Origin of the sequence: Enterobacter sp. E1, from assembly GCF_016809815.1 — a bacterium.
GTDB classification, from domain to species: domain Bacteria; phylum Pseudomonadota; class Gammaproteobacteria; order Enterobacterales; family Enterobacteriaceae; genus Enterobacter; species Enterobacter adelaidei.
The window spans coordinates 344,174-401,844 of the sequence record NZ_JAFBJM010000004.1 but is presented as its reverse complement, the minus strand read 5'-3'; the positions used below and the strand labels follow the sequence as shown (position 1 = coordinate 401,844).

Sequence of the window (57,671 nt, the reverse complement as noted above, 5' to 3'; positions counted from 1 at the left end):
CCGTGGTCACCAGCATACGGCGCAGGGCGGAGGCACGACGCGGTACGCGGAGCGGACCCGGCAGAACGCCTTCGGTGTTCATCCCGCGATCGATACAGGCGCGCATGGTTTGCCACACGTTCGCAAAATAGTCTTCAATCTCTTTTTTGCTGTGCAGTGCCAGTTCGTTCTGCATCACCATACCGGACAGTGAAAGACCGGTCTCTTTGCAGTAACCCAGCATTTCGGTAGCCGATTTGAACGGGTACGGTACGTTGACGTCGCCGACGCTGTCTTTACCAAAATGCTCTTCATCGACGATAAAGCCACCGCCGATGGAGTAGTAGGTTTTGCTGTAAATCTCTTTTTCACCGCTATAAGCATGAATGGTCATGCCGTTTTCATGCAGCGGCAGGTTGTCGCTACGAAAACGCATGCCATCATCCTGCGGGAAATCGACTTCCTGCTGGCCGTTTGCCAGCAGCAGGCGGCCACGTGTTTCCACGTCGCGAATGAATGCCGGGATGGCATCAATATCAACGGTATCTGGCATATTGCCTGCCAGACCCATAATAATGGCGATATCGGTGTGGTGGCCTTTACCCGTTAATGACAGTGAGCCGTAAACATCCACGGCGACACGGGTAACGCTTTCCAGTAATCCTTTTTCGACCAGATCATCGACGAACTGTTTACCGGCCTTCATCGGGCCAACAGTATGGGAAGACGAAGGGCCAATTCCCACTTTGAACATGTCGAATATACTAATCACTTTCACACTCCTGACAGGGTTACCGGGGTTCCAGTAACGATGTTATAACTGCGCATAGTGTAAGAGGGAACCCCGACCTCGGCTTAACTATTCACATGAATTAAACTAATGGTTAACGATGGGTTTTGCTAATAGCGCGACGCAGATCGCAAACCTGGCAGAAGAGGGTGGAATGTAAAGTATAGTCAAGGCTTCAGGCCGATTTGCAACGCCAGCTCACGAATAATCCCCGCCGTCATGCCCCAGACAAAATAATGCTGATACCAGGACAACCAGACCCGATGGTCATGTCCGCGACGCTGAATATCCAGCGGGTGATAACGACTCAGTCGAAGGGCTTCATCCAGCGGCATTTCAAACACCGCGGAAACTTCATCAACGCTGGCGTGATACTGCAGGCCCGGCGGGATAATGCCAACCACTGGCGTGACCTGAAACCCGGTGACACTGTCGACGGGCGGCAGCACGCCGATAACCTCCACCGCCTCTGGCGGAATGGCAACCTCTTCCTGCGCCTCCCGCAGCGCGGCGGCAATCAGCGAGGCGTCGGAACTGTCGACTGCGCCTCCTGGAAAGGCGACCTGACCCGCGTGCTTACGTAAATGGGGAGAACGCTGGGTGAGCAGCAGGCCCGGCTGCGCGCGACGCACGACCGGGATCAGTACGGCTGCCTGACGCTGATTAAGCGCTTCGCGGTTGACCTGCGGTCGTAATAGCTGAAAACGTGATAAAAAGTCATCCAGCGTCAGGTTCTCTTTTTCCACCCGTGATTACTCCAGTTGTTTCAGGATACGGTTAACTTTATCAAAGGTTTCCTGATATTCCGCATCGACCTGGCTATCAGCAACAATGCCGCCTCCGGCCGAACAGTAAAGATTTCCGTTGCAGGCCGTCAGCGTGCGGATCGTGATGCTGGTATCCAGCGTGCCACAGAGGCTGATATAGCCAATGCTACCGCACCAGGCGTTGCGGCGGTGCGGTTCCAGTTCGTCGATGATTTCCATGGCGCGAATTTTTGGCGCACCTGTGATGGATCCGCCAGGAAACGCGGCGCGGAGCAGATCGCAAGCGGTGCGAGAAGTGGGCAGACGCGCGGTAATGGTACTGACCAGATGATGCACCGCCGGGAAAGGTTCGACGACAAACAGTTCCGGCACGCGTACGCTGCCCGGAACGGCCACCCGGCCTATATCGTTACGCATGAGATCAACAATCATCAGGTTTTCGGCGCGGTCCTTCGGTGAGGTGGCCAGTTTTTCGGCCTGCTGACGATCGGCGTCGGGATCGGTAAGACGCGGCAATGTGCCTTTAATCGGACGGGTTTGGATCGTACCCTCTGCCAGATGAATAAAGCGCTCAGGCGACAAGCTGAGTATTGCCCCCTGTTTCAGGCGAATAAACGCGCTGAACGGTGCCCGGTTAGTGGCATTGAGTCGGGTAAATGCCTGCCATTCATCGCCTTCATAAGTCGCCTGGAAACGCTGGGCAAGGTTAACCTGGTAGCAGTCACCGCTTTGCAGATACGCCTGAACGCGCGAGAATTTTTCGGCATAATCCGCGGCGCTCATATTCGAGCGCCAGTCGGAGGTCAGCATGAACGTCTCTGCGGGTGCAGCCTGTTGCGCCTCTAGCCAGTCCAGACGCGCCTGCACGTCACGATGGCTCAGCAGGGAAACCGTTTTTTTCTGGTGATCAACAATTAACGCCCAGTCATACAGCCCCACGGCCATGTCTGGCAGGGAAATATCAGCCTGCGCATGTTCAGGTAGCGTTTCGAAACGACGACCCAGATCGTAGCCAAACAGGCCCAGCGCGCCACCCTGAAAAGGGAGGTCCGGGTTGGGGGTGGCAGATAAGCCCAGCGCGTCAATTTCTTGCTGAAGCAGCATCAGCGGATCGTCGGTTAACGACATGTCATCGGTTGTCAGCGTCTTGACGGGATCGGCGACCAGAATATCGAAGCGGCTGTACGGGTGGTCCGCATAGCCGGAGTGCAGCAGCATCGCAAACGGAAGATGGCTCAAACGAGCAAACCAGAATTCAGCGGCGTCCGTTCGCCAGGGCAGGGTAATAACAGTGGGGAAGCGCATGTTCATGTGTGGCATACTACCGGGCAGCGTGAAATAATTAGCGCCAATAATTTAGCAGGAGTTGACGATGTTTGCAGGTTTACCTTCTCTGAGCCATGAACAGCAGCAGAAAGCGGTTGAGCGAATTCAGGAACTGATGTCCCAGGGGATGAGCAGCGGGCAGGCGATTGCCCAGGTGGCGGAGGAACTGCGCGCCACCCATACCGGCGAGCGGATCGTGGCGCGTTTTGAGGATGAAGATGAAGAATAACCGGCTTACACTGCCGCGATAATCTTAATCTCAACCTTGTATTCCGGTTTCATCAGCGTGGCCTGTACGGTGCAGCGTACAGGCGCGTGACCCGCCACAACCCACGCATCCCAGGCTTTGTTCATCGCCGCAAAATCGTCTTTGTTTGCCAGGAAAATGGTCGCATCCAGAATGCGGGATTTGTCACTGCCCTGTTTTTCCAGCACCGCGTCAATCTGCGCCAGGGTATTTGCCGTCTGCTCGAATGCATCTGCGTCCAGGTTAGCCGGTACGCCGGTGTAGTAGAGCGTCTGGTTATGGATCACCACATCAGACCAGCGGGCTTCGGCATCAATGCGCACAATTGTCATAAACGTTTCCTCGTTATTTTTCGTCATCAGGCGGCAAGACTGCCATATTGTTCCGCTGTCGTCACTATTTGGGGTGGCACTGGAGAGAAGGGGCTGACATAATCCCTGTGCAAAAATACAGTGAGAGAACAACGTGGCAGACGATTTTTCCCCTGAAGGTCAATTAGCACAGGCCATCCCTGGTTTCAAACCGCGTGAACCACAGCGGCAGATGGCGCACGCCGTTGCACGCGCCATCGACAAGGCGCAACCGCTGGTGGTGGAAGCCGGAACCGGCACGGGGAAAACCTACGCGTATCTCGCTCCGGCGCTGCGCGCGAAAAAGAAGGTAATTATTTCCACCGGGTCGAAAGCGCTGCAGGATCAGCTCTACAGCCGCGATTTACCCACCGTGGCAAAGGCGTTGAAATACAAAGGTCGTCTGGCCTTGCTGAAGGGGCGCTCCAACTATCTCTGTCTGGAACGTCTTGAGCAGCAGGCGCTGGCGGGCGGCGATCTGCCGGTGCAAACCCTGAGTGACGTTATTATTCTTCGCGCCTGGGCGAACCAGACCGAAGAAGGGGATATCAGCACCTGCGCGAGCGTGCCTGAAGACTCTCCTGCCTGGCCACTGGTGACCAGTACTAACGATAACTGTCTTGGCAGCGACTGCCCGCTGTATAAAGACTGCTTTGTGGTGAAAGCGCGCAAAACGGCGATGGATGCCGACGTGGTGGTGGTTAACCACCATCTGTTTCTCGCCGATATGGTGGTTAAAGACAGCGGTTTCGGCGAGCTGATCCCCGAGGCGGACGTCATGATCTTCGATGAAGCCCACCAGTTACCGGATATCGCCAGCCAGTATTTCGGTCAGTCGCTCTCCAGCCGTCAGCTACTGGATCTGGCCAAAGATTTCACCATTGCTTACCGTACTGAATTAAAAGATACCCAGCAGCTACAGAAATGTGCCGACCGTCTGGCGCAAAGCGCGCAGGATTTTCGCTTACAGCTAGGCGAGCCGGGCTATCGTGGCAACCTGCGTGAATTGCTGGCTGACAAAAATATCCAGCGCGCACTGCTGCTGCTGGATGATGCCCTTGAGCTCTGTTACGACGTGGCAAAACTGTCCCTTGGCCGCTCCGCGCTGCTGGATGCCGCCTTCGAGCGCGCCACGCTCTATCGCGGGCGGCTCAAACGGCTGAAAGAGATTAACCAGCCGGGGTTCAGCTACTGGTATGAGTGTACCTCGCGGCATTTCACGCTAGCGCTCACGCCGCTTACCGTAGCGGATAAATTCAAAGAGGTGATGGCGCAAAAGCCGGGAAGCTGGATCTTCACCTCGGCGACGCTTTCGGTGAATGACGATTTGCATCACTTTACCGAGCGTCTGGGTATCGAGCAGGCGGAGTCGCTGCTGCTGCCAAGCCCGTTCGATTACGAAAAACAGGCGCTGCTCTGTGTGCCGCGCAATTTGCCATTACCGAATCAGCCCGGTGCCGCACGCCACCTGGCGGCGATGTTAAAACCGATGATTGAGGCCAACAATGGCCGCTGCTTTATGCTCTGCACTTCTCACGCCATGATGCGTGACCTGGCTGAGCAGTTCCGCACCACCATGACCTTGCCAGTGCTGTTACAGGGTGAAACCAGCAAAGGACAGTTACTGCAGCAGTTTGTCAGCGCTGGTAATGCCCTCCTTGTGGCCACCAGCAGCTTCTGGGAAGGGGTAGATGTGCGCGGGGACACGCTCTCGCTGGTGATTATTGATAAACTGCCGTTTACCTCTCCGGACGATCCGCTGCTGAAAGCGCGCATGGAAGATTGCCGCCTGCGCGGAGGCGATCCGTTTGATGAAGTCCAGCTGCCGGATGCGGTTATCACCCTTAAGCAAGGGGTAGGGCGATTGATCCGCGACGTGACCGACCGCGGTGTGCTGGTCATTTGCGATAACCGGCTGGTGATGCGCCCGTATGGTGCCACTTTCCTTGCAAGCCTGCCGCCCGCGCCACGTACGCGGGACATAAAACGCGCGGTGCGTTTCCTCGCAAACCCAACGGCGGAGTAATTTGCCCCGGAGTGTGCTAAGATGCGCGCCATTTTGTGACTGACCCTTGCGAGAGCGCGACAACTGATGCGAATTCTGGCTATTGATACCGCTACAGAGGCCTGTTCCGTTGCCCTGTGGAACGACGGTACTATCTCTGCCCATTTCGAAGAGTGCCCACGGGAACACACCCAACGCATTCTGCCCCTGGTAAAAGCGATTTTAACCCAGGGCAACACCTCCTTAACCGACCTCGATGCGCTGGCCTTTGGCCGTGGCCCTGGCAGCTTTACGGGCGTACGTATCGGGATTGGCATTGCACAGGGGCTGGCGTTGGGCGCTGCGCTGCCGATGATCGGCGTCTCTACTCTCGCCACCATGGCGCAGGGTGCATGGCGCATGACCGGAGCAACGCGCGTGCTGGCCGCGATTGATGCCCGCATGGGTGAAGTCTACTGGGCCGAATATACGCGCGATGAAAACGGCGTTTGGCACGGTGAAGAGACGGAAGCCGTGCTTAAGCCGGAAGCGGTCACCGAAAGACTGCAACAGTTGTCCGGTGAATGGGCGACCGTTGGCACCGGCTGGCCTGCGTGGCCGGAGATGACGAGCGGCACCGGGGTGACGCTGGTAGACGGCAACATACTGCTGCCGGCTGCGGAAGATATGCTTCCGATTGCCTGCCAGCTACTCGCAGAAGGAAAAACCGTTGCCGTTGAACACGCGGAGCCGGTTTATTTGCGAAACACCGTCGCGTGGAAGAAACTTCCGGGCCGCGAGTGAATCTCAGTAACAGGAACTGAGAAAAAGGAGTCGCATCATGGCGGTTCAGACCAAAGTAGTACGCCTTATTATGGCAGGCGCAGTTGCCATAGCACTGAGCGGATGCGTTTCCGTTCCTGATGCGATTAAGGGCAGCAGCCCAACGCCACAGCAGGATCTGGTTCGGGTGATGAATGCGCCTGAGCTGTACGTCGGCCAGGAAGCCCGCTTTGGCGGCAAGGTGATCGACGTGCAAAATCAGCAGGGGAAAACCCGTCTGGAGATCGCGACCGTCCCGCTGGACAGCGGTGCAAGGCCTGTTCTGGGTGAAGCCTCTCGCGGACGTATTTATGCGGACGTCAGTGGTTTCCTTGACCCGGTCGATTTTCGCGGGCAGCTGGTGACCGTCGTCGGGCCAATTACCGGCGCCGTGCAGGGCAAAATCGGCAACACGCCGTACAAATTCATGACCATGCAGGTTAACGGGTATAAACGCTGGCGGCTGGCACAGCAGGTGATCATGCCGCCTCAGCCGATCGACCCGTGGATGTGGGGGCCGCATCCTTATCGTTATGGCTACCCGGGTTGGGGTTGGTATAACCCAGGGCCTGCACAGGTACAGACTATCGTTACTGAGTAACTTACTGTTATTGTTGGAAAAGAGACAGCGGCTCAGCCGCTGTCTCTGTTTTTTTACGGACAAGACGAAAAAAAAGAGTGACGCGCTTCGCAACCTTAAATCTGAACAATTAATAAACTGGTACGCTGAGTTAATATAATGTTAACAAACTGTTTATTATCGGGGTTGTGATGACGACGAACACTCATTTCAGAGGTGATGCATTGAAGAAGGTTTGGCTTAACCGTTATCCCGCAGATGTTCCTGCCGAGATCAATCCTGACCGTTATCAATCCCTGGTTGAATTATTTGAACACTCGGTAAGGCGTTATGCCGATCAACCCGCTTTCGTGAACATGGGCGAGGTGATGACGTTCCGTAAACTTGAGGAGCGTAGCCGGGCGTTTGCGGCTTACCTGCAGGAAGGTCTGGGGCTGCAAAAAGGGGACCGCGTCGCGCTGATGATGCCGAACCTGCTGCAATACCCGGTGGCGCTGTTCGGTATCCTGCGAGCCGGGATGATTGTCGTCAACGTTAACCCGTTGTACACGCCGCGTGAGCTGGAACACCAGCTGAACGACAGCGGCGCGGCGGCGATTGTGATTGTCTCTAACTTTGCCCACACGCTGGAAAAAGTGGTCGACAAAACCCAGGTTAAGCACGTCATCCTGACGCGTATGGGGGATCAACTCTCCACCGCCAAAGGCACGCTGGTTAACTTTGTCGTCAAATACGTCAAACGCCTGGTGCCAAAATACCATCTGCCGGATGCTATCTCCTTCCGCCGTGCGCTCCATGCGGGCTATCGTATGCAATACGTCAAGCCGGAAGTGGTGTCTGAAGACCTGGCCTTCCTGCAATACACTGGCGGCACTACCGGCGTGGCGAAAGGCGCGATGCTTACCCACCGTAACATGCTGGCTAACCTTGAGCAGGTGAATGCTACATATGGCCCACTGCTGCATCCTGGAAAAGAGCTGGTCATTACAGCATTGCCGCTGTATCACATTTTTGCGCTCACCATGAACTGTCTGCTGTTCATTGAACTGGGTGGCCAAAACGTATTGATTACCAACCCGCGCGATATTCCTGGGCTGGTCAAAGAACTGGCAAAATATCCGTTCACCGCGATGACCGGTGTGAATACCCTGTTTAACGCGTTGCTCAATAACAAAGAGTTCCAGCAGCTGGATTTCTCCACGCTGCATCTCTCTGCGGGCGGCGGCATGCCGGTTCAGCAGGCGGTCGCCGAGCGCTGGGTCAAACTCACCGGTCAGTATTTGCTGGAAGGCTATGGCCTGACGGAGTGTGCGCCGCTGGTTAGCGTCAATCCACATGATATCGACTACCACAGCGGTAGCATTGGTCTGCCAGTGCCTTCGACAGAAGCCAAACTGGTCGATGATGACGATAACGAAGTTGCACCGGGTGAGCCGGGAGAACTGTGTGTTAAAGGGCCACAGGTGATGCTGGGCTACTGGCAGCGTCCCGATGCGACCGACGAAATCATCAAAGACGGCTGGCTGCACACGGGTGACATCGCAGTGATGGATGACGAGGGCTTCCTGCGCATCGTTGACCGTAAGAAAGATATGATCCTGGTGTCCGGGTTCAACGTCTATCCGAACGAGATCGAAGATGTCGTCATGCAGCACAGCGGCGTGCTCGAAGTGGCGGCGGTAGGGGTTCCTTCCGGCAGCAGCGGTGAAGCGGTCAAAATTTTTGTGGTCAAGAAGGATCCCTCTCTCACCGAGGAGGAGCTGGTAACGTTCTGTCGTCGTCAACTGACGGGCTACAAGGTACCGAAACTGGTTGAATTCCGCGATGAGTTGCCGAAATCCAACGTCGGAAAGATATTACGACGAGAATTACGTGACGAAGCCCGTGGCAAAGTAGACAATAAGGCCTGAGCTTCACGCTAATCGCCCAGACGCCGGTTAAGCCGGCGTTTTTTATGGGCGCAAACAAAAGAGAACCCGTTTTGAATTACCAGATGATCACGACCAATGACGAGCTGGCTTCGCTGTGCGAAGTGACGCGCGACTTTCCTGCCATTGCCCTGGATACCGAGTTTGTTCGTACCCGGACGTACTATCCGCAGCTGGGTTTGATTCAGATGTTCGACGGTAAACATGTGTCGCTGATCGATCCTCTCGGTATTACCGACTGGACGCCGATGCGTGACCTGCTGCTCGATACTGCCGTGACGAAATACCTGCACGCAGGCAGTGAAGATCTGGAGGTATTTCTCAACACGTTTGGCATCATGCCACAGCCGTTGATTGATACGCAGATCCTGGCGGCATTCAGCAATCGTCCGCTCTCATGGGGCTTTGCTGCTATGGTAGAGGAGTATACGGGCCTGACGCTGGACAAAAGCGAATCCCGTACTGACTGGCTGGCGCGCCCTCTGACTGAGCGTCAGCTGGAATACGCGGCGGCAGACGTGTTTTATCTGCTGCCTATTGCCGGACAGCTGATGAAAGAGGCTGAAGCTTCAGGCTGGCTGGCTGCAGCCCTGGATGAGTGTCGTATGGCGCAGCAACGTCGTCAGGAAGTGGTTGACCCGAAAGACGCCTGGCGCGATATCAGTAATGCCTGGCAGTTGCGTACGCGTCAGCTGGCGTGCCTGCAGCTGTTAGCGGACTGGCGTCTGCGCAAAGCCCGCGAGCGCGATCTTGCCGTTAACTTTGTAGTCCGCGAAGAGCATCTCTGGGCGGTCGCGCGCTATATGCCAGGCAGCATGGGCGAGCTGGACAGCATTGGGCTTTCGGGAAGCGAAATCCGTTTCCACGGCAAAACCCTGCTGGCGCTGGTCGCAAAAGCGCAGGAGCTGCCGGAAGATGCGTTGCCGGAACCGCTGCTGAATCTGATGGATATGCCGGGCTACCGTAAAGCGTTTAAGGATATCAAAGCGCTGGTGCAGGTCGTCGCAACGGAAAGCAAACTGAGTGCGGAACTGCTCGCCTCACGCCGACAGATTAACCAGCTGCTGAACTGGCACTGGAAGCTGAAACCGCAAAATGGTTTGCCGGAAATGGTGGCAGGATGGCGCGGAGAATTGATGGCCGATCGCCTGAATACGCTGCTGGAAGGGTATCCGCGCTAATAAATATGCCGGGTGAAATACCCGGCATATTCCCCCGGCGGCGCTGCGCTTACCGGGCTACAAAATCACAAACCTACGGACGTGACTCTTCCGCTTCCGGAAGCGTAACGTTCAGCTCCAGAATCGAAATATCCCCGTCTTTCTGCTCCAGCTGTACGGTGACCATCTCCGGGTCAATCTGCACATACTTACAGATCACTTCCAGGATATCCTTACGCAGCTGCGGCAGGTAATGAGGCTCGGCGTCGCTACGACGGCGCTCCGCCACGATAATTTGCAGACGTTCTTTAGCGATGTTGGCGGTGTTCTTTTTCCGCGAGAGAAAAAAGTCCAGTAATGCCATAACTTATCCTCCGAACAGGCGTTTGAGGAAACCTTTCTTCTCTTCTTCAATGAAGCGGAAAGGACGTTCTTCTCCCAGCAGACGGTCAACAGTATCAGCATACGCTTTACCTGCATCTGCCATTGTATCAAGGATCACTGGCTCGCCCTGGTTAGAAGCGCGTAACACGGACTGATCTTCCGGGATAACGCCTACCAGTTTGATGCGCAGGATCTCCAGCACGTCTTCCATGCTCAGCATGTCACCTTTGTTCACGCGGCCAGGGTTGTAGCGGGTGAGCAGCAGGTGTTCTTTAATCGGGTCTTCGCCATTTTCCGCACGACGGGATTTAGAGGCGAGGATCCCCAGAATGCGGTCTGAGTCACGCACGGATGAAACTTCAGGGTTGGTGGTGATGATCGCTTCATCAGCGAAGTAGAGCGCCATCAGGGCACCGGTTTCGATGCCGGCAGGGGAGTCGCAGACAATGAAGTCGAAATCCATTTTTTTCAGATCGTCGAGCACCTTTTCCACCCCTTCACGGGTCAGCGCGTCTTTGTCACGCGTCTGAGAGGCCGGAAGAATGTAGAGGTTCTCGGTGCGCTTGTCTTTAATCATCGCCTGGTTCAGCGTGGCATCGCCCTGAATGACGTTCACGAAGTCATACACGACGCGACGCTCACATCCCATGATCAGGTCGAGGTTACGCAGACCGATATCGAAGTCGATAACGATGGTTTTCTTTCCCTTCTGGGCCAAACCAGTAGCGATGGCCGCGCTGGAGGTGGTCTTGCCAACGCCTCCTTTACCCGAAGTAACAACAATAATGCGTGCCATAGAAATTCCTTGTTAAAAAGGGATCAATTCAACGGTTGAACGGTCAACGCGTCGTCTGCCAGAAGCAGGCGAGCCGCTTTGCCATAAAATTCGGCTGGGATCTTGTCGCTCAGCCAATATTCACCTGCGATGGACACCAGTTCCGCCGTCAGGTGAGTACAAAATATTTGCGCATCCCGATCGCCACTTGCTCCCGCGAGCGCACGTCCACGCATCATACCGTAAACGTGAATATTGCCATCTGCAATCAGCTCTGCGCCAGCACTGACGTGGCTTGTAACAATCAGATCACAGTTTGGTGCATAAATGCGCTGACCGGAACGAACCGGTACATCAATCATTCGCGTTTTTGTGACGGGGGTAACGTTTTGCACCACGGGAGGGGGCGTCTGGACGGCAACAGGTGCTGTACGTGAGGCTTTTTCTTTGCCCTCAGTCAGAAGTGGCAGCCCCGCACGGTCAATTTCCGCTTTCAACTCAGCATCTTTGCAGCCGCTGATGCCCACAATACGCAGACCGGTCGAGGAGACGGCTTGCTGGAGAAGTTTCCAGTTAACCGGTGCTTCAAGCGCGCTGACATTGATAACAACAGGGGCGTGTTTCAGAAAAGCGGGAGCCTGGGCGATTTTGTCTTCTAACGCCTGACGAATAACCTCGGGTTTTGCATCATGCAAATGTACCACTGATAAGGTGAAGCTACTGCCTTTAAGCTCGATGGGCGTGTTTGACATCCTGGCCTTACTCAATTTGCTATTAACCGCAACCACTCGCTGCGATATTCCGAAGAGTATCAGGCATGTTATAGTCAGGAGTATATTGAGGCAAGCAACCACCCATTAATTCAGAGTAAAAACATGTTTTGTGTGATCTACAGAAGTACAAGCCGTGACCAGACCTATCTTTATGTCGAAAAGAAAGACGATTTTTCCCGCGTGCCTGAAGAATTAATGAAGAGCTTTGGCCGACCACAGCTGGCGATGCTGCTGCCGCTGGATGGTCGTAAGACGCTGGTGAATGCCGATCTGGAAAAAGTGAAAACGGCATTAACCGAGCAGGGCTATTATTTACAGCTTCCGCCGCCGCCCGAGAATTTATTAAAACAGCATCTTGAGGCGAACGGAAAAAAATAGTCTCAACTGTTTTTGGACACAACACATCAACCGTTTAGGGGTCGACCATGTATCAACATCATAACTGGCAAGGTGCATTACTGGATTATCCCGTCAGCAAAGTGGTCTGCGTGGGCAGCAACTATGCAAAACATATTCAGGAGATGGGCAGCGCGACGCCAGAAGAGCCGGTTCTGTTCATTAAGCCAGAAACGGCGCTTTGTGATATCCGTCAACCGCTGGCGTTGCCGCAGGGGTTGGGTTCAGTCCACCACGAAGTCGAACTCGCCGTGCTGATCGGCGCGACGCTGCGTCAGGCCTCTGAAGAGCACGTGCAAAAAGCGATTGCTGGCTACGGCGTTGCGCTGGACCTCACGTTGCGTGATGTTCAGGGCAAAATGAAAAAAGCCGGGCAGCCGTGGGAAAAAGCCAAAGGCTTTGATAATTCCTGCCCGATCTCCGGTTTTGTGCCAGTGGGCGAGTTCACTGCTGACCCGCAAGATACGCCGCTTTCCCTGAAGGTTAATGGTGAATTCCGCCAGCAGGGAACCACCGCCGATATGATCCACAAGATCCTACCGCTGATTGCCTATATGAGCCGCTTCTTTACCCTGAAACCGGGTGATGTGATCCTGACAGGTACACCGGAAGGTGTTGGCCCGCTACTCAGCGGGGATGAGCTTGAGGTTGGTTTTAACGGCCTGTCGCTGAAAACCCGCGTGCTGTAACTGCATCTTGCCGCCTGAAGAGGGCGGCAAAACTTGCAACAACGTGCCAGACTCGTTATAAGGTGCGCTTTCTTTTGACGTGTGGACATCCTGATGAACGACATCCCTTTCTGGCAAAGCAAAACTCTTGATGACATGACTGACGCGGAATGGGAATCATTGTGCGACGGATGCGGGCAGTGCTGCCTGCACAAGCTGATGGATGAAGATTCTGACGAAATCTACTTCACCAACGTTGCCTGCAAACAGTTGAACATCAAAACCTGCCAGTGCCGTAACTATGAGCGTCGGTTCGAGTTTGAGCCGGACTGCATCAAATTAACCCGCGATAACCTGCCAACTTTCGAATGGCTGCCGCATACCTGCGCGTATCGCCTGCTGGCGGAAGGGAAAGGTTTACCAAACTGGCACCCGCTGCTGACGGGGTCGAAAGCGGCGATGCACGGTGAGCGCATTTCAGTGCGCCACATTGCGGTGAAAGAGTCTGAGGTTCGGGACTGGGAAGATCACATCATGAATCATCCCAACCGTTGAGTTGAAATAAAAAACCCGCCGAGGCGGGTTTTTTATTGTTTGCTGTATGTCGGGTAGCGCTGCGTTTACCTTCCAAACAAATCGCGTTTCTTCGGTTTGAATGGCTGAGCAATCAGCACCAGCAGTGCCACGACGAAGTAGGCCACAAAAATACCCACCAGCCACTGCGGCATCTCCAGGGTCAGGAATTCCCACTGACGAACGGAGCAGTCGCCGGAAGCAACAAACACCTGCGGCAGCCATTTATCCAGCGGTAGCCAGCTCGGGAAGCGGGCGGCGAAATCACAGGTCATAAATGGTGACGGATGCAGCTGCATCATGGTGTGCTGCCAGGAGAGTTCAATCCCTTTCCAGGCGCTGTACAACCAGATAGCGATTGCGGCATAGCGCAGCGGTGATTTCGGGGCAATCGCGCCCACCAGACCCGCTCCCATAATGCCAAACAATGCGCAGCGTTCGTAAATACAAAGCACGCAAGGCTTGAGTCCCATTACATGCTGGAACCACAGCGCGACCATTTCCAGCGCAAAGGCGGTCAGGGCCATTAACAACCACGCTCCGCGACCGCGGGAGCACTGGTTTAAAAATCTCAACATAATCATTTCCCTGGAACATGCTTAGAAAGCGCAGTGTAAACGAATTCGTTTTTCGCGCCACCTGTACCTGACGAAATAAAACGTAATTGGATGTTTATCGTGCGAAAAGGCAAACGGGCAGCGAACTGCCCGAGATGCATACTTTATTGCGCCGCAAGTATACCCGCTTGTATCAACCATTGCGTACAGGGAATGAGGGTAATTTTGACGCAAAGCAATCCCACGATCGTGAGCACCAGCGTATAGGGCAGGGCCATCCAGACCATCTTGCCATAAGAAAGTCGTATGAGTGGCGCCAGCGCGGAGGTCAACAGAAAGAGGAAAGCGGCTTGCCCGTTAGGGGTCGCAACCGACGGCAGGTTAGTGCCGGTGTTGATCGCCACAGCCAGCAGCTCAAACTGCCCCGTACTGATGACGCCTTGCTCCATGGCCGCTTTAGCCTCATTGATGTAGACCGTCCCGACAAAGACGTTGTCGGATATCGACGAGAGCAGGCCGTTAAACAGATAAAACAGCGAGAGCTGAGCATCCGGTGCAGCCTGTAAAACAAAGGCAATAATTGGCGCGAAGAGGTGTTGGTCAATAATTACCGCCACAACGGCAAAAAATACAGCTAACAGCGCGGTAAACGGCAAGGCTTCGGTAAACGCCTTGCCGATAGCATGTTCATCCGTTACGCCAGTAAATGTGGCGGCGAGGATAATAACCGAGAGACCAATCAACCCCACTTCAGCAAGATGAAACGCCAGCGCGGCAATAAGCCAGACACCGATGATCCCCTGCGCAATAAGACGCAGTGTCTCCTGGCGCGTCCGCTGGCTACGGCTTTGCAGATCGAATTTATGCAGTTCCTGACGCACCGGGGCCGGGAGTTGTGCGCCATAGCCAAAGAGACGAAACTTCTCCACCAGCATGCAGGTCACCAGACCGCAGATCAGAACCGGTATACTCACCGGTGCCATTCTCAGGAAGAAATCACCAAAATGCCAGCCTGCCGCTTTGGCAATGATCAGGTTTTGGGGTTCACCCACCATTGTCATCACGCCACCCAGGGCGGTGCCAACGCCGGCATGCATCATCAGGCTTCGCAGGAAGGCGCGAAATTGTTCCAGCACTTCCCGGTGGTAAGTATCAACCTGGCTGTCATCCAGCAGATCGTCACCGGGGCGCGAAGAGGCCACCCGATGGTAAATGCCGTAAAATCCAACGGCAACGCTTATCACCACCGCAACGACCGTCAGGGCATCCAGGAAGGCCGAAAGAAACGCAGCAGCCACGCAGAAGGCCAGCGACAGAAGTGTTTTCGACGGAATGCTGAGCAGCAGGCGGGTAAAGATAAACAGCAGTAGCTGTTTCATGAAGTAGATACCGGCCACCATAAATATCAGCAGCAGAAGCACTTCCAGATTAGAGGCCAGTTCTGCTTTAACATGCTCTGCGCTGGTCATACCGATAACGACCGCTTCAAACGCCAGCAATCCGCCCGGCAGCAGGGGATAACATTTCAGCGCCATTGCCAGGGTAAAGATAAACTCGGCCACCAGCAACCAGCCGGCAATAAACGGGCTCACAATAAAAATGATGGGATTAACGACCAGGAACACCAGCAATAACAGTTTGTACCAGTCGGGTGACTGGCCTAAAAAATTGCGCCACACTGCGCGCCCAAAAGAAATTTCCACGACAGACGTCCTTCCCCGTCAACTCAGACAAAACATGAGTATACGCAAAAATCGCGGCCTGGAGGTGGATAAGTCAGTATTGTAAATTTCACAAAAATGAAACCGCGATCCCTCTTTTCTCTCTTTGCCGTGCTATCTGCTACAGCGTGCCTCTGGTATGATGAGTCCAATTTGCTAAAGCTGTGTAATGGAAATCTCACTATGGTCATTAAGGCGCAGAGCCCGGCGGGTTTCGCGGAAGAGTACATCATTGAAAGCATCTGGAATAATCGTTTTCCTGCGGGATCCATTCTTCCGGCTGAACGCGAACTCTCTGAACTGATTGGCGTCACTCGCACCACGCTGCGTGAAGTGCTCCAGCGACTGGCACGTGATGGGTGGTTGACGATTCAGCACGGCAAACCAACGAAAGTGAACAACTTCTGGGAAACTTCCGGGCTGAACATTCTTGAAACGCTGGCGCGCCTCGACCATGAAAGCGTGCCGCAGCTGATCGATAATCTGCTTTCCGTGCGTACCAACATTGCGACGATCTTTATTCGCACCGCTTTTCGTCAGCATCCGGAAGATGCGCTTGCCGTGCTGGCCAGTGCGAACGAAGTTGAAGATCACGCAGATGCGTTTGCAACCCTCGATTACAACGTCTTCCGTGGGCTGGCGTTTGCCTCTGGCAACCCAATTTACGGCCTTATTCTGAATGGTATGAAAGGGCTGTATACCCGCATTGGTCGCCACTATTTTGCTAATCCGGAAGCCCGCAGCCTGGCACTGGGTTTCTACCATAAGCTGAGCAAGCTCTGTTCTGAAGGTCTGCACGATCAGGTCTATGAAACCGTGCGTCGCTACGGCCACGACTCCGGTGAAATCTGGCACCGTATGCAGAAAACCCTACCGGGTGATTTAGCGATTCAAAGTCGTTAAATAAAAAAACCTCTCATATGAGAGGTTTTTTTTTCGTCGGGTGGCGGCTGCGCCTTACCCGACCTACGGGTTTTGTAGGCCCGGTAAGCGTAGCGCCACCGGGCAAAAAAAAGCTGTACTACAGCGTATTCAACCGCGCCGGACAACGCTCAAGTAACTCCACGCTACCATCTTCATTCTGCTGCTCAAGTTGCACGTCAAAGCCCCACAGGCGATGCACATGCTTCAGCACTTCTTTACGCCCTTTATCCAGCGGCGCGCGGTTGTGCGGGATATACCGCAACGTCAGAGAGCGGTCACCGCGTAAATCAACGTTCCATACCTGAATATTGGGTTCAAGATTGCTCAGGTTGTACTGAGAAGAGAGGCGAGAGCGGATCTCACGGTACCCCTCTTCGTTATGGATCGCTGAAATCTCCAGATAATTATTCCGATCATCGTCCAGAACGGTAAAGAAGCGGAAATCACGCATGATCTTCGGCGACATAAACTGGCTGATAAAGCTCTCATCCTTAAAGTCGCGCATGGCGAAATGCAGCGTTTCCAGCCAGTCAGAACCGGCGATATCCGGGAACCAGTACTTGTCTTCTTCTGTGGGTGACTGACAGATACGTTTAATGTCCTGGAACATGGCAAAGCCAAGCGCGTACGGGTTAATCCCGCTGTACCACGGGCTGTTGTACGGCGGCTGGAACACCACATTGGTATGGCTATGCAGGAATTCCATCATAAACCGCTCGGTGACTTTTCCTTCGTCATACAGATGGTTGAGAATGGTGTAGTGCCAGAATGTCGCCCAGCCCTCGTTCATCACCTGGGTCTGTTTTTGCGGGTAGAAATACTGGCTTACCTTGCGCACGATGCGCAGTATTTCACGCTGCCATGGTTCCAGCAGCGGAGCATTCTTCTCCATAAAATAGAGCAGGTTTTCTTGTGGCTCGGACGGATAGCGACGCGCTTCGGCCACCGCTTTCTCTTCCTCACGCTTCGGCAGGGTACGCCACAACATATTCACCTGGCTTTGCAGATACTCTTCGCGGCTTTTCTGCCGGGCTTTCTCCTCCTGCAGGGAGATTTTCTGCGGACGTTTGTAACGATCCACGCCGTAGTTCATCAGCGCATGGCAGGAGTCGAGCAGTTTTTCCACTTCATCCACGCCGTAACGCTCTTCGCAGTCGGTAATGTACTTACGGGCGAAGATAAGGTAATCGACAATAGAACTGGCATCCGTCCAGCTGCGGAACAGGTAATTGTTCTTGAAAAAGGAGTTGTGTCCGTAGCAGGCATGCGCCATGACCAGCGCCTGCATGGTAATGGTGTTCTCTTCCATCAAATAAGCAATACACGGGTTGGAGTTGATGACAATCTCATACGCCAGCCCCTGCTGCCCGTGCTTATACAACCGTTCCGTTTCAATAAATTTTTTACCAAACGACCAGTGAGGATAATTAATCGGCATCCCGACGCTGGAGTAGGCGTCCATCATCTGTTCGGACGTAATGACTTCAATCTGATGCGGATAAGTATCCAGGCGATACAGTTTTGCCACCCGGTCGATTTCGGCGAGGTAGACATCCAGCAGCTCGAAGGTCCAGTCGGGTCCATCGCTCAGACGTGTGTTGTCCTTGTTCAGGGAATCAATAGTAGCCATTAGCGCGCCCTCATTGTGGGTGCTCTCTCTGTCTGGAGAGCCTCCTTTCAAGCATAGATCAACGTGTTAAAAAGCGTGCTGGAGCAGAAATTTTTTCTTTGCGATTTCGCGTTTTTGATACGGCAAATAAACGGTGTCTCACAGCATATTATGCTGGTTAAAAATAACGCGCAGCAGGAGATCCCAAATTAGCACTATCCCCTGATGCTGGGGGATGTGTGAGGTAAGTCACCATAAAAAAGTCATATGTTGAATAATATTTTCAACTAGGTTATCAATCTGTAATTAGAAGATTGTTCTTTTGCACATAATGGAGTGGCTATGCGTGTTGTCATACTGGGAAGTGGTGTCGTTGGCGTAACCAGCGCCTGGTATTTAAGTCAGGCGGGACATGACGTAACCGTTATCGATCGTGAATCCGGTCCAGCGCTTGAAACCAGCGCGGCAAACGCCGGGCAAATCTCTCCGGGCTATGCGGCGCCGTGGGCGGCACCCGGTGTTCCGCTGAAAGCGATTAAATGGATGTTCCAGCGCCATGCGCCTCTGGCCATCAGCCTCGACGGCACCCAGTTCCAGTTGAAGTGGATGTGGCAAATGCTGCGCAACTGCGACACCCGGCACTACATGGAAAACAAAGGGCGTATGGTGCGTCTGGCGGAGTACAGCCGTGATTGCCTGAAAGCCTTGCGCGCGTCGACCGGTATTGAGTACGAAGGCCGCCAGGGCGGGACGCTACAGCTGTTCCGTACGGAGCAACAGTACGAAAATGCGACCCGCGATATCGCCGTGCTGGAAGATGCCGGCGTACCGTACCAGCTGCTGGAAGCGAGCCAGCTTGGTCAGGTTGAACCGGCCCTGGCGGAAGTGGCACACAAACTGACGGGCGGTCTGCGCCTCCCTAATGACGAAACCGGTGACTGCCAGCTCTTTACGCAACGTCTGGCACAAATGTGCGAGCAGGCGGGGGTGAAATTCCGCTTTAACACCTCTGTCGATAAGCTGCTGTCGGAAGGGGAAAAGATTTACGGCGTGAAGTGCGGCGACGAAGTGATCAAAGCTGATGCTTACGTCATGGCGTTTGGCTCGTACTCCACTGCCATGCTGAAAGGCATTCTCGATATTCCGGTCTATCCGCTCAAGGGCTACTCGCTGACCATTCCGGTGAAAGAGGAGAGCGGCGCTCCCGTGTCGACCATCCTGGATGAAACCTACAAGATTGCGATTACGCGCTTCGATAACCGCATCCGCGTCGGCGGCATGGCGGAGATTGTCGGCTTCAACACCGAGCTGCTGAAGCCGCGTCGTGAAACGCTGGAGATGGTGGTGGGGGATCTCTTCCCGCGCGGGGGTTTTGTTGAGCAGGCAACGTTCTGGACCGGCCTGCGTCCAATGACTCCCGACGGCACACCGATAGTTGGGCGCACGCCGTTTAAAAATCTGTGGACCAATACCGGACACGGCACGCTTGGCTGGACGATGGCCTGCGGGTCTGGTCAACTGCTGAGCGACCTGATTTCCGGGCGCACGCCGGCCATTCCGTTTGACGATTTAAGCGCCGCACGCTATCAATCAGGGTTTACGCCGTCACGTCCACAGCACCTGCACGGCGCGCATAACTAAGGAGTCGTCATGTCCCGTCCTGTTCTGGCTCAGCTGGATCTGCAGGCCCTGAAAGATAACCTGCAAATTGTTCGCCGGGCAGCACCTGGTTCACGCGTCTGGTCGGTGGTCAAAGCGAATGCCTACGGCCACGGTATTGACCGTATCTGGAGCGCCCTCAGCGCGACCGACGGTTTTGCGTTACTGAATCTGGAAGAGGCCATTCTGCTGCGTGAACGCGGCTGGAAAGGGCCCATCCTGTTGCTTGAGGGTTTCTTCCACGCCGACGACCTGCCGTTACTGGATAAATATCGGCTGACCACCAGCGTTCACAGCAACTGGCAAATTAAAGCCCTGCAGGATGCAAAACTGCATGCGCCGCTGGATATTTACCTCAAAGTCAACAGCGGTATGAACCGCCTGGGCTTCCAGCCTGAGCGGGTGCACACCGTCTGGCAACAGCTGCGTGCGCTGAAGAATGTGGGTGAAATGACGTTGATGGCGCACTTTGCCGATGCGGAAAAACCTGATGGCATTGCCGATGCCATGGTCCGTATTGAGCAGGCGGCTGAAGGTCTGGATTGTCCGCGCTCGCTGTCAAATTCAGCCGCTACGCTATGGCATCCTGAAGCCCACTATAACTGGGTACGACCGGGGATTGTCTTGTACGGCGCATCACCGTCAGGTCAGTGGCAGGATATCGCCAACAGCGGCCTGAAGCCGGTCATGACCCTGCGCAGTGAAATTATTGGCGTGCAGACGCTGAAGGCCGGTGACACGGTGGGCTACGGCAGCCGTTACCGGGCGAAGGGCGAGCAACGGATTGGTATTGTGGCGGGCGGCTATGCGGACGGTTACCCGCGCATCGCCCCGACCGGTACGCCAGTCCTGGTAGATGGTGTGCGCACCGGTACGGTGGGTACCATCTCTATGGATATGCTGGCCGTTGATTTGACGCCATGCCCGCAGGCGGGGATCGGTTCACCGGTTGAGCTGTGGGGGAACGAAATCAAAATTGACGATGTGGCTGCCGCGGCGGGAACGGTGGGGTACGAATTAATGTGCGCGCTGGCACCAAGAGTGCCGGTTGTGACGGTGTAACATATATTCGCCGGGTAGCGCTAGCGCTTACCCGGCAAAAAAACAACTACTCCGCTTCCTCGTCCATTGGCCTCACGCCAACTTTCCTGACCTCGTTATCTTCTTTCTCGGCCACCGTCCAGATCATCCCGGCAAACTCCACCTGGTCACCAACGACGGGGGCTGCACCCAGCAGTTGTTGAATGATTTCACCCAGCGTTTGCTGCTTGTCGCGGTACTCCAGCCCTTCATCCAGACCGTAAATCAGCGCCACATCGGCAAACTTGGCACTCGCTTCCAGAATAAAATCACCAAAGAAGCGCTGATCCAGCGCCACCGGTGGTGACTGACTGAACAGCTTGCCCAGCGCAGGCAGATCGCGCTCGCGGCCAATGACACACAGGATATCGCCTTCGCGCAGACGAGTACTGCCGGTAGGGTGCAGCAGGGCATTATCACGGAACAAGGCGGCAATACGCGTTTCGGCCGGCATATGCAAATCGCGCAGCGATGCTCCCACACACCATTTGTCGGCGCTCAGTTGATAGACGAACTGTTCCCATGGGTTCTCAGGGTGAATGTCCAGCCCCACGCGGGAAACCGGCCAGCCGACAGGAGGGACCACCACTTTGGCTTTTTTCGCTGCCCACCCGAGTGAGGTTCCCTGGAATAGCAGGGAAATCAGTACCACGAAGAACGCCACGTTAAAGAACAACCGCGCATTATCCAGACCGGCCATCATCGGGAAGACGGCAAGAATAATCGGCACCGCACCACGCAGCCCCACCCAACTGATAAAAACCCGTTCACGTAGATTGAAACCGCGAAACGGCAGCAGGCCCGCAAACACCGACAGCGGACGGGCGAAGAAGATCATCCATGCTGAAAGCAACAGCGCCGGAACGGCAATCGGCAACAGGTCTGACGGCGTAACCAGCAGACCCAGCACCAGGAACATGCCGATTTGCGCCAGCCATGCCAGACCGTCGAAATTCTGCAAAATGGCGTGACGGTTGCGAATCGGACGGTTGCCCATCAGGAATCCGCAGAGATAAACCGCCAGAATGCCGCTGCCGTCCAGCGCCGTGGTAACGGCAAAAATCAGAATGCCGCCGCTCAGCGCCAGCAGAGGGTAAAGCCCCAGAGGAAGCGAGATACGGTTGATCATCTGCTGTAACAGATATCCTCCCGCCAGACCGATGAAAATACCCAGACCGAACTGCTGCAGAATATGCCAGGCAAACATCCAGCTCAGCCCGTTTTCGTGCTGCTGAATCATCTCGATTAACGTGATGGTGAGAAACACCGCCATCGGATCGTTACTGCCGGATTCAATCTCAAGCGTGGAACCGACACGTTCGTTAAGCCCTTTTCCGCCGAGCAGGGAAAACACGGCTGCGGCATCGGTTGAGCCAACGATAGCGCCAATCAGCAAACCTTCCATGATATTGAGATGGAAAAGCCACGCGGCCATCATCCCGGTCAGTCCAGAGGTAATCAACACACCGACCGTGGCGAGCGACAGTGCAGGCCCTAAGGCCACGCGGAACGAACTCGCCTGGGTGCGCATCCCGCCGTCCAGCAGGATCACCGCCAGCGCGAGGTTACTCACCATGTAAGCGAAAGGGTAGTTATCGAATGGGATACCGCCGATGCCATCAATGCCAGCCAGCATGCCGATGGCAAGGAAAATAACAAGAATAGGTATGCCGAGACGCGATGAAAATGAACTTAATAAAATACTGCTGGTTACAAGCACAGAACCCAGAATGAAAAGGCTGATTATCGCTGCGGCATCCAATGTTGTCTTTCTCCCACCTCAATGTTAACGCTGTTACTAAAACCCTAACATATTAACGGTGGCAACAGCGTTTTATTAAGGGGGTTAAACGGTTTTTTTATGCCTTTATGACAGGATGGCCGCTGATGGTTAGTCGACTGCCTGAATCATCATGAATCAGGGCGACGTGTGCGCCCAGCGCCAGGGTCACAGTCTGCTGCTCATGGCCAAAATCCAGCCCCGTAATAACCGGGATATCCAGCCGCGAGCGAATGAAATCGACCATAGTCTCAAGAGAATAACCCGCGTCATAATCATTCGGTGCCGAGCCGCTAAAACTGCCCAGTACAATCGCGGACTGACGTTCGAGGATCCCGGCGTGATAAAGCTGCAATAACATACGCTCAACGCGGAACGGATGTTCGTTGATATCTTCCAGCACCAGAATGCCGTCCTCAATTTGCGGTAGCCACGGCGTACCAATCAGCGAGACCAGCATCGCCAGGTTGCCGCCCCAGAGCTGGCCTTCACATTCCCAGTGCGGTCCATTGCCTTGCCACTCCACGCTGTAGGTGGGATTACGCAGCGCGCGCCAGAAATGCTCTTGGGTGAAGGTATCCAGTTCCGGCGCACCGAAGTTACCGGCCAGCATCGGGCCGCTGAAGGTGATGACGTTATGCAAGGCCAGCAGCCCAAGCTGGATCGCCGTGAAATCGCTGTGTCCGCAGATCAGCAGCGGATCCTGCTGTTGACGCTGCGCCAGCCCTTGCCAGTCGATACTCTCCAGTAAGCGGCTCGCACCGTATCCCCCGCGCACCGCGAGCACAATCTGGTTTTCGCCCTTCAGGTTCACCAGACTATTGATATCATTCAGCCTCTGCGCTTCCGTTCCGGCAAAACGCTGAAGACGGCGGGGGATAATCGTCTGATTTTCTACCTGATGGCCGGATTCCAGCAAGCGCTGAACGCCCCGTTGTGCCGCGTCCTGGTTAATGCAGTAGCCCGACGGCGCGATAAGATGAAACTGAGACATGGCAATTCCTTGCTGAATGAGAAACTAATTGTCTATATCATGCCGCGTATACGCCGCCCGCTTCAAGAGGCGGCGCACCGCGATGACCGGCTATAAGGATAGATGACGTGAAATTGAGATGGTTTGCTTTTTTGATTGTGTTGCTTGCTGGCTGTAGCTCCAAACATGATTATCAAAACCCGCCCTGGAACCCGGAAGTGCCCGTAAAACGGGCCATGCAGTGGATGCCGATCAGTGAACAAGCCGGAAAGGCCTGGGGCGTTAGTCCACGACTGATCACAGCGATTATTGCGGTGGAGTCCGGCGGTAATCCAACGCTCGTCAGCAAATCCAACGCGGTGGGGCTGATGCAGCTTAAAGCGTCAACGGCGGGAAAAGAGGTCTACCGTTACATGGGCTGGAGCGGGCAGCCGTCGACCAGTGAGCTGAAGAACCCGGAACGCAACATTTCGATGGGGACCGCCTACCTGAGCATTATGGAGCATGGGGTGCTGAAGGGGATTCAGGACCCGGAAGTGATGCAGTATGCGCTGGTGGTGTCTTATGTAAACGGTGCCGGCGCGTTGCTCAGAACCTTCTCCTCTGACCGGAAAGAGGCGATAGCAGAAATTAATGGCATGGACAAAGATGAGTTCTTTGAGCATGTAGCTAAGAATCACCCGGCACCACAGGCACCTCGTTATATCTGGAAAGTTCAGAAAGCGATGGATGCCATGTAATGCCGTACACGGGCGGCGGTTACGCTGCCCGACTTTTCTCACAGAACTTTATTGGCGCGTTGCCGCGCTTCCCGCTCCAGTGAATAGATAATACGCTGAAGCTCGCGCTCTGCGCCGGGCCCCACGTTAAGGAAACGGAAGCTCAGGCGTGGCGTAGTGATAGTCTCGTTTTTGCTGTCTACGACTTTGCGATCGCTGATGGCAATCAGCTGTGCATCAAAATAAAAGCGACCCCAGCCTCCCATATCCAGTTCTATCTGGGTAAAGCGCATGCCTTCAACCAATCCCTCAGGAGTCGCGGTATCCATCAGCGCGCCCATACCGCCAAGAGACAGATCGAAGAGGCGGAAACGGATCTCTTTTTTGTCAGGCATTTTGGCCTTACAAAAATAGGCTGGCTGAAGTGGAGCGCTGATGCGGAAATACTCACGACGCTGGACAAACCAGAGATTGGTGGGAAGAGGCGTAACAAAAGCAGGAAGCCCCTGGTATTCACTCAGTTCCAGTCGTGGCAGCACAAACTCAACTTTCGCACCCTGCGTTTCGGCCATCACTGCGATATTTTCCGCTTTCAGTGCGGCACGGTTTTCATACTCCTGACTGCCCAGGTCGATAACCAGCCGCTCCTGCGAGGCATCAAGGATCTTGCTGATGAACTGATTATTCGACCAACTGATGCGCAGCGGCACTTCGCCTTTTTGCAGGTCGCGTAATACCCCTAATACAGCCAGCGGATTTTGCTTGAGGAACTGCTCACTGTAATGACTCACGCCGGATGGCTCCTTGAAAGATGACAGACTGTCTTAGCGTTATCGGCAATCAACAATGAAACTTAATACAAACCGGTGAGTTTTTTTTGCCTGTTTAAGCAAAGATAAGTCGGTGAGATGAAAATGGTTTTCCGGCGATGACCTATACTTAAGTTAGCTGTGCAGAAGGTTTTCTGCGCACGCGTTAAACCTGCAAGAGGGCATCGCTATGGGTATCATCGCCTGGATTATCTTTGGTCTAATTGCCGGCGCTATTGCCAAACTGATCATGCCGGGGCGTGATGGTGGCGGTTTTATTTTGACCTGTGTACTCGGGGTCGTTGGTGCGGTTGTGGGCGGCTGGCTGGCGACGATGTTTGGCTTTGGAGGCAACATAAGTGGTTTCGACCTGCACAGTTTTCTGGTCGCTGTCGTGGGTGCCATTGTGGTGCTGGTCATATTCAGGTTACTGCGACGAGCATAAATTGACATAAACGGCTCTCTGCGGAGGGCCGTTTTTTTACCGGAGTATTGATTTGCTAATCTAAATGATAATAATTGTCGTTCCTAATTGTATCTAACAACAAGACGACATTATGAATACCTCACGTTTTGCGCTGTGCGCCCTGGCAGGTGCCGTCACGCTGGCATTACAGGCCCAGGCGATTGCCGAAGAATCCACCATCGTTGTTACGGGCTCAGAGCAGGGCAGCGCGCTACCGGCCTGGACGAACAGCGCCACGAAATCGGCCGTTGCTGAAAGTAAAACGCCGCAGGTCATCACGACCCTCTCTGCGCCGGAAATAGAAAAGCGTCACGCGAATTCGGTGAATGAAATCCTGCGCTATGCCCCGGGCGTCTCAACGGAGGTACGGGGGAATACCTCCTATATGAGCGAATATAAAATTCGTGGCTTTACCGTTGACCAGGAGTTCTACAACGGGCTGCAACTACCCTATAACGTCACCGGAAACACCAAGGCGCGCATCGATCCGCTGTTAATAGACAGCGTTGATATCCTGAAAGGTCCCTCATCGGTCCTATACGGCGGCGGTTCGCCGGGCGGGCTGGTGAATATTCAAAGTAAAAAGCCGCAGCGAGAAGCCCGAACTGAGGTCGGTTTTAACACCGGGAACCGTAATCTGAAAGAGGGCTATCTCGACTCAACCGGACAAATTGCCGGCAGCGACTGGAGTTATCGTCTGCTGGGTAAAGCGACGGAAAATGACGATCAGCCGCACACTACCCGGTATGAAAACTACCTGATTGCCCCATCTGTCACCTGGCAACCGGACAGTAAAACCCGCCTCACCCTGGATGCCCTGGCGCAAAATACCCCGAGCCTGACCCCGTCTAACCCTCTGCCGATCGCTTACCTGCGCTCGAAATACGCGGGCAAGCGCGATTACGCCGGAGATGAGTGGAATGGATTTAAGCAGCGTCAGTGGATGCTGGGCTACAGCTTCGAACACGAATTTGACAGCGGCTGGGGCTTTAATCAGAAAGCGCGCTATTTCGACGTTGATACCCACCAGCGCAGCGTCTACGCGACAGGGACGGGAAGTGAGGTGTACCAACTCAACCGCTTTGCCTACACCACCGATGAAGACCTTAAGAGCTTTAACATCGATAACCAGGTGACCAAAACCGTTACGCTGGGTGACTGGAAACACCATCTGCTGGCCGGGTTTGACTATCAGAAGCTGAACTCCCATTTCCACTATCGCTACGCGTCGGCCACGCCGGGTATGGATATACGTCATCCTGACTATTCGCAGATCCAGGAAAGCGCGCTGGGGCTCTACACCGCCCAGAAAAACCGTCTCAGCTACCAACAGAACGGTTATTACCTGCAGGATCAGGTGGAGTTTGGCGGCCTCAACCTGCTGGGCAGCTTGCGCTACGACGATTACCGCTCCGTCACCACCAATTATCTGCAAAACGGCGATAAAGCCTGGGTATCGCAGGACCGCGTTACTAAACGCCTGGGGGCGCTTTACGCCTTCGACAACGGGATTTCGCCATTTATCAGCTACTCAGAAGGTTTTGCGCCGGTGTCACCGCAGGGAACGCTCGTGGCGAAAGACGTCAAACCGACCACCAGCAAGCAGGTGGAAGGCGGGGTAAAATATCTGCTGGCCGACTACGCCACCACCTTTACCGCCTCGGTGTTTAACATCCGTCAGAAAAACGTCGTCACCTCCGATCCGGGCTTCCTGAACTATCGTCAGACCGGGGAAGTGGAATCAAAAGGGGCAGAACTGTCCGCCATCAGCCGTCCGATGGAAAACCTTACGCTGATTGCTAACTATGCCTACACCCACGCGATCAATACGGAAGATGACAAGTACAAAGGGAAACGTCCAACGCAGGTGCCGGAAAATGCCTTTAATCTCTGGGGGGATTACACCTTTGAGAACACGGCGTTGAAAGGGTTGATGCTGGGTGCGGGCGCACGCTACACCGGGCCGATGGAAATCTCTCCGGCTAACGATGCGGGTAAACTGGGTGGTGCAACGCAGTACGATCTGGCGGCTTCGTACCGGATGGGGGAAATTATGCCTTCGCTGGCAGGGCTGACGCTTAAGGCCAGCGCACAGAACATCACCAACAAAGAGACGCTAACCTGCTACGACGCGACCAACTGCTGGATTGGGGGTGACAGGACGTATCAGCTAGGGGCGAGTTACAGTTTCTAAGCAAAGCCCGGTGAGTACAAAACGTAGGCCGGGTAAGGCGTAGCCGCCACCCGGCAATACTCACTTACTGCGCCGTCGCTTTCACCGGTGCCACCTCATCATTTGCCGCAGGCTGATTTTCCGGCACGCTGTCACACGGTTTCGCTTTCGGACACACCCGATCCAGCATCTTCAGCGTTACGCCGTTACTCCAGCCGAAGCCGTCCTGCAGCGGATACTCGCCTCCGCCGCCACCGGTCCCGGTTGTCGACACGTCATACTTCTCGACCAGTTTCTTTTCGCGGTCGTAAGTATGCTGAACGTTCTTCAGGAAGCGCCAGGTTACCTCCATCGAGACCTTCTCTTGCCCGTAATTCTGCAGACCTTCCGCGGCCACCCACTGCAGCGGGGCCCAGCCGTTTGGCGCATCCCACTGCTGACCACTGTTGATGGTGGTGGTGGAAATCCCGCCCGGTTTCAACAAGCGAGACGAGGTTGCGGCTGCCACTTTGTCGGCCCGATCCTGTGCCGCCGCCTTCACGTAAAGTGGGAACAGGGCTGCCGCCGTGAGTTGATTACGCACCTTTTTGCTCTTGAGATCGTAATCGGCGTACCAGCCCTCTTTATCATTCCACAGATGGCTCTCGATGGCTTTCTGACGCGCGGTTGCCAGCGTTTCGTATTTGCTCGCGCTGGCGGCATCGTCACTTTCCTGGCTTGCCCGCGCCAGCAGTTTTTCCATCTTAAACATCAGGGCATTCAGATCGACGGGCACAATGCTGGTGGTCCGGATCGTGCCGAGCTTTTGCGGATCGTCCATCCAGCGGGAGCTAAAATCCCAGCCCGAAGCCGCAGCGGAACGCAAATCACGGTAGATCTCCGTCGCGGGACGGTTAGGGTTACTTTTGGCGGTATTCACATCGTCAAGCCAGGACTCCGGGCGCGGGGTATCGCGGTCATCCCAGTAGCGGTTGAGAATGGCGCCATCATCCAGTTTCACCACCCGTTTACTGGCTTGCCCCGGCTGAAGGGCATCTACGCCATCCATCCAGTAAGCGTACTCTTTCTCCATCTGCGGACGATATTTCTTCAGCGCATCGCTGTCGTGGGTCGCCAGCAGCTCAACCATCATTGAGAAAAACGGTGGCTGGGAGCGGCTCAGGTAGTAGCTACGGTTGCCGTTGGGAATGTGGCCGAAGGTGTCAATCTCATACGCAAAGTTATCCACCATGTCGCTGATTTTGTCCCAGTGATTGCTTTCCGCCAGGCCCAGCATGGTGAAATAGCTGTCCCAGTAGTAGACCTCACGGAAACGCCCGCCGGGCACCACGTAAGGTTTGGGTAACGGCAGAAGGGAATCCCATTTGTTGCTGGCTTTATCCGTGGTGCGCGTCAGTACGGGCCAGAGATCGTCAATGTGCTCACGTAAACTTTGTCCAGCAGGCGGAACATATTTTTCCCCTTCCGCAGGGAGCGTGAAGTTCATCTCGACAAAGTGGCGTAAGTCAAAGCTGGACTGCGTGTGCTGCATCCGATAATCCGCCAGAATCATTAGCGGGTCGCTTTTAGGGATGGCATCAGCGAAGGTTTTCTGATCGGGAAACAGTTTGGCACTTTGCACATCATTGAAAAGAGGGCCCAGCAAGATATCAGGTGAGGTTGTCTGGGTCGCGGGGCTATCGTCGGCATAACCCAATGTCGTTACGCCGAGCAGCGCGCCGCCTAACGCAAGGGGCAAGAACGCAGGGCGTAGTGTACGAGGTCTTATCATTAGTTCGTCTCCTGTCTTCACTAAACAGCGTGACCGCTGTTGTCAATCACCTGAAAACCTTAGACGAATATTGCCTGCTTCGCGTTAAATATTGCTGTTCGGTCAGGCCTCTTCCGGCGTCTGGCTGGTTTCCCGCAGCGTGCCCGGCGCATGTCCAATAATGCGCTTAAATGCCCGGCTAAATGCCGCCAGAGAGCCGTATCCCAGCCGCAGCGCGACGGTTTCAATCGGCTGATTTTCGTGTCGAATGTACTGAATGGCCAGCCTCATCCTCAGCTCGCTGAGATATTTTGCCGGCGTAGTTCCCGTCGCCGCCAGAAACCGTTCTGCGAATACAGAACGGGAAGTCCCCGCTTCTTTTGCCAGGTCTGCCACGCTCCAGTTCAGGCCAGGCTGCTGGTGCATAGCGTAAATGGCGCGGCTCAGGCGTGGGTCACGCAGTACCTGCACCCAGCCGGTGGCTTTGCCACAGCCGCCTTCAACCCAGCCACGTACGATTAACGCTGCCACCACGTCGGCCAGTCGCGCCAGGATCCCCGCGTACCCGGCCTGACGCGCCACGGATTCCCGCTCCATCGCCGCCAGCAACGGATGGATCTCCGGCCAGGTGGACATCAACCGGCTGACCATCATCACTTCCGGCATCGCCTTGATCAGCGGCTGCATCCCGCCCAGCTCAAAATCCATGCACCCGCTAAAGATGATGGTGTTCTCGCTTTCCGGGCAGGGCTCGCAGGTGATGGCACACACCGAGCTGCAGATGGGCTCGCTGGGAAAGGCGTTAATGGGCGTAATGGTCGCCTGCTCGTCTGAGAGCAGGGCATGGGAATTGCCGGCAGGAATAAAAAGGGCGTCACCACTGCTCAGTTCGAACGTTGCACCGCTCTCCATTCGCAGCAGGGCGCTACCGTGGCTTACAAAATGAAACTGCGCCCTACCGGGCGCCTGATGGAACGCGACGCCAAACGGTGCACTGGCCTGGATCCGTCGGTATTTCACACCTGACAAACGCATGCCGCGTAAAAGTTCGCTGATCAGATCGGGTGACTGTACGGTCATGGCGCAACTCCGGACGAATAATCAATAAGTGGAGATTATATGTCATAGATCGTCCAGGGTGAACCTTCTATGCTTTTGCGACAGTTGTCACATTTTCATAACGGGAGAACAACAGATGAATTCATGTGTCGCGGCGAGAGAGGCCATCGCGCCTGCAAAACCCGCCTGGCGAGCGGTCTATTCACTGGGGCTGGGAGTGTTTGGGTTGATTACGGCAGAGTTTCTGCCCGCCAGTTTGCTGACGCCAATGGCTGCGAGCCTGGGGGTAAGCGAGGGGATGGCGGGTCAGGCCGTAACCGCCACCGCGCTGGTGGCGCTGGTCACGGGATTGCTGATCACGCCGGCCACCAAAAACATCGACCGCCGCTGGGTATTGATGTTTTTCTCCGTGCTGCAAATCATCTCCAGCCTGCTGGTGGCTTTTGCGCCCAACCTGCACGTCCTGCTGATGGGGCGATTGCTGCTGGGGGTTGCCATCGGCGGATTCTGGGCGATGTCGACGGCCACGACGATGCGTCTGGTTCCTGCGGATAAAGTGCCGAAAGCGCTGGCGGTGATCTTCTCCAGTGTATCAATTGCCACCGTAGTTGCTGCACCACTGGGAAGCTATCTGGGTAGCCTGATCGGCTGGCGTAACGTCTTTATTCTCTGCATTCTGCCAAGTATGCTGGCGCTGCTGTGGCAGCTCTGGGTGCTGCCTTCCATGAAACCGGAGAGCAGCGGTAGCCTGAGTACGCTGTTCCGCGTGCTGCGTCGTCCGGGGATGATCGGCGGCATGCTGGCGACCATTCTGATCTTCAGCGGCCACTTTGCCTTCTTTACCTACCTGCGTCCGTTCCTGGAAACAGTAGGGCAGGTAAGCGTTGAGAGTATTTCACTGATCCTGCTGGGTTTTGGACTCGCCAATTTTGTGGGCACCTCTGTCGCCGGGCACCTGCTGGCACGTAATCTGCGCCTGACGCTGGCGCTGGTACCGTTTGCGATGGGCGTACTCGCCCTCACGATGGTGGCGTTTGGTCATCTGGCGATGCTGGATGGATTCCTGGTTGCGTTGTGGGGCTTTGCGTTTGGTCTGGTTCCGGTGGGCTGGTCAACCTGGCTTGCTACCACCGTTCCGGATGAAGCCGAAAGTGCAGGGGGGTTGCTGGTGGCCTCAATTCAGCTGGCAATCAGTGCGGGTGCGGCCGGGGGCGGGGCGGTATTTGACCTCAACGGTGCCAGCGGCGTATTTGCCGGAAGTGGTTTCCTGCTGGTGACGGCGATGGTGATTGTGTTTATGGGGGTGAGAGTGAAGGCGGAGTGATTAATTTGCCGGGTAAGCGTTATCGCTACCCGGCTTCAGAGTTACAACCCTTTCTTATCCATCCACAAAGCCAGATCTACCAGGCGGTTTGAGAATCCCCACTCGTTGTCATACCACGCCAGGATCTTCACCATATTCCCGCCAATCACCAGCGTGGAAAGCCCGTCGATAATTGAGGAGCGTGGGTCGCCCTGGTAATCGCTGGAGACCAGCGGTTCATCGCTATATCCCAGAATGCCTTTCAGTGGCCCGCTGGCGGCAGCGTGACGAAACGCGTCATTCACTTCTTCAACAGTCACGTTACGACTTAGCGTTACCGTTAAATCCACAATCGACACCACCGGAACCGGCACGCGCAGGGAGTAGCCTGTCAGTTTACCGTCCAGGGAAGGGATGACTTTCCCCAGCGCTTTTGCCGCACCGCTGGAGTACGGAACGATTGACAGGGCTGCAGCACGTGCCCCGCGCAGATCTTTTTCAGGCTGATCGTGCAGCGCCTGACTGTTGGTATAAGCATGGGTCGTGTTCATCAGACCATGTTCAATCCCGAACTGTTGATGTAGCACTTGCGCAGCCGGAGCCAGGCCGTTAGTGGTACAACTCCCGTTACTTACGACAACATGCCGGGCAGGATCGTACTGTTCGTGATTGACCCCCATCACTATCGTCAGATCATCGTTTTTTCCGGGAGCGGAGATGATAACGCGCTTAGCGCCACCGTGGGTGATATGCACAGCCGCTTTTTCCCGTTCAGTAAAGAAGCCGGTGGCCTCAATTACCACGTCAACACCGGCATCACGCCACGGAATATTCGCCGGGTCGCGTTCGCTGTATACGGTAATTCGCTGACCATCCACCTGCAACGCGCCGTCAGCCGCTTCAACGGGAACCGGCAGGGTACCGAGAAGGGAATCGTGTTTGAGCAGATGGGCGAGGGTTTTGCTGTCCGTCAAATCGTTAATGGCCACGATCTGCAGATCCGCGTTGCCCAGCGCCGCGCGCAGGAAATTACGTCCAATACGGCCGAAACCGTTAATACCGACCTTAACCATGGTGCACTCCTTATCTGTGTTGTCTGGAGTCACTGTAGGCGTCAGGTCGAATGGCGTAAACGACAAAAAAGGATCAGATTACGCCATTTTCCGGCAATGAAAGCGCTGGCGGTACTCACCCGGTGTGAGGTGGAGCTGTTTCTCAAACACGCGTCGCAAATTAATACTGCTGCCAAACCCGGTTCGCTCAGCAATAAGCTCAAGGGGATCCCGGGTCTGCTCCAGCATCTGTCGGGCGGCAGCCAGACGCGCTTCAGTGACGTAGCGGGCCGGAGAAACCCCGGTCTCACGAGTAAACACACGGGTGAAATTGCGCGGGCTCATCGCCGCTTTCCCGGCCAGATTTTCCACGCACAGGTCTTCCGTGAGGTTTTGCAGGATCCAGGTTTGCAACGCACTGAGCGGCCCAGAATCGCCGGGTTGCTGAAGGCTATAACGGCTGAACTGCAGTTGCCCACCGGGGCGGCGCAGATACATCACCATATCCTGCGCCACGTCGCGGGCGAGGGTAAAGCCATAGTCATCTTCCACCAGTGCCAGAGTCAGATCGAACCCGGAACTTACGCCGCCAGAGGTCCAGACAGGACCATCCTGAACATACAGCGGACCACTTTCGACCCTGATAGCCGGATACTGGGCTTGCATTGTCTCCAGCAGTCGCCAGTGGGTGGTCGCGCGACGACCATCGAGCAATCCCGTCTGGGCCAGCAGCATCGCACCGCCACAAATTGACGCTATCCTCCGCGCATGCGGCGCAGCAAGGTGCAGCCAGTCCACTACAGCGATACTTTCCTGTTCATTCATACCGCGACCGGTGATGATAATCGTATCCAGCGGTTCACGCGGGTCCAGCTCCGGCAGACGGTAGTCTGCCAGCAGATTCAGGCCAGACTGACCGTGGATCACCTGATGGGGCTGAGTGGTGGCGATGATAATGCGATAGCGGGGACGCGAAATACCTTCCGGATGCAGTCGATTGGCCTGCATCAGAATGTCAGCGATACCGGCGGCTTCAAACAGCATGCCGCCGTCAGGAACAATAATCAGTATTTTCTTCATGTCCTGAAAAGTACCTTTATTACAGAATAAGTCAAGCGGCGGAGCCTGCCCGCGTTTATGGCAAAGCAAAGCGATTTAAGTTCTTTGTTATTTCAGACGTTATCCCCGATCGTCAGGGCACAGTCTCTGGCGAAACGGCGTCTGAAGGAATGGGTAAACGAAACTCCCTCTATTTACATCCGCAACAACGCGAACAAATCCGTCATCTCGCATCGGGTTTTATATGGCGAAGCGAACTGCCCACGTGGCTATTGATCGTTACTATTTATGCAGGCTGGTTTGCCACGCTGACGTTCTGGCAAACGCTCGGCCTGCTGCCCGCCACGCTGCTGCTCATCGGGTTTACCGCCTGGTACATGTCCCTGCAGCATGAGCTGATCCACGGGCATCCCACGCGTTTTGCCTGGCTTAACCAGCTGTTTGGCACGCTCCCGCTGGCGGTCTGGTACCCGTACGGCCTGTACCGGGACTCCCATCTTGCCCATCATCGGCACCATAGCCTGACCCATCCGGTGGATGACCCTGAGTCGTACTATTTTACGCCGGAGAGCTGGGCGCGCTTCTCCCCCTGGCAGAAGCGCGTGATCCAGGCGCGGAATACCTTTACCGGGCGGATAGTGCTAGCGCCGCTGCTGGATATCGTTCAGACACTGGGCAGTGCCGTGGCGGCATTTCGCCATTTTCAACTGCGGGCAATATCAATGTGGCTGGTTCACGGTTTGCTGCTGGTGGCTCTCTTCGCCTGGATGACGCAGACCGGCTTTTCACCCGTCTGGTTTGTACTGGCGGTCAGTTATCCGGCGCTGGCGCTGACCAAGGTTCGATCGTTTTTCGAACATCGCGCGGCGGATGACCCGCTCGCACGTTCCGTCATTAACGAGGCCGGGCTGTTCTGGCGGGTACTGTTTTTGAATCTCAACTATCATTCAGTACATCATGATTTACCGGGCGTGCCCTGGTATGGACTGAAGACGATCTACCAGCAAAACCAGGATGCGTATCGGCTGCGAAATCGTGGTTTTCTCGTTATGGGCTATGGCGAATGGTTCCGCCAGTTCTGGAGAAGACCCGTTAACGTTACCGTTCATCCGGGGAGCCAACAAAGGACAAATGATGAGTAACCTGCTGGCATTTCCCATGTATGCCGTGGATCAAGCCAATACCCGCGCGCTTTGGCTAACGGTAAAGAGGTTGCTGGTCGCACGTGGTGTGTCCGTTGACCGTGTCCCCGGCTGGCCGGAATCCAATCTGCTGACCCACTGGCAACAGCCTGAGCTTATCCTCAGCCAGACCTGTGGTTATCCGTTGGTGACGTTGCTACCGGACGTGCAGGTGGTCGGCTGTTTTCACTACACCGCTCCGGGCTGCGAGGGGATCCAGTACCGCAGTTTTCTGGTAGTGCGTGCGGAGGATCGGCATCTCGCGCTGGCTGATTTTCGCGGTCGTCGCGCGGTCTGTAATTCCGCGGACTCGCAGTCCGGCTACCGTGCGCTGCGAAAAAAAGTGGCTGACGACAATTTTTTCTCACAAACAACATTCAGCGGCAGCCATCGCCAGTCGCTGATTGATGTCAAACGCGGAGAAGGTGATATCGCGGCCATCGACTGTGTGACCTGGGCGCTGCTCCAGCGTCACGAGCCGGAATGGCTTGAGGGGCTCGCGGTCATTGACCGTACCCCTTTGACGCCGGGGCTGCCGCTGATCACCTCGCATAACACCTCGCCTGAAACGCTTAACGCCATTCGCGATGCGCTCCGCGCGCTGGTGGAATCACCGGAAAATCGGGACGTTTGCGCCGCGGTGTTGATCGGCGGTTTTAGCGCGGTGACACGCCAGGCTTACGCTTCATTGTCTGCCTGAAAAATCTCCTGAGCGTCAGTAAAACAGCGCAGCGCCAGCGAGGAGACGGGCTTCTGTCTGCGCATAATCAGGCCGACGGGCGCCTCAATGTTTGCATCGGTGATGGGGACTATCCTGAAATTGCTGTTCAGGTCTTCCAGCCCGTTGTTCAGCGGCATCACGGCGCAGCACACGCCGCTCTGCACCGCCTGAATGATCTGGAACGTGGAGTCGCTTTCAAAAACAGATTTGGGTTCGATCCCTGCTGCGTTAAAGCTGGCCTCCATATGCGCCCGGTAGTGCATCCCTTTGGTCAGGAACCCCAGCGGAAAATCCATCAGGTCGCGCCAGGTCAGCGTGTCCTGATCCAACTGAAAGTGACGCGTATCGTGCAGCAGGCCCATCTTCGTTTTTGGCAGCTGGATAATGTCAAACAGGCTGGTGTCGATGCTGTTGAGGTAGCATATACCCAGCTCAAGCTGATTGCGGCTGACGCCATCGGCGATCTGTGCCGAGGACATGGAATAAAGGCTGTAAGTCAGTTCCGGGTATTTTTGCGTCAACAGGCGGATAAAGGTCATCGGGTCCACGCTCGCCAGCGGGACCATTCCCAGGCGTAACTCACCCACCACCTGGCCTTTGCACAGCGCGGCTTCGGCCTGTAATCCGTCATGGGCAGCAAGCAAGGCACGCGCCCATGCCAGAATGCGTTCACCTTCCGGTGTAAAGCCTTCAAAGCGCTGCCCGCGCACAATCAGCACCAGCCCAAGCTCCTCTTCCAGGCTGCGGATGCGCATGGAGAGCGTCGGCTGGGTGATGTTGCACTGCGAGGCCGCCTTACCAAAGTGGCGGGTCTGATCGAGCGCGATCAAATATTTTAGCTGTTTTATATCCATCGTTTACTCGGCGCGAACAGCCTTACAGTATGCGGATCTCTTTCGAGCGCAGGGTGATGCGAACCGGAACCGATTTATAGGACGGCGTACCGCTGTCCTTATCCAGATAATCGAGTGGAACCAGCACGTTGGCTTCCGGGTAGTACGCCCCGACAGATCCCTGTGCGATGCTGTATGCCACAACGGTAATATCTTCCAGACGCTGAACACTGCCGGGGAGGGCGGTTTCGATATCCACGCGATCGCCGTGTTCCAGCCCGGCCTGTGCCATATCATCTTCATTCATAAACAGCACATCCCGGCGGCCAAAAACGCCACGGTAGCGATCGTCCAGGGCGTAAATGGTGGTGTTGTACTGATCGTGGCTGCGCAGCGTGATCAGACGCAGAACATGCTCTCCTTCACCACTGGCATTTTCATGCACGCCGTCGAATATTGAGAACATCGCTTTGCCCGTTGCGGTTGGCCAGATACGTTTCGTTGGCGGTAGCGGCATGCGGAAGCCGCCGGGAACGCGGATCCGCGCATTGTAATTCTCGAACCCAGGAATGGTTTGCTCGATGAGATCGCGGATGCGGTCGTAATCCTCAATCAACGTCATCCAGTCCACGCGGGTTGCCTGCAGAGTGGCTTTCGCCATGCCGGCGACAATGGCCGGTTCAGCCCGCAACAGGGGAGAAGCAGGCTTCAGCTTGCCTGAAGAGGCATGCACCATCGACATGGAATCTTCGACGGTAATGGACTGACGCCCGGTGGCCTGGACATCCAGTTCTGTACGACCAAGACACGGTAAAATAATCGTCTCTTTACCGACCAGCAGATGGGTACGGTTGAGCTTGGTCCCGACGTGCACACTCAGTTCAAGTGACCCCATCGCCGGAAAACCGCGCTCGTGATCGGGCATCGCGACGGCAAAATTACCGCCGAGGCAGATGAGCGCTTTCGCGCGGCCGTCGATCATGGCTTGCGTTGCCTGCACCGCATCATGGCCGTGGTGGGAAGGGGGCTCAAACCCAAAAACGTCTTTCAGACGCTGCAGAAATGCCGGTGTCGGCTTCTCGCTAATCCCGACGGTGCGGTTCCCCTGCACGTTTGAATGACCGCGCAGAGGGCAGATCCCCGCGCCGGGCTTGCCAATATTGCCGCGCATCAGCAGCAGGTCTGCAATCAGCCGGACGTTAGCCGTGCCTTTATTGTGCTGGGTAATCCCCATCCCGTAAGTAATGATAGTGGCACTGGATTTCGCATAGGCGTCGGCCACGCTTTTAAGGGCCGCCTTGCTTAACCCTGACTCTCGCTCGATCTCGTCCCACTGCGTATGGGCAATATCGGCAGCAAAGTCCTCAAAGCCCTGGGTGTGCTCGGCAATAAACGCGTGGTCGAGCACGTTACCGCGTTCGGCCTCCATGTACAGAAGGTGTTTAGCAATACCTTTTAACGCGGCGGCATCGCCTCCGGCCTTCACCTGGAAGTAAGTCGACGCGATATCTGTCGAGCTGTAGGTCGCCATTTCAATGACGCTTTGCGGGTCCGCAAAACGTTCCAGAGCGCGTTCGCGTAGCGGGTTAAAGACGATAATCGGCACGTTGCGGCGCGCAAGCTCATGAAGGGTACCCATCATCCGTGGGTGGTTAGTCCCGGGGTTGTGACCGATGGAGATCACCAGCTCTGTTTTATCGAAATCATCCAGTGAGACGGTACCTTTCCCGATACCAATCGAGCGTGGCAATCCGACGCTGGTGGCTTCGTGACACATATTCGAACAGTCGGGGAAGTTATTTGTACCGTATTCACGTGCAAAGAGCTGGAAGAGGTAGGCCGCTTCGTTGGAGGCGCGCCCGGAGGTATAGAACTCAACCTGATCCGGATCGAGCTCGCGCAGGACCTCACCGATGCGTTGAAACGCCTCGTCCCATTCAACAGGCCTGAAAGTATCGCTTGCCCGGTCATAGCGCAGGGGATGTGTCAGACGGCCGTATCCTTCCAGTTCAAAGTCTGACTTAGCCAGCAGTGAGGTAACTGTGTTTTCGGCCAGAAACGCCGGGGTGACGCGTTTGCTGGTCGCTTCCCAGGTCACCGCTTTCGCGCCGTTCTCACAAAACTGGAAGGTCGATTTGTGTTCTTTATCAGGCCATGCACAGCCCGGACAGTCAAAGCCGTCAGGCTGGTTGGTACGCAGCAGCGTCGCGGGGGCATCAAAGGTATCCATTTGGGTACGTACCGCGATGGCGGTGGCTTTTAACGCCCCCCAGCCTCCGGCAGGACCGTCATAGTGCCTTATTCCGGGAACTGAGCGTCTTTTCTTATTCATACCAACTCCTGACTCGTTAACTCATACACCGTCGGACCAGTAAAACCACTGTGGGAGGCAATAAGCGCAAGCAATGATCAGCACGTGTATCAATGCACACGGTGTTGCAAAGCGCTTTATCTTAAATACCTCTTTATTACAGTGAGTTATCAACGATGTAATCTAAATATTTAAAGAAATTATAACGAAATTTTATCATTTTGATAATAAATCTTATCTATCACACATTCGGTGGGATAGATGACGCAGGAAGAAAAAATGATGTAGCAGCGGTAAAACTTCATATGAAAGGCGGGAAGGGTGAGCTAGCGGTAAACCTCAGCATAAGTTGGTTTAGAGAAAAATCTGAACATTCTGGCAGCATAAAAGTTTACTCATGCTTAATTGTTAATTCATTCAATTGATGTCTGAATAGACAGTTATCACCATACAAAATACAAACTTATTTTGGGGTGTGAAATTAAACGCCTGCCAATGACCGAATTAATCTCATTTAAGGTGCCATGCTGGAAAAAATAAACATACTCTATCGATGCAACAAATAATTCATAATGAATATATTCTGTGCAAACCGAAAATAAACGAAATTCTACTAATTATGGTAGTGGTGAAAATAGGGTTTCTGCGTTAATGCAACTGGTTCTCTTTTGGGTTTTTCTTTTGTTAAAACATGTGGTTGTGTTAGTTGTTTGCCTGATAATTAGCTCATTGAGACTGCGCCACTTTGTTTGTCAGATTAATCCTATAATGCGCCAGGTGCTTCATTAACCATCACTTGCGGGGCGTTAAATATTGAATTGATGCGAAGCTCATGTAAACTTGCTTGCTGTTTGTCAAAATATGTCAGGAAGACACTGGGCCTTATTCTGAGGGGCTCGTGCGGTAGCTATGCCCTTAAAATAGTCACGCCCCGAAAATATCCTGCATGTTTTAACTTTTGTACTTAAAACAAACTTCATTCCCTCATCTTCATCATCGAAATATCGCTACGGAAAAGCATATGAAAATGCGCGTACTGTTTTCACTTCTGTTTGTAATGGCGGTGGCGGGCTGTAAAGCGCCGCAGAAACCTGTGATCAACGACGATACGATCGTGACCAGCCAGGTCAACGGCGTCACCTTAACCCACCGTCACGCCGTTACCCCCCCAGCAGAATTCACCCAACTCAATGAGCCGTATCGTGCCATGTATCCGGCATCCGTGATGAGCCGTCCTGACTTTGGCGGAAAGGTTATCCGTACGCTGGAAACCGGAAAAACCTACGTGGTGCTGGGGCAGGTTGAACACTACTGGATGGCGCTTGCCGATGAAGGACAAGACCAGCTGATTGGTTACGTGCCGATGCGCGCCGTTATCAAGGCCGATCAGTACGACGCGGCCGTGCGTAAACAGGCCATTCGTCCTAAGTCACGTAAAAAAGCAACCTGTGTCGATGTTGATGGCAACAGCAAAGCCTGCAAAGACAGCGCTAACGGTACCTGGATCCTGAACTAAACGGCTTTTATGAGCGTGTTTTTATGAATAATAAAAATTTTCATCGGCTGTGGTTGGTCTTTTACGCGGTGGTTTTCACCTTTGTCAGTGGTTGTACGTCGTCTTCACACAGCGACCCTTCCCGCTACAATCTGCAGTTTCAGGCTCATCCACAAATCAATGAATCTGCGCCGCTTAAAGTCCGGGTACTGTTGTTGAAATCCGATGCGGATTTCATGTCCAGCGACTTCTATTCCCTGCAGAACAACGCGTCAGCAACGCTTGGCGCGAATCTGCTGAACAGCGATGTGTTCTTCCTGATGCCAGGACAGCTGTCGAAAACCCTCAGCGGACAAAGCTCTCCGGAGGCCCGCTATATCGGTGTGATGGCGGAATATCAAATGCTGGATGGCAAAAAATGGCGCGTTTCAATCCCTCTGCCTGTGCCAGGCGAAAATCATCTCTATCAGTTCTGGAAATGGTCCGCGGATGAACTCCAGGCCAACGTTTTTCTCGACGTGAATGGCATTCGTGTCATCAGTCAGTAACGCGCGTTAAAACAGGAAACACATCATGATGAAAGCAGAAAAGGTCGTCTGGACCGAAGGCATGTTCCTGCGTCCACACCATTTTCAGCGGGCTGAAAGCTATCTGCTCAACCATGTTCGTGAATGGGGTGCGCTACAGCGGTCCTATCTTTGGGGCTTTCTGGACGTTGAACTCGATGAAGCCATGCTGCGTCAGGGATGCATTGCCCTGAGCTACTGCAGCGGGTTGCTGCCGGACGGCACCTTTTTCCAGGTGCGCAACGGGCGCAACGGGCCTGCACCGCTGAAAATCCCCGACAACCTCACCAATGAAAAGGTGGTGCTCGCACTGCCGGTTCGCCGTGGCGAGAGAGAAGAGGTGATTTTTAGCGAAGAGCAGGCCTCTCTGGCGCGCTTCATCGCTTTTGAGCAAGAGGTAGAAGACGATAACGCCATGTCGGTGGGGGATGCCACCGTCCAGTTTGGCCGTCTTCGTCTGACCCTGATGCTGGAAAAAGATCTGACAGCAGAATGGACCGCCATCGGCGTGGCGGCAGTGACCGAGAAACGTAACGATAACCTCGTGCGACTCGATAACAGCTACATTCCGCCAATGCTGAACGCCAATAACAGCCCGCAGATCTACAGCATGATCAACGATCTGCACGGCTTACTGGTGCAGCGCAGTCAGCAGATTGGCGGTCGTCTGCGTCAGCCTGGCCGCTTTAACACCTCTGAACTGATCGAATTTACGCTGTTGTCGCTGGTGAACCGCCATCTGGGCGAGGTTTCTCACTTAAAAACGCTGCCGCTGCTGCACCCGGAAACGCTCTGGCGCAGCTGGCTGCCGTTTGCCACCGAACTCGCCACCTGGACCTCGCAACGTCACGCCGAAAACGTACTACCGATTTACGATCATGACGATCTCGCGAACTGCTTCAGTAAATTGATGCTGATGCTGCGTCAGGGGCTGTCGCTGGTGATGGAAGACCACGCGATTCAGCTGCCGCTTAACGAACGCTCTCACGGTCTGAACATCGCTACGGTGCCTGAAACCAGCATGGTGCGCGAGTTTGGTTTCGTACTGGCGGTAAAAGCCAGTGTGCCAGGCGAACACCTGCAAACCTATTTCCCTGCCCAGATGAAGATCGCGCCGGTATCGAAAATCCGCGATCTGGTCCAGTTGCAACTGCCTGGCATTATGCTGCGCGCCATGCCGGTTGCGCCACCGCAGATCCCATGGCATGCGGGCTACAGCTACTTTGAGCTGGAGAAAGGCAGTGAGCTGTGGCACGAGATGGATAAGTCCGGTGCATTTGCCCTGCATCTTGCAGGGGAATTCCCGGGGCTGGATATGGAGTTTTGGGCCATCCGTAGCCCGACAGAATAATATAGCGAGCGCTAAATATGCAGGAACGACAGGATACCGGCAGTGATGCCGCGATTACCGGAGCCAGTAGTAACAATCCGCTGGTGGCGGCCGCTAATCCGCTGCTCAATGCGATTCCGCAGATCCGTCATTCGGTGTCTCATGACGATCAGGTGGCATTACGCCAGCGTCTGATCGATGAAATTCGCCGTTTCGAAGTCCGCTGTCAGCAGGCTGGCCTCGCCTATGAGGTGATCGTCGGGGCACGTTACTGCCTGTGTACGGCCCTGGATGAAGCGGCTGCGCTGACCCCCTGGGGAAGCAGCGGCGTCTGGTCAAGCAACGGTCTGCTGGTGACGTTTCATAACGAAACCTGGGGCGGCGAGAAATTCTTCCAGCTGCTGGCGCGCCTGTCGCAGAACCCGCGTGAACATATTCTGCTGCTGGAGATGATCAATTACTGCCTGCTGCTTGGCTTCGAAGGGCGTTATCGGGTGCTGGATAATGGCCGCACCCAGCTCGAGACGATCAAGCAGCGACTCTGGCAGATGATCCGCGGCGTGCGTGGAAGCTATCCGCCACCGCTTTCTCCCCATCCGGAAGATCGCCCGGTGCTGCGCAAACTGTGGCGTCCGATGGTGCCGCTCTGGGCTTGTGTCGCGCTGGCCGGGTTTATCGCCTGCCTGTTCTACATCGTCCTTAACTGGCGTCTTGGCGACAACACCAGCCCGGTGCTGGCGAAGATTTACCAATCCCAGCTACCGGAAACCACCATCCAGCAGCCAGCTCGCCAAGTACCTGCGGTGTTAAACCTGCGCGGATTCCTGAAGCCTGAAATCGAGGCGGGTCTGGTCGCGGTGAAAGATGAAGCGGACCGCAGCGTTGTTATCCTGAAAGGTGATGGGCTGTTTGCCTCTGCTTCCACCGTTGTGCGTGACCGCTATGAACCGGTGATTAACCGTATTGCGCAGGCGATGAATAACGTCAGCGGCAAAATTCTGGTGGTGGGCTACAGCGACAACGTACCGATCCGCAGCGCGCGCTTTGCTTCTAACTATGAACTGTCTCTGGAACGCGCCCGCTCGGTACAGAAAATGCTGCAGGGAAGCCTCTCCCGGCCCGATCGTGTGAAAGCGGAAGGGCGGGGCGAAATTAACCCGGTGGCGCCGAACACGACGCCTGAAAATCGCGCCCGTAACCGCCGTGTGGAAATTACTCTGCTGGTGTCGCCTGAAAATACACAGGCTGAGCTGAACGGATTGCCGCAAGGAAACTAAGGATGCTGACTACACTTCTTTCCATTTTGACCAACCGCATTCTGTGGAGCTTCCTCGGCGTAACGGCGCTTGCGGCGGTGATCTGGATGATCGGTCCCCTGTTGTCCATCGTGGACACCCGACCGCTTGAGTCTGAACAAAACCGCATTATCAGCATCGCTGTGGTCTATCTGCTCTGGGCACAAGGCCATATCCTGCCGCGGTTGTACAATGCCTGGCTGAACCGCAAGCTGATGGACAAGCTCAATGAGAACACGAGCAAACCGGAAGCCGCGGATCCGCAGAAACGACTGAACAGCGAGGAGCAGATCCTCGCCAGCCGTTTTGATGAAGCCGCGCAGATGCTGAAAAAAGCGCACTTCAGCAAAGCGGGGCAGAGTGCCCAGTGGACGCAGCGCTTCAGCACGCAATATCTGTATCAACTGCCGTGGTACGTCATTATTGGCGCACCGGGCTCCGGTAAAACCACGGCGCTGGTCAATTCCGGGCTGCAGTTCCCACTGGCCGATCGTTTCGGTAAGACCGCATTGCGCGGTATTGGGGGGACACGTAACTGCGACTGGTGGTTCACTAACGAGGCGGTGCTGCTGGATACGGCGGGTCGCTATACCACTCAGGAGAGCGAGCAGGTACAGGATGCCGGAGAATGGCTGGAATTCATGGGGTTACTGCGTAAGTATCGCCGCCGCCAGCCGATCAACGGTGTCATCATCACTATCAGCATTTCTGACCTGCTCACCCAGTCTGCCGAGGCGTCCCGCCAGCAGGCGGTGAATCTGCGTCAGCGCCTGTCTGAGCTGCATGAACAACTGGGCATTCGCTTCCCGGTGTACGTGATGGTAACCAAGGCGGACCTGCTTAAAGGCTTCCGTGCATGGTTTGCCGACTACGACAAAGCCCAGCGCGATCAGATCTGGGGCTTTACGCTGCCGTGGGAGCAAACCAGACACGCCGATTACGACCTGATGGGCAACTTCCAGCAGGAGTTTTCTCTGCTGCAGCAGCGCCTGGACGCCGGGTTGCCGGAAACCATGCTGAAAGAGCATGACGCAAAAACCCGCGCCGAAGCCTATCTCTTCCCGCAGGAGTTTGCCGCGCTGCGTCCGCTGCTGGCGGACTACCTGAGCACGGTCTTCGCCCGTTCGAATTTCGAAACCGAGTTTTCCCCGCGCGGGATCTACTTCGCCAGCGGGACCCAGGAGGGCATGCCGTTCGACCGCGTGATGGGCGAACTGAACCGCGCGCTCTCTTTACCTGAAGGTGCCGAGGGCGATAGCTGGGATGCCGTCAGCAAAGAGGCACCCATTCCAGGAGCGAAAGGCCAGAGCTTCTTCATCAAGAATCTGCTGCAAAACGTCATTTTCCAGGAAGCCGGTATTGCCGGAGAAAACCGCTGGTGGGAACTGCGCAACCGGGCGGTGATCTGGTCCGGCTATGCAGCACTGCTGTCTCTGCTGGTGATCCTCGGTGGACTGTGGCTGACCAGCTACGCCAAAAACAAGGCGTATCTGGAAGAGGTCGATGCGAAGGTGCCGCTGCTTGATCAGCAGAGTAAAGCCTTACAGAACCAGCCTCAGCGTGACCTGTTTGATCTGCTGCCGCTGCTCAATGGTCTGGTGGACCTGCCGAAGAGTGACACGTTTGATGTAAACGATCCGCCAGTATCCCGCCGTATGGGTCTTTATCGTGGGGATGACGTCAGTGATGCATCGCAGTCTCTGTACCAGAAAGCGTTGGATCAGATGCTGCTGCCTGCCGTCGCCATGCACATCACCACCTGGCTTCGTAACGACAACGGCAGCGATGTGGAATACAGCTACGAAGCGCTAAAAGCCTATCAAATGCTGTATCAGCCAAAGCACTACGACGGCAAATTCCTGCATTCGTGGGTGATGCTCAATCTGCAGCGCAACCTGCCGCAGAACGTCACGAAGGCGCAACTGCAACAGCTTGAATGGCATCTGACGCAGCTGCTGGAACCGAAAATTCAGGCCTCCCCGTACGCCCAGGACGAATCCCTGGTTACCCGCGAAAGAGCGCTGATCAACCAGCAGCCGCTCTCCACCCGCGTATATGGTCGTCTGAAGCGTCTGCTGGAACATGATGAAAATCTGAAGCCGGTTTCTCTTACCGACCTGGGAGGACCGCAGAGCGAACTGGTGTTTTCACGTAAAAGCGGCAAGCCGGTGAGTGAGGGTGTGCCGGGGCTTTATACCCCGGACGGCTACTGGAAAAGCTTTAACGGCCAGATTGACAGCGTCACCACCGCCCTGCATGAAGACGATGCCTGGGTGCTGGGAGCCGCCACGGCGCAGGAAGATAAAAAGCAGATCGATAACGCCGTGCGCCAGCTCTACATGCGTGACTTTATCGCGAACTGGGATCCCTGGCTCGCCGACATTCAGCTTAACAACAGTGCCGACCTTTCTCAGCGTATCAACACCGCACGCCTGCTTTCTGGCACAAACTCGCCGCTGCGCCGTCTGGTGCTGAGCCTGAGTCAGGTACTGACGCTGTCTCGTGATGAACCAGCAGCAGACAATGCCGGTAAAGCACAAGATCAAAGCAACCGCGCTACCCGCACGCTGGAAACGCTGTTCAGCAATAACAACTCTGCTCCGTCACAAGCTGCCGTTGTCGCTCAGTCACCGGAACAACTGGTTACCGATCACTACGCCCCGCTGATTGAGCTGGCGCAACCGCTGGAGAAGGGCGGTAAGACTATCGTCTTTGATGACTTTCTTAAGCAGGTGGACGAGCTTTATCGTTACCTGACCGCCGTCCAGGACGCCGCCAACAGCGGCATGCCGGCACCGGGCGGAGAGGCGATCAGCCGTCTGCAGGCCAGCGCCGGTCGTCTGCCGGGTGGGCTGCAAACCATGTTCAGCAACATGGCGGTGGGGGCCAGCAGTGATACCCAGCGCCGCGATCTGGACAATGTGCGTAAGCGGATCAATGTCGAAGTGGGCGGATTCTGTCGTCAGGCGATTGCCGGTCGCTACCCGCTGGTACGCAGCGCCAGCACCGAGGTCACTCCTGACGATCTCGCGCGTATGTTTGCGCCGGGAACCGGGCTGATGGACGCCTTCTTCCGCGACAATCTGACCAATAAAGTGGATACCACGCAGGCAAACTGGCGCTTTATGCCGGGCATTGACGGCAAAACGCTGCCGGGAAGCGAAGGGCTGCTGAGACCGTTCCAGCAGGCCCAGTCCATTCGCGACGCTTTCTTTGCTAATGGCGCCACGACCCCGTCTTTCAAAGTGACGGTCCGCACCGTGCGAATGGATAACACCATTCTGAACCTGACGCTGGACGTTGATGGCCAGCAACTGCGCTACAGTCATGGTCCTCAGGCGGTGCAGATCATGAACTGGCCAGGACCAGGTGGTACCAATCAGGTTCGTATGCAGCTGGGGCTGGCGAATGGCAGCACGGCAACGCTGGTGACCAACGGTGCCTGGGCGCTAAACCGCTTTTTCGATAAAGCGAGCACCAGCCCGGGGGCAGGTAGCCTGAGCCGCCAGGCCACGTTCAACGTCGACGGACATCAGGTCACGCTGGAGTTTGCGCCAAACAGCATTCGCAACCCGTTCCAGCTTCCTCGTTTCTCATGCCCATAACCGCAAGGACAGCCGTATGACGAATACCCCTGCGATGAACCGCTACAGCTGGTATGGCAAGTTACCCAGCGCCGGAGATTTTTTGCAGCGTCGCTTTCCTGACACTTTACAGCGCCAGTGGTCACACTGGTTCCAGGTTGGCCTGCTGGCCTGGCAGCAGGAAGAGCAGCGCAGCGGCGAGCGCCAGTTTCACAAAGCGCCGGTCTGGAATTTTGTTGTCCCCCCGATGCTGGGTAGCCAGATGATCCAGATGGGCTGTCTGCTGCCCGGCCGCGACAGCGTTGGTCGACAATACCCGGTTTGCCTTCAGCTGAGCTTCGCCCCGACAGAGTGGTCGACGAGCCTGCTCAGCCAGGCTGAAAGCTGGTATCAGCAGATTGGGCGCCTGGGTTTGCACGCGGTGCGCAATAGTTTTTCCGCCTCACAGCTGGATGAGATGCTGATGACCATTCCGGCGCCGCAGCCCGTTGAGCCGCAAAAGCGTTCTGACATCCTTGATGTGATTGGTTATGACGAAGACGGTCAGAACACGCTGGGCTGGCCCCAGGCCGCGGAATGCTTTGATCCGCTGCGCCAGACCAGCTACTGGTGGACTAACCGCTGCGATGGTTATCCGCTGTACACCCATGTTCACAGCGGTAACTTTACCGGGCAGCTTTTCACCCTGCTGTTCGACCCGGCAGGGGGCGCCCGCCCGGGCCGTCACGGTCTCTATCCGCCCATGTTTGAATAAGCAGGGATCTCATGAATATCGAAGAATTTCTCGCGCCAATAAGCCCCGACAAGCCCTGCGGCGAAAACCTGGAGTACGACGCCGACTTCCAGATTATGAATCAGGCAAGTCTTGGGAAAGCAGAACAGCAGTTTGGCGACACCATTATCCCGGCGGAGCCTGCTGACTGGAACACGGTTGAAAAATACGCCACCAGCCTGCTGACCCGCACCAAAGATCTTCGCGTACTGCTGGCACTCACGCATGCCTGGACCCGCCGTCGCGGGCTGGCAGGTTACGCAGACGGACTATTGCTGGTGCAGGAGGCCATCAGCCGTTACTGGGAGCCGCTTTATCCGCTGCTGGAAGAGTATGGCGAAACCGATCCGTTCTATCGCATTAACGCTCTGGCAGGGCTGAGCGATAAATCTGACCTCACCGTCGCCGTGCGTAATGCTTCGCTGCTGCGTTCAAACGGCGATGAAATTTCGCTCCGGGATGCCCAGGCGCTGCTGGATGGCAGCAAGACCGAATGTCCGGATTATCCGGGCGGTCGTCCACGGCTGATTGACGAACTGGCTCGCGGCGACCAGCCGGGTACCGCCGCGGTTATCGTCATTCACGAACGGCTGCAGGTCATTCGCGATCTCCTCACCGGGTATCTCGGTGAAAGCGGCGTACCCGAAATGGAGCAGCTGCTGAAAACCGTGGGGCTGGTCGCCAGCGCGTGTCAGGTGACCGACATCAGCAAGCTGCTGCCAAACCGTGAAGCGCAGGCTGAACAACATGCTGAGCAGCAACAGGTAGCAGCACAGCCCGTTCAGCAGGTCACCGACTGGCGCAGTGTGCAGGTCACCAGCCGCGCCGACGCGCAGCTGATGCTGGAAAAAGCGAAGCAGTATTTTGCGCAGTACGAACCGAGCCACCCTGCGCCGCTGATGATTGAACGGGTACAGCGGCTGTCAGAACTCAACTTTATGGACATTATTCGCGACCTGGCGCCGGACGGCGTTAACCAACTGGAAAACATCTTTGGACGCCGCGAATAACGCGTCCAGGCATTATGACGACAGGCATGGAGCCTGCCGTTTCAACTTCACCGCGCATCTTTGATGGAGAACATCATGGCAATGAGTAACAGTGGGCAGAAATTCATCGCACGTAACCGTGCCCCCCGCGTGCAGATTGAGTACGACGTAGAGATCTACGGTGCAGAACGTAAAATTCAGCTGCCGTTTGTGATGGGCGTCATGGCCGATCTGGTCGGCAAACCGGTTGAAAACCTGCCGGCCGTCGACGAGCGTAAATTCCTCGAAATCGACATCGACAACTTTGATGAACGCATGAAGGCACTTAAGCCGCGTGTGGCGTTCCAGGTGGATAACACCCTGACCGGCGAAGGTAAGCTCAATGTCGATCTGACCTTCGACAGCATGGACGACTTCCTGCCGGATGCGGTGGCCCGCAAGGTTGAACCGCTGAACAAGCTGCTGGAAGCCCGTACACAGCTCTCCAACCTGCTGACCTACATGGACGGCAAAAACGGTGCGGAAGAGCTGATCGCGAAAATTCTCCAGGATCCGACGCTGCTCAAATCCCTGAGCCAGTTGCCGAAAAATGACGAAAGTGCGAAAGGTAGCGAGGAATAATCGATGAGCAACCAGACTCAACAACATGAGCAGCAGGCGGGTCAGGCGTTCAGCCAGGATGAATTCAGCGCGCTGCTGAACAAAGAGTTCCGCCCGAAAACCGATCAGGCGCGTTCCGCGGTAGAAAGCGCGGTCAAAACTCTGGCGCAGCAGGCGCTGGAAAATACCGTCACTTTCTCCAACGACACCTACCGCACCATTCAGAACCTGATTGCCGGTATCGACGAACAGCTGTCTCAGCAGGTGAACCAGATCATTCACCACGACGAGTTTCAAAAGCTGGAAAGCGCCTGGCGCGGTCTGAGCTACCTGGTGAACAACACTGAAACCGACGAGATGCTGAAGATCCGCTTTATGAGCATCTCCAAGCAGGAGCTGGGCCGCACCCTGAAACGCTATAAAGGCGTGGGCTGGGACCAGAGCCCGATCTTCAAGAAAATCTACGAGCAGGAGTACGGCCAGTTTGGTGGTGAGCCGTTTGGCTGCATCGTGGGTGACTACTACTTCGACCACAGCCCGCAGGACGTTGAGCTGCTGGGTGAAATGGCGCGCATCGGCTCTGCGGCGCACTGTCCGTTTATCACCGGTACCGCACCGGGCGTGATGCAGATGGAATCCTGGCAGGAACTGGCTAACCCGCGCGACCTGACCAAGATCTTCCAGAACACCGAATACGCCGCCTGGCGTTCACTGCGTGAATCCGAAGATGCCCGCTATCTGGGTCTGGTGATGCCACGCTTCCTGTCACGTCTGCCGTACGGCATTCGCACTAATCCGGTCGACAGCTTTGACTTTGAAGAGCAGACCGACGGCGCGAACCACAACAGTTACTCCTGGGCGAACGCGGCGTATGCGATGGCTGCCAACATCAACCGTTCTTTCAAAGAGTACGGCTGGTGCACCTCGATTCGCGGCGTGGAGTCCGGCGGGGCGGTAGAAAACCTGCCATGCCACACTTTCCCGAGCGATGACGGCGGTGTGGACATGAAATGTCCGACTGAGATCGCCATCAGCGATCGTCGTGAAGCCGAGCTGGCGAAAAACGGCTTTATGCCGCTGGTTCACCGCAAAAACTCCGATTTTGCGGCCTTCATTGGCGCGCAGTCTCTGCAGAAACCGGCCGAATACCACGACCCGGATGCCACCGCCAACGCGCGTCTGGCCTCTCGTCTGCCGTACCTGTTCGCCTGCTGCCGCTTTGCGCACTACCTGAAGTGCATCGTGCGCGACAAAATTGGTTCCTTCCGCGAGCGTGAAGAGATGGAACGCTGGCTGAACGACTGGGTAATGAACTACGTAGACGGTGACCCGGCCAACTCCTCTCAGGAGACCAAATCCCGCAAACCGCTGGCGGCTGCCGAAGTGCAGGTGCAGGAGATTGAAGACAACCCGGGCTACTACGCCGCGAAGTTCTTCCTGCGTCCACACTACCAGCTGGAAGGCCTGACCGTTTCCCTGCGTCTGGTTTCAAAACTGCCGTCGCTGAAGACGAAAGACGCGTGATGAATGTAGCCGGCCCATTGGGCCGGCAACTTTTCGGTTAATACGAGATAGCTAATGAATTTGACTGTGAAAGCGTTAATACGAAAATTCATCAGCTATTTAGCCATTTATACGTTGCTAATAATTTCATTCATGCTGTTTGTGGCGGTATCCGGCTACTATCTGTTTATCTTTGACTGGCCGGATGATGTTCCGCGAATCGCAATGCATGGGTTCTTATGTGCTGGACTTAATGCATTAGCGATAGGGATATACGTTGTCGCAGAGAAATGGAAAGAGAGAAGTTAGTGCCTCACGCTGGCAGATGCGCTACTGAGCATATGGCAAAGGATATAAGGTGAAACATTTCTGTTTTTTCCTCGCGTTTATGACTTTTTATGTGTGTGCTGGAAATAACTATCCTGATTTTTATCAGCAGCAAACATACCGGCAGGTTTTAAAAGATTTAGTTCTGGCGCGCTGTCTTGCTCAGGTGGCAGATAAAGGCAGTCAGTTTTCTGCTGATGCGGCCCGAAGTGCGAGCACATTTATTGAGTGGATACCTTTTGATGCTGAAAATGGCACGGATAAAGTGAATGCCCTCATCGAAAAATATAAAAATCAAATTAATGGTTTTCATTCAGAGCGAAAACCCGATGTCAAAGGCGTAACCTTAAACTGTCTACGTCTTTATCATAGCGACGAACTGAACAAACTGGTTCCGCAAGTCATCATTGGCGATCCTGACCGTAGCTGGATCCAGGATAACCCAGAGTAGTAAAAGACTTCACATTCTTTCCGTTCATTCAGGGGGGAGTGTAAGACTGTCAAATGACACGGGTCATTTGATGTGAGGCAGAGGTAAAATATGGACGGTTTTATTCAGCCCCATGCTTTCCTGTTTGCCATATAAGTGCTTTTTCGAAAGCAATATTGTTCATCCACGAAGAGTAGATATTATGGCTATTGATATGTTTCTGAAGGTCGAGGGTGTTACGGGCGAATCTAAAGATTCTAACCACACCGGCTGGACTGATATTACCTCCTTCTCCTGGGGCGCTTCCCAGCCAGGTAATATGAGCGTTGGCGGTGGCGGCGGTGCCGGTAAAGTTAACTTTAACGACCTGCACGTAAACGCGCTGATCGACAAATCCACCACCGCTATCCTGAAACACTGCGCCAGCGGTAAACACCTGACCAAAGTTGAGCTGTCCGTCTGTAAAGCGGGCGGCCAGCAGGTGGAGTACACCCGCATCACGCTGGAAGACGTGCTGGTAACGTCTGTTCAGTACACCGGTGCAGATAACGGCGATACCGTTGGTGTGACCTACGCATTCCAGGCTGCGAAAGTGAAACAGCAGTACTGGGAGCAGACCACGTCTGGTGGTAAAGGTGCTGAAAGCAGCGCTGGCTGGAACATCAAAGAGAACAAAGAAGCGTAATTGCGTATGTGACCGGGGAATTTTCCCCGGTTATTACGATTGGTTCACAACCCGGTGTATATTTGCGATGGAAAAAGCGTTAACGGTTATATCCATTGTATTATCATGTAGCGCCTGTATATCCCATCCTGCTCAGTTTCAGAGTCTAACCGTTAAGTTAGAAAAAATGTTCCCTGTTTTGGCGTTTCGAATGACACTGAACCAGGTGAGGCTGTGTTAGTTTATGAACCTTCGATATCTAGACGTGTAGGTAACGGATGGGAGACTGTTTTTTCTCCAGGGAAATATCCTTCCCGCCATATTCTAAAATCTGAAGAGTGTCTTCGATGGGATAAGGTGGACTGGCGGTCAGGAGAGTATGATGTGGTATTAAAGTCGAGAAATTATAATGGCGCTATTCGATATGCGACTCGCTTTATGCTCAGTATAAATTCTAAAGGTGAATTGTCGCTGGCTAAAATAGAATAGAGGCGTTTTCAAATGTTGGCGTTTTAAAGAAGTGCCAACATTTGGGTACTAATTCAACTCCATTTTTATTTTAATGTTTTTACTTATTCGTGAGCGTTTTTGTGAAAATCAAAGGGAATGAACATGGCTAGTCAATCATTAGTTAATCCGGGATATTGTATTGTTCAGCAACCAGGAACCCTGGATTTCCAGGCAAGGCACTTGTTCAACAATCCCAATAGTGATGCTGCACGTTATTTCATGCAGGTTAATAGTGATATGCAGTGGTCAAAACCTGGGCAGATGTTGATTCTTGATGCGCCGGGAAGTAATAATGCTGTGCAATTTAAGCAATTACAGCTTGCAAAAAAGAAAGTCAATGGTGCTCTGGCCGATCTTAACTCTGGAGAAGCGAATTTCTTTAACCAACATTTTAGTACCATAGCCGCAGTCACTAATTTTATGGATAAGTCCCTTGGTGTCGTTGCTGATGCAGGTGAAAAATATTTCAGTGAAATAGAAAAAAAACTTAAATCCATTGAGTTGGCTTACCAGAATCAGTACAGGGCGCAAGGGACATTGATAAGCCAACAGTTTTTTGTTGAGCGTCAGCGCCTCTTTTCTGAGTTGGATGGTTTATTAAACAAATTGTCCCGACTGACCTTAAAGATGAAACCCTATAACGAATTGAAGCATGCATTAGGCTTGTCAAGCAGATCCATTGTACATGAATGGAGTACAGCCGGAGTCGCTTCAATTCGTGGTTATTCAACTTATATCGATAATGCCTCTAAGGCTGCTCGCTTTCTTAAAGCGGGAGGGTGGCTTGCAATAGGTTTTGCAGGTGCAAATACCACTAATGAAGTTTACAATGCCTGCACCGCGGGACGAGAGCAGAGTTGCTCTAAAGTCGCTGTGAAAAAATACAGCAGCTTTGGTGCAAGCCTGGCAGGGGGTATTTACGGTGGTAAATACGGAGCCATGGCAGGTGCTGGTGTATGCGTTGCGCTTGGTGTTGCGACGGGGGGCGCAGGACTGCTCGCCTGCTCCATTGTCGGGGCTGCTGCAGGAGGATACGTTGGTGGCGAGATAGCGGGCGGAGCGACTGAGTATATGATGGATAAAATATGGTGAATATAGAGAATTTATTATTACTACTTATCGTGGTTTTATTGCTGATTGTTGTAATTATGGATCTGCGCAGTTCTCGTTATTTCAAAAAACACGAGGCTGATTATAATCAGTTACTTTCAGACTATCGGCGTAAGGGATATGATCTGGATCTTGTAACCGACTATGCTTCTTTTTTTGGTTCGCTGGCCAATTATCAAAAAATAATCTGGTTTGTTCGCCTTTATAAAGGCGTTAAAATGAAATTTACGCGTGAAAGGCTTGTTCAGGAAGATGCTTATAAATATGTACAGTCGTTACCTGAAGAAAGAATTGGTTGGATACTAAAGTTACATCGCCGTTATAAGTTACAGGCGTTAATATTCACTCTATGGCTCATTGTTGGATTATATTTTATCATCTTCATTAAATAGTTTTTGATATTCAATTTCTCAAACGCTGCCGCTCTCGCTCCGAGAGCGGCAGCGTTTGAGCGCTAATCATACCAGCAGGAATACGCCATGCGATTCACGATTATTTCTACAAAACCCGGTCATCAGCCGCCACAAAGCAGCTGTGATTTTTACGCCCCGGGCGGCACCATTGGGCGCGGTACGGATAACAACCTGGTGTTGCCGGATAATGACCGCACTATCTCTCGTCTGCAGGCCATTGTTCACGTTGACGCTCAGGGTGAATGCCGCGTGACCAACCGTGGCAGCGTCACCCGCGTGGTATTAAATGATATTCCGCTGGAGCGGGGGCGTCAGGTTGAACTGCAGGATGGCGACATTCTTGGTATTGATGACTACCGCCTCGAAGTGACCGAGCTGATCCACGACACGCAGCCCGTGAGCCGTATGGCGGCCAGCATGCAGCAGCAGGCACGTCCGACTGTCGCACCCGCACCCGCTCCGCAACCGAAGCCTGTGAGTGCAGCGCCACGAGCGAAAGCAGAGCCGACAGCCGTGCCAACTGAAATCTGGGATAACCTGATGCAGGAGTTCTCTATCTCCGACAGTATCTCCAGCAACCGCGCAAAACCGCAGCCTGCAGCTTCGCACGATCCCTTCTCCCAGCCTGCGGCCCCGGAGCGTAACGCTGAAGATCCGCTGGCGATGTTCAACGACAGCGATCCTAAGCTTGAGCGTAAGAATGTCGATCCGGACACGCTGTTCAGCGATGAAGCGTTGTTCAAAAAAGAGAGCATCTTCGATGACGTCACCCCGTCAACACTGGTGCCGCCGGTAGAGAGTAAACCCGCACCAGAAGAAGAGGCGACAGATGAACTCGATCCGCTGGCCCTGTTTGGTGGCAAGGCCAGCGCGCCAGCTGCACGTAATGATGACCCACTCGGGCTGATGGGCGGCACGCCGTTAACCCATCCGGATGAGGTCATCGACAATCAGCCATTACCTGAACCTGAGCAGGAAGACAACGTGCTGGCTGATTCTCCGCTGTTTGCCCCTGAGCCGCAGGAAGCACCGCGTGCAGAAGAAGCGCCCGTGCGACCAGATTATGCAGGCTTCACGATGCCTACGCCGCAGGCTGTGACGCGCAGTAGCGCTCAGGCCCCTAAGGGCCGTCTGCGTATCGATCCGGTCAATAACACTGCCACCTCAACCGCCACGGTAAACAATGGCGAGAAGGGCGATGTGTTGCAGGGTGAACTGCTGGAGGCGCTGCTGGAAGGCATGGGCCTGAGTGAAATGCAGCCGGTGCCGCAGTTTGACCGTGAAAATATGCGTCAGCTGGGGCAGATTCTGGGTATGTTCTCTCAGGGAACCGTGGCGCTGCTCTCCTCGCGCTCCATCCTCAAGCGCGGCGTAAAAGCCGACATGACCATGGTGCTGGACGATGCCAACAACCCGTTCAAGCTGTTGCCGACCGGCAAAACCGTGCTGATCCAGATGTTCGGCACCCCGATGCCGGGCTTTATGCCGCCAACAAAATCCGTGCGCGACGCGCTGATCGATCTGCAGGCGCATCAGCTGGGCATGATCTCCGGTATCCGCGCCATTATTGCCGCGATGCTACAGTCCTTTAACCCGGAACAACTGGAAGAGCAGGCGAAGCAGAACGGCATGACCTCCCGTCTGGCGCTACCGGGCAGCCGCAAAGCCGCCCTGTGGGACTATTTTGTCCGCAGCTATGGTGAGACGGCCGGTGAGATTGAGGATGACTTCCATACCCTGTTCGGCGAAGCCTTTCTTCATGCGTATGACATGGAGGTGAATCAGTACAAAGACTCACAGAGCGGATCGGAAGACAAATGAATATCGCAACGGCTTCTCTCTCCCGCCAGGGGACGCGCGCCAGCAACCAGGATCAGACGGGAGAAACCATTGGGGAACGTTCAGCCTGCTTTGTCGTCTGTGACGGCATCGCGGGCCTGCCGGGTGGTGACGTCGCCGCTGAACTGGCCCGCAACAGCATTATCTCCCGCTTCGATGGCAACAAGCACCTCAACGCGCAGCATATACGTGACTATGTGAAAACGGCGAACCGCACCATTCTCAGTGAACAGCAGGCGGTACAGGACTATCGCCGGATGGGCACGACGCTGGTCAGCCTGTTTATTGACAGGGATTACGGTCTGGCGTACTGGGCGCACGCCGGAGACAGCCGTCTGTATCTGTTTCGTCGGGGCTGGTTGTGGCATGTCACCACCGACCACAGCCTGGTGCAACAGATGAAAGACGCAGGACACCAGACTGACAACCTGAACAGCAACCTGCTGTATCTGGCGCTGGGGATTGAAAACGGTGGACCGGAAGCGAGCTATAGCGACGTGGTTCAGGTTGAAGACGGCGATGCCTTTTTACTCTGCACAGACGGTTTCTGGCATGGCGTCAGCGAAGAGCAGATGAAACAATCGCTACACATGGTCAACACGCCGCAAGAATGGCTGACCTTAATGAACCAAATTATTCAAAAGAATGCCGAGCAGGAGGGGAATGCGCAGGATAACTATACCGCCCTGGCGGTATGGATGGGCAACCCTCAGGACACCACATTGCTGCACACACTCTCTGACGCAGCACAATTTCTTCCCTGCGGAACTGATTAGACACACAAGGAACGATATGAAACTTTGGCTATCGGGTTTGGCACTTCTGACGGTGGCTTCCACCGCGCAGGCTGAGAATTTCCGCATTGTGCAGTCACCTGCGCAGAAGCTGGATATCTGGATCGACAACATCAAAGACAACACGCCGCAGAGCTGGTGTAAGCCCGAGGTGGCCCTGCGTATTGTGGCGAATGGCAAGAAAGACGTTTCCGTTCTGGAGAACTTTG

At 54.7% G+C, this 57,671-nt stretch carries 53 protein-coding genes (2 of these 53 running past the window's edge); 34 read left to right on the top strand and 19 right to left on the bottom strand.

The features are described 5' to 3' along the window. The 3 genes from sdaA to pabB all read right to left on the bottom strand — a co-directional run. Window positions 1-751, bottom strand: the 5' portion of a protein-coding gene (sdaA, locus tag JGF26_RS13685) for an L-serine ammonia-lyase (protein WP_023336071.1). 614 nt of this gene lie to the left of the window's left edge; only the first 751 of its 1,365 coding nucleotides appear in the window; it begins with the start codon at window positions 749-751; the stop codon falls past the left edge of the window. 185 nt (window positions 752-936) lie between these two features. Beyond that, window positions 937-1,515 carry a CoA pyrophosphatase gene (locus tag JGF26_RS13680; RefSeq protein ID WP_047652298.1) on the bottom strand — a complete coding sequence of 193 codons (579 nt, stop codon included), beginning with the start codon at window positions 1,513-1,515 and terminating at the stop codon, window positions 937-939. Between the two features lie 6 nt (window positions 1,516-1,521). Beyond that, a complete protein-coding gene (gene pabB, locus JGF26_RS13675) occupies window positions 1,522-2,847 on the bottom strand; it encodes an aminodeoxychorismate synthase component 1 (protein ID WP_134708208.1) in 1,326 nt (441 codons plus the stop codon). A gap of 61 nt (window positions 2,848-2,908) precedes the next feature. On the opposite strand from pabB, the gene JGF26_RS13670 reads away from it, so the two are divergent. Next, entirely contained in the window at window positions 2,909-3,091 is a 183-nt protein-coding gene (locus JGF26_RS13670) for a YoaH family protein (RefSeq protein ID WP_010432696.1), read from the top strand. Between the two features lie 5 nt (window positions 3,092-3,096). On the opposite strand, the gene JGF26_RS13665 is transcribed toward JGF26_RS13670, so the two are convergent. Next, window positions 3,097-3,441: a RidA family protein gene (locus JGF26_RS13665; RefSeq protein ID WP_008500498.1), complete on the bottom strand. Its 345-nt coding sequence runs from the start codon at window positions 3,439-3,441 to the stop codon at window positions 3,097-3,099. A 133-nt stretch (window positions 3,442-3,574) separates the two neighbouring features. Between JGF26_RS13665 and JGF26_RS13660 the strand changes: the two genes are divergently transcribed. The 5 genes from JGF26_RS13660 to rnd all read left to right on the top strand — a co-directional run bounded on the left by JGF26_RS13660 (window position 3,575) and on the right by rnd (window position 9,954). Next, a complete protein-coding gene (locus tag JGF26_RS13660) occupies window positions 3,575-5,485 on the top strand; it encodes an ATP-dependent DNA helicase (RefSeq protein ID WP_134708068.1) in 1,911 nt (636 codons plus the stop codon). Window positions 5,486-5,551: 66 nt separating this feature from the next. Then, window positions 5,552-6,247: a tRNA (adenosine(37)-N6)-threonylcarbamoyltransferase complex dimerization subunit type 1 TsaB gene (gene tsaB / locus JGF26_RS13655; RefSeq protein ID WP_134708069.1), complete on the top strand. Its 696-nt coding sequence runs from the start codon at window positions 5,552-5,554 to the stop codon at window positions 6,245-6,247. Between the two features lie 37 nt (window positions 6,248-6,284). Continuing rightward, window positions 6,285-6,866 carry a Slp family lipoprotein gene (locus JGF26_RS13650; RefSeq protein ID WP_028018678.1) on the top strand — a complete coding sequence of 194 codons (582 nt, stop codon included), beginning with the start codon at window positions 6,285-6,287 and terminating at the stop codon, window positions 6,864-6,866. 203 nt (window positions 6,867-7,069) lie between these two features. After that, entirely contained in the window at window positions 7,070-8,755 is a 1,686-nt protein-coding gene (fadD, locus tag JGF26_RS13645; RefSeq protein ID WP_133175275.1) for a long-chain-fatty-acid--CoA ligase FadD, read from the top strand. 71 nt (window positions 8,756-8,826) lie between these two features. Next, complete coding sequence (gene rnd, locus JGF26_RS13640; protein ID WP_028018680.1) at window positions 8,827-9,954, top strand: ribonuclease D; 1,128 nt, start codon at window positions 8,827-8,829, stop codon at window positions 9,952-9,954. A 73-nt stretch (window positions 9,955-10,027) separates the two neighbouring features. Here the strand turns inward: rnd and minE are convergent, their stop codons facing one another. The 3 genes from minE to minC are packed head-to-tail and all read right to left on the bottom strand — an operon-like array spanning window position 10,028 to window position 11,844. Beyond that, on the bottom strand, window positions 10,028-10,297 hold the full coding sequence (gene minE / locus JGF26_RS13635; protein ID WP_008500504.1) for a cell division topological specificity factor MinE: 270 nt from the start codon (window positions 10,295-10,297) through the stop codon (window positions 10,028-10,030). Window positions 10,298-10,300: 3 nt separating this feature from the next. After that, window positions 10,301-11,113, bottom strand: coding sequence for a septum site-determining protein MinD (gene minD / locus JGF26_RS13630; protein ID WP_023312187.1), 813 nt, complete (start codon window positions 11,111-11,113; stop codon window positions 10,301-10,303). Between the two features lie 23 nt (window positions 11,114-11,136). Continuing rightward, a complete protein-coding gene (gene minC, locus JGF26_RS13625) occupies window positions 11,137-11,844 on the bottom strand; it encodes a septum site-determining protein MinC (protein WP_049008555.1) in 708 nt (235 codons plus the stop codon). Window positions 11,845-11,967: 123 nt separating this feature from the next. Here minC and JGF26_RS13620 point away from each other — a divergent pair, with 123 nt between their 5' ends. The 3 genes from JGF26_RS13620 to JGF26_RS13610 all read left to right on the top strand — a co-directional run bounded on the left by JGF26_RS13620 (window position 11,968) and on the right by JGF26_RS13610 (window position 13,484). Next, the gene (locus JGF26_RS13620) at window positions 11,968-12,243 is read left to right on the top strand and encodes a YcgL domain-containing protein (protein WP_028018682.1); all 276 of its coding nucleotides are present in this window, start codon (window positions 11,968-11,970) and stop codon (window positions 12,241-12,243) included. A gap of 47 nt (window positions 12,244-12,290) precedes the next feature. Continuing rightward, window positions 12,291-12,950, top strand: a complete 660-nt coding sequence (locus JGF26_RS13615) for a fumarylacetoacetate hydrolase family protein (protein ID WP_028018683.1) — start codon at window positions 12,291-12,293, stop codon at window positions 12,948-12,950. Between the two features lie 93 nt (window positions 12,951-13,043). Next, on the top strand, window positions 13,044-13,484 hold the full coding sequence (locus tag JGF26_RS13610; protein ID WP_049008556.1) for a YcgN family cysteine cluster protein: 441 nt from the start codon (window positions 13,044-13,046) through the stop codon (window positions 13,482-13,484). Between the two features lie 65 nt (window positions 13,485-13,549). Here the strand turns inward: JGF26_RS13610 and dsbB are convergent, their stop codons facing one another. Then, window positions 13,550-14,080, bottom strand: a complete 531-nt coding sequence (dsbB, locus tag JGF26_RS13605) for a disulfide bond formation protein DsbB (RefSeq protein ID WP_028018685.1) — start codon at window positions 14,078-14,080, stop codon at window positions 13,550-13,552. Between the two features lie 143 nt (window positions 14,081-14,223). Next, the gene (gene nhaB / locus JGF26_RS13600; RefSeq protein WP_049008558.1) at window positions 14,224-15,762 is read right to left on the bottom strand and encodes a Na(+)/H(+) antiporter NhaB; all 1,539 of its coding nucleotides are present in this window, start codon (window positions 15,760-15,762) and stop codon (window positions 14,224-14,226) included. A gap of 201 nt (window positions 15,763-15,963) precedes the next feature. Here nhaB and fadR point away from each other — a divergent pair, with 201 nt between their 5' ends. Next, a complete protein-coding gene (fadR, locus tag JGF26_RS13595) occupies window positions 15,964-16,683 on the top strand; it encodes a fatty acid metabolism transcriptional regulator FadR (RefSeq protein ID WP_028018687.1) in 720 nt (239 codons plus the stop codon). Window positions 16,684-16,801: 118 nt separating this feature from the next. Here fadR and JGF26_RS13590 read toward each other — a convergent pair whose 3' ends face one another. Further along, window positions 16,802-18,334, bottom strand: a complete 1,533-nt coding sequence (locus tag JGF26_RS13590; protein ID WP_024909810.1) for a SpoVR family protein — start codon at window positions 18,332-18,334, stop codon at window positions 16,802-16,804. A 321-nt stretch (window positions 18,335-18,655) separates the two neighbouring features. On the opposite strand from JGF26_RS13590, the gene JGF26_RS13585 reads away from it, so the two are divergent. Both JGF26_RS13585 and dadX read left to right on the top strand, forming a co-directional pair. Continuing rightward, the gene (locus tag JGF26_RS13585; protein WP_028018688.1) at window positions 18,656-19,954 is read left to right on the top strand and encodes a D-amino acid dehydrogenase; all 1,299 of its coding nucleotides are present in this window, start codon (window positions 18,656-18,658) and stop codon (window positions 19,952-19,954) included. 9 nt (window positions 19,955-19,963) lie between these two features. Next, window positions 19,964-21,034 carry a catabolic alanine racemase DadX gene (dadX, locus tag JGF26_RS13580; RefSeq protein WP_108089702.1) on the top strand — a complete coding sequence of 357 codons (1,071 nt, stop codon included), beginning with the start codon at window positions 19,964-19,966 and terminating at the stop codon, window positions 21,032-21,034. Between the two features lie 46 nt (window positions 21,035-21,080). Here dadX and JGF26_RS13575 read toward each other — a convergent pair whose 3' ends face one another. Then, the gene (locus tag JGF26_RS13575) at window positions 21,081-22,814 is read right to left on the bottom strand and encodes a potassium/proton antiporter (RefSeq protein WP_028018690.1); all 1,734 of its coding nucleotides are present in this window, start codon (window positions 22,812-22,814) and stop codon (window positions 21,081-21,083) included. A 97-nt stretch (window positions 22,815-22,911) separates the two neighbouring features. After that, the gene (gene ldcA, locus JGF26_RS13570; protein WP_134708070.1) at window positions 22,912-23,826 is read right to left on the bottom strand and encodes a muramoyltetrapeptide carboxypeptidase; all 915 of its coding nucleotides are present in this window, start codon (window positions 23,824-23,826) and stop codon (window positions 22,912-22,914) included. A 107-nt stretch (window positions 23,827-23,933) separates the two neighbouring features. On the opposite strand from ldcA, the gene emtA reads away from it, so the two are divergent. Next, entirely contained in the window at window positions 23,934-24,545 is a 612-nt protein-coding gene (emtA, locus tag JGF26_RS13565; RefSeq protein WP_028018692.1) for a membrane-bound lytic murein transglycosylase EmtA, read from the top strand. A gap of 38 nt (window positions 24,546-24,583) precedes the next feature. On the opposite strand, the gene JGF26_RS13560 is transcribed toward emtA, so the two are convergent. Continuing rightward, window positions 24,584-25,315 carry a flagellar brake protein gene (locus JGF26_RS13560; RefSeq protein ID WP_028018693.1) on the bottom strand — a complete coding sequence of 244 codons (732 nt, stop codon included), beginning with the start codon at window positions 25,313-25,315 and terminating at the stop codon, window positions 24,584-24,586. A gap of 208 nt (window positions 25,316-25,523) precedes the next feature. On the opposite strand from JGF26_RS13560, the gene JGF26_RS13555 reads away from it, so the two are divergent. Next, a complete protein-coding gene (locus tag JGF26_RS13555) occupies window positions 25,524-25,778 on the top strand; it encodes a GlsB/YeaQ/YmgE family stress response membrane protein (protein ID WP_049008565.1) in 255 nt (84 codons plus the stop codon). Window positions 25,779-25,890: 112 nt separating this feature from the next. Next, the gene (locus tag JGF26_RS13550; protein WP_134708071.1) at window positions 25,891-27,993 is read left to right on the top strand and encodes a TonB-dependent siderophore receptor; all 2,103 of its coding nucleotides are present in this window, start codon (window positions 25,891-25,893) and stop codon (window positions 27,991-27,993) included. Between the two features lie 64 nt (window positions 27,994-28,057). On the opposite strand, the gene JGF26_RS13545 is transcribed toward JGF26_RS13550, so the two are convergent. Both JGF26_RS13545 and JGF26_RS13540 read right to left on the bottom strand, forming a co-directional pair. Further along, complete coding sequence (locus tag JGF26_RS13545) at window positions 28,058-29,743, bottom strand: alpha,alpha-trehalase (RefSeq protein WP_128347542.1); 1,686 nt, start codon at window positions 29,741-29,743, stop codon at window positions 28,058-28,060. Window positions 29,744-29,845: 102 nt separating this feature from the next. Beyond that, window positions 29,846-30,802 carry an AraC family transcriptional regulator gene (locus JGF26_RS13540; RefSeq protein ID WP_128347543.1) on the bottom strand — a complete coding sequence of 319 codons (957 nt, stop codon included), beginning with the start codon at window positions 30,800-30,802 and terminating at the stop codon, window positions 29,846-29,848. A 115-nt stretch (window positions 30,803-30,917) separates the two neighbouring features. Here JGF26_RS13540 and JGF26_RS13535 point away from each other — a divergent pair, with 115 nt between their 5' ends. After that, the gene (locus JGF26_RS13535; RefSeq protein ID WP_134708072.1) at window positions 30,918-32,105 is read left to right on the top strand and encodes an MFS transporter; all 1,188 of its coding nucleotides are present in this window, start codon (window positions 30,918-30,920) and stop codon (window positions 32,103-32,105) included. 41 nt (window positions 32,106-32,146) lie between these two features. Here the strand turns inward: JGF26_RS13535 and gap are convergent, their stop codons facing one another. Both gap and JGF26_RS13525 read right to left on the bottom strand, forming a co-directional pair. Beyond that, entirely contained in the window at window positions 32,147-33,157 is a 1,011-nt protein-coding gene (gene gap, locus JGF26_RS13530) for a type I glyceraldehyde-3-phosphate dehydrogenase (RefSeq protein WP_049008573.1), read from the bottom strand. A gap of 78 nt (window positions 33,158-33,235) precedes the next feature. Further along, window positions 33,236-34,216: a GlxA family transcriptional regulator gene (locus JGF26_RS13525; RefSeq protein ID WP_049008653.1), complete on the bottom strand. Its 981-nt coding sequence runs from the start codon at window positions 34,214-34,216 to the stop codon at window positions 33,236-33,238. A 149-nt stretch (window positions 34,217-34,365) separates the two neighbouring features. Between JGF26_RS13525 and JGF26_RS13520 the strand changes: the two genes are divergently transcribed. Together JGF26_RS13520 and JGF26_RS13515 are read left to right on the top strand one after the other, a co-directional pair. Next, window positions 34,366-35,337 (top strand): fatty acid desaturase, encoded by a 972-nt coding sequence (locus JGF26_RS13520; protein WP_134708073.1) that lies wholly within the window; start codon window positions 34,366-34,368, stop codon window positions 35,335-35,337. After that, window positions 35,330-36,076 carry a PhnD/SsuA/transferrin family substrate-binding protein gene (locus JGF26_RS13515; RefSeq protein WP_134708209.1) on the top strand — a complete coding sequence of 249 codons (747 nt, stop codon included), beginning with the start codon at window positions 35,330-35,332 and terminating at the stop codon, window positions 36,074-36,076. The genes JGF26_RS13520 and JGF26_RS13515 overlap by 8 nt, the downstream gene beginning before the upstream one ends. On the opposite strand, the gene JGF26_RS13510 is transcribed toward JGF26_RS13515, so the two are convergent. Together JGF26_RS13510 and JGF26_RS13505 are read right to left on the bottom strand one after the other, a co-directional pair. Then, window positions 36,055-36,951 carry a LysR family transcriptional regulator gene (locus JGF26_RS13510; RefSeq protein WP_129323404.1) on the bottom strand — a complete coding sequence of 299 codons (897 nt, stop codon included), beginning with the start codon at window positions 36,949-36,951 and terminating at the stop codon, window positions 36,055-36,057. The genes JGF26_RS13515 and JGF26_RS13510 overlap by 22 nt on opposite strands. A 22-nt stretch (window positions 36,952-36,973) precedes the next feature. After that, entirely contained in the window at window positions 36,974-39,262 is a 2,289-nt protein-coding gene (locus JGF26_RS13505) for an FdhF/YdeP family oxidoreductase (protein WP_134708074.1), read from the bottom strand. Between the two features lie 1,000 nt (window positions 39,263-40,262). Here JGF26_RS13505 and JGF26_RS13500 point away from each other — a divergent pair. From JGF26_RS13500 to JGF26_RS13425, 16 genes are all read left to right on the top strand, one after another. Continuing rightward, the gene (locus tag JGF26_RS13500; protein ID WP_028018705.1) at window positions 40,263-40,757 is read left to right on the top strand and encodes a hypothetical protein; all 495 of its coding nucleotides are present in this window, start codon (window positions 40,263-40,265) and stop codon (window positions 40,755-40,757) included. 23 nt (window positions 40,758-40,780) lie between these two features. Then, entirely contained in the window at window positions 40,781-41,284 is a 504-nt protein-coding gene (tssJ, locus tag JGF26_RS13495; protein ID WP_134708075.1) for a type VI secretion system lipoprotein TssJ, read from the top strand. Window positions 41,285-41,309: 25 nt separating this feature from the next. After that, entirely contained in the window at window positions 41,310-42,653 is a 1,344-nt protein-coding gene (gene tssK / locus JGF26_RS13490; RefSeq protein ID WP_134708076.1) for a type VI secretion system baseplate subunit TssK, read from the top strand. Window positions 42,654-42,670: 17 nt separating this feature from the next. Beyond that, window positions 42,671-43,909 (top strand): DotU family type VI secretion system protein, encoded by a 1,239-nt coding sequence (locus JGF26_RS13485; RefSeq protein WP_128347549.1) that lies wholly within the window; start codon window positions 42,671-42,673, stop codon window positions 43,907-43,909. A 2-nt stretch (window positions 43,910-43,911) separates the two neighbouring features. After that, complete coding sequence (tssM, locus tag JGF26_RS13480) at window positions 43,912-47,532, top strand: type VI secretion system membrane subunit TssM (RefSeq protein WP_134708077.1); 3,621 nt, start codon at window positions 43,912-43,914, stop codon at window positions 47,530-47,532. A 16-nt stretch (window positions 47,533-47,548) separates the two neighbouring features. Next, window positions 47,549-48,265 (top strand): type VI secretion system-associated protein TagF, encoded by a 717-nt coding sequence (gene tagF / locus JGF26_RS13475; RefSeq protein WP_028018710.1) that lies wholly within the window; start codon window positions 47,549-47,551, stop codon window positions 48,263-48,265. Between the two features lie 11 nt (window positions 48,266-48,276). Next, a complete protein-coding gene (tssA, locus tag JGF26_RS13470) occupies window positions 48,277-49,293 on the top strand; it encodes a type VI secretion system protein TssA (protein WP_108089713.1) in 1,017 nt (338 codons plus the stop codon). A gap of 75 nt (window positions 49,294-49,368) precedes the next feature. Next, window positions 49,369-49,893, top strand: a complete 525-nt coding sequence (gene tssB, locus JGF26_RS13465; protein ID WP_008502644.1) for a type VI secretion system contractile sheath small subunit — start codon at window positions 49,369-49,371, stop codon at window positions 49,891-49,893. A gap of 3 nt (window positions 49,894-49,896) precedes the next feature. After that, entirely contained in the window at window positions 49,897-51,396 is a 1,500-nt protein-coding gene (gene tssC, locus JGF26_RS13460) for a type VI secretion system contractile sheath large subunit (RefSeq protein ID WP_028018712.1), read from the top strand. Between the two features lie 337 nt (window positions 51,397-51,733). Beyond that, on the top strand, window positions 51,734-52,153 hold the full coding sequence (locus JGF26_RS13455; protein ID WP_240739547.1) for a T6SS amidase immunity protein Tai4 family protein: 420 nt from the start codon (window positions 51,734-51,736) through the stop codon (window positions 52,151-52,153). A gap of 181 nt (window positions 52,154-52,334) precedes the next feature. Then, window positions 52,335-52,817: a type VI secretion system tube protein Hcp gene (locus JGF26_RS13450; RefSeq protein WP_075606776.1), complete on the top strand. Its 483-nt coding sequence runs from the start codon at window positions 52,335-52,337 to the stop codon at window positions 52,815-52,817. Between the two features lie 591 nt (window positions 52,818-53,408). Next, complete coding sequence (locus JGF26_RS13445) at window positions 53,409-54,398, top strand: hypothetical protein (RefSeq protein WP_134708078.1); 990 nt, start codon at window positions 53,409-53,411, stop codon at window positions 54,396-54,398. After that, a complete protein-coding gene (locus JGF26_RS13440; RefSeq protein WP_134708079.1) occupies window positions 54,392-54,808 on the top strand; it encodes a hypothetical protein in 417 nt (138 codons plus the stop codon). The genes JGF26_RS13445 and JGF26_RS13440 overlap by 7 nt, the downstream gene beginning before the upstream one ends. An 87-nt stretch (window positions 54,809-54,895) precedes the next feature. Next, window positions 54,896-56,650, top strand: a complete 1,755-nt coding sequence (gene tagH, locus JGF26_RS13435; RefSeq protein WP_134708080.1) for a type VI secretion system-associated FHA domain protein TagH — start codon at window positions 54,896-54,898, stop codon at window positions 56,648-56,650. After that, window positions 56,647-57,444, top strand: coding sequence for a protein phosphatase 2C domain-containing protein (locus tag JGF26_RS13430; protein WP_129323411.1), 798 nt, complete (start codon window positions 56,647-56,649; stop codon window positions 57,442-57,444). Before tagH ends, JGF26_RS13430 begins: the two co-directional genes overlap by 4 nt. 16 nt (window positions 57,445-57,460) lie before the next feature. After that, window positions 57,461-57,671: the 5' portion of a hypothetical protein gene (locus tag JGF26_RS13425; RefSeq protein WP_108089718.1), read on the top strand. Its footprint extends 788 nt past the window's final position; only the first 211 of its 999 coding nucleotides appear in the window; the start codon lies at window positions 57,461-57,463; its stop codon lies off the right edge, out of view.

Bases quoted from the DNA above. Each gene is read 5' to 3' on its own strand.
- JGF26_RS13610 (WP_049008556.1), top strand. From the start codon at position 13,044: ATGAACGACATCCCTTTCTGGCAAAGCAAAACTCTTGATGACATGACT.
- JGF26_RS13535 (WP_134708072.1), top strand. From the start codon at position 30,918: ATGAATTCATGTGTCGCGGCGAGAGAGGCCATCGCGCCTGCAAAACCC.
- fadR (WP_028018687.1), top strand. From the start codon at position 15,964: ATGGTCATTAAGGCGCAGAGCCCGGCGGGTTTCGCGGAAGAGTACATC.
- JGF26_RS13590 (WP_024909810.1), bottom strand. From the start codon at position 18,334: ATGGCTACTATTGATTCCCTGAACAAGGACAACACACGTCTGAGCGAT.
- tssJ (WP_134708075.1), top strand. From the start codon at position 40,781: ATGAATAATAAAAATTTTCATCGGCTGTGGTTGGTCTTTTACGCGGTG.
- JGF26_RS13650 (WP_028018678.1), top strand. From the start codon at position 6,285: ATGGCGGTTCAGACCAAAGTAGTACGCCTTATTATGGCAGGCGCAGTT.
- JGF26_RS13500 (WP_028018705.1), top strand. From the start codon at position 40,263: ATGAAAATGCGCGTACTGTTTTCACTTCTGTTTGTAATGGCGGTGGCG.
- tssM (WP_134708077.1), top strand. From the start codon at position 43,912: ATGCTGACTACACTTCTTTCCATTTTGACCAACCGCATTCTGTGGAGC.
- tssK (WP_134708076.1), top strand. From the start codon at position 41,310: ATGATGAAAGCAGAAAAGGTCGTCTGGACCGAAGGCATGTTCCTGCGT.
- JGF26_RS13485 (WP_128347549.1), top strand. From the start codon at position 42,671: ATGCAGGAACGACAGGATACCGGCAGTGATGCCGCGATTACCGGAGCC.
- JGF26_RS13445 (WP_134708078.1), top strand. From the start codon at position 53,409: ATGGCTAGTCAATCATTAGTTAATCCGGGATATTGTATTGTTCAGCAA.
- JGF26_RS13620 (WP_028018682.1), top strand. From the start codon at position 11,968: ATGTTTTGTGTGATCTACAGAAGTACAAGCCGTGACCAGACCTATCTT.
- JGF26_RS13555 (WP_049008565.1), top strand. From the start codon at position 25,524: ATGGGTATCATCGCCTGGATTATCTTTGGTCTAATTGCCGGCGCTATT.
- tsaB (WP_134708069.1), top strand. From the start codon at position 5,552: ATGCGAATTCTGGCTATTGATACCGCTACAGAGGCCTGTTCCGTTGCC.
- JGF26_RS13515 (WP_134708209.1), top strand. From the start codon at position 35,330: ATGAGTAACCTGCTGGCATTTCCCATGTATGCCGTGGATCAAGCCAAT.
- JGF26_RS13670 (WP_010432696.1), top strand. From the start codon at position 2,909: ATGTTTGCAGGTTTACCTTCTCTGAGCCATGAACAGCAGCAGAAAGCG.
- JGF26_RS13450 (WP_075606776.1), top strand. From the start codon at position 52,335: ATGGCTATTGATATGTTTCTGAAGGTCGAGGGTGTTACGGGCGAATCT.
- JGF26_RS13510 (WP_129323404.1), bottom strand. From the start codon at position 36,951: ATGGATATAAAACAGCTAAAATATTTGATCGCGCTCGATCAGACCCGC.
- dsbB (WP_028018685.1), bottom strand. From the start codon at position 14,080: ATGTTGAGATTTTTAAACCAGTGCTCCCGCGGTCGCGGAGCGTGGTTG.
- tssB (WP_008502644.1), top strand. From the start codon at position 49,369: ATGGCAATGAGTAACAGTGGGCAGAAATTCATCGCACGTAACCGTGCC.
- JGF26_RS13585 (WP_028018688.1), top strand. From the start codon at position 18,656: ATGCGTGTTGTCATACTGGGAAGTGGTGTCGTTGGCGTAACCAGCGCC.
- tssC (WP_028018712.1), top strand. From the start codon at position 49,897: ATGAGCAACCAGACTCAACAACATGAGCAGCAGGCGGGTCAGGCGTTC.
- JGF26_RS13540 (WP_128347543.1), bottom strand. From the start codon at position 30,802: ATGACCGTACAGTCACCCGATCTGATCAGCGAACTTTTACGCGGCATG.
- minE (WP_008500504.1), bottom strand. From the start codon at position 10,297: ATGGCATTACTGGACTTTTTTCTCTCGCGGAAAAAGAACACCGCCAAC.
- tagF (WP_028018710.1), top strand. From the start codon at position 47,549: ATGACGAATACCCCTGCGATGAACCGCTACAGCTGGTATGGCAAGTTA.
- JGF26_RS13550 (WP_134708071.1), top strand. From the start codon at position 25,891: ATGAATACCTCACGTTTTGCGCTGTGCGCCCTGGCAGGTGCCGTCACG.
- JGF26_RS13440 (WP_134708079.1), top strand. From the start codon at position 54,392: ATGGTGAATATAGAGAATTTATTATTACTACTTATCGTGGTTTTATTG.
- tagH (WP_134708080.1), top strand. From the start codon at position 54,896: ATGCGATTCACGATTATTTCTACAAAACCCGGTCATCAGCCGCCACAA.
- minC (WP_049008555.1), bottom strand. From the start codon at position 11,844: ATGTCAAACACGCCCATCGAGCTTAAAGGCAGTAGCTTCACCTTATCA.
- ldcA (WP_134708070.1), bottom strand. From the start codon at position 23,826: ATGTCTCAGTTTCATCTTATCGCGCCGTCGGGCTACTGCATTAACCAG.
- JGF26_RS13615 (WP_028018683.1), top strand. From the start codon at position 12,291: ATGTATCAACATCATAACTGGCAAGGTGCATTACTGGATTATCCCGTC.
- minD (WP_023312187.1), bottom strand. From the start codon at position 11,113: ATGGCACGCATTATTGTTGTTACTTCGGGTAAAGGAGGCGTTGGCAAG.
- JGF26_RS13520 (WP_134708073.1), top strand. From the start codon at position 34,366: ATGGGTAAACGAAACTCCCTCTATTTACATCCGCAACAACGCGAACAA.
- JGF26_RS13525 (WP_049008653.1), bottom strand. From the start codon at position 34,216: ATGAAGAAAATACTGATTATTGTTCCTGACGGCGGCATGCTGTTTGAA.
- JGF26_RS13665 (WP_008500498.1), bottom strand. From the start codon at position 3,441: ATGACAATTGTGCGCATTGATGCCGAAGCCCGCTGGTCTGATGTGGTG.
- JGF26_RS13430 (WP_129323411.1), top strand. From the start codon at position 56,647: ATGAATATCGCAACGGCTTCTCTCTCCCGCCAGGGGACGCGCGCCAGC.
- JGF26_RS13505 (WP_134708074.1), bottom strand. From the start codon at position 39,262: ATGAATAAGAAAAGACGCTCAGTTCCCGGAATAAGGCACTATGACGGT.
- JGF26_RS13545 (WP_128347542.1), bottom strand. From the start codon at position 29,743: ATGATAAGACCTCGTACACTACGCCCTGCGTTCTTGCCCCTTGCGTTA.
- tssA (WP_108089713.1), top strand. From the start codon at position 48,277: ATGAATATCGAAGAATTTCTCGCGCCAATAAGCCCCGACAAGCCCTGC.
- pabB (WP_134708208.1), bottom strand. From the start codon at position 2,847: ATGAACATGCGCTTCCCCACTGTTATTACCCTGCCCTGGCGAACGGAC.
- gap (WP_049008573.1), bottom strand. From the start codon at position 33,157: ATGGTTAAGGTCGGTATTAACGGTTTCGGCCGTATTGGACGTAATTTC.
- dadX (WP_108089702.1), top strand. From the start codon at position 19,964: ATGTCCCGTCCTGTTCTGGCTCAGCTGGATCTGCAGGCCCTGAAAGAT.